Here is a 57671-nt window from a genome sequence, read left to right on the forward strand (position 1 = left end):
TGCCCTCCTCGGCCCGGCCTGGCCCGTCGTCTACGCGGCCCTGGGCAGCGTCATCGAGGACGGCATGCCGCTCATCGAGGGGCTGCTCGGCGCCGTCCACCTCGACCACACGATCGACCTGCGCCGCCCGCTGGCCGAGCTCGAGGCCTGGGCGGGTGCCGGCGCCCGCGTGCAGGTCGACGGCTGGGTCGCCGCGCTGGAGGAGTCCAGCGCCGGTCGCGTGGTCGACGTGCGCCTGCAGATGACCGACTGCTCCGGCGGCGATGACGACGGCGAACTCATCGCTTTGCTGCGCGAGCGCTTCGCCATCCGCGGCCGCGCCTCCGGCTCAGCCGTCCCCTCGGCCCCCGAGCCCGCCGGCGGGACCGGCCGCGCCACCGCGCCGGCCGCCCGCCGCCTCCTGCGCCGCGTCACCGCCACCGCGCCCGCCGACATGACGGCCTTCGCGCGCGTCACCGGCGACTTCAACCCCATCCACACCAGTTACCACGCCGCGAGGGTCGCCGGCATGGACGCCCCGCTCGTCCACGGCATGTGGCTGTCCGCCACCGCCCAGCAGGTCGCCGCCGCGGCCGCGGCCGACGGCACCCACCACGAGCTCGCCGGTTGGACCTACGTCATGACCGGCCCCGTCGAGCTGAACGACGACGTCGAGATCAGCGTGGAGCGCACGGGGCTCGTGCGCGGCGGAGGCTACGTCCTGGAGGCCGTATGCCGAGTCAACGGCGAGGTCGTCTCACGCGGCACCGCCGTCACCCTGCCCGAGCCCACCGCCTACATCTACCCCGGCCAGGGCATTCAGAGCGCCGGCATGGGACTCGATGAGCGCGCCTCATCCAGGGCCGCCCGCGAGGTCTGGGAGCGGGCCGACGCCCACACCCGCGCCGAGCTCGGTTTCTCCGTCATCGCCCTCGTGCGCGACAACCCCACCGAGATGACCGCCCGGGGCGTGACCTACCGCCACCCCGAGGGCCTGCTCAACCTCACCCAGTTCACGCAGGTCGCCCTGGCCACCGTCGCCATGGCCTCCACGGCTCGCCTGGCCGAGGCCGGGGCGCTCGTCGAGGGCGCCGCCTTTGCCGGGCACTCCCTGGGCGAGTACACGGCCCTGTCCTCCTACGGGCGAGTCATGCCGGTGGAGACCACCATCTCCATCGTCTTCCAGCGCGGCTCCACGATGCACTCCCTCGTCCCGCGCGACGAGACCGGGGCCTCCAACTACCGGATGGGGGCGCTGCGCCCCAACCAGGCCGGCATCCGCGCCGAGGACGTCGAGTCCTACGTCGCCTCCATCTCCGAGGCGACCGGTGAGTTCCTGCAGATCGTCAACTACAACCTGGCCGGCGTGCAGTACGCCATCGCCGGGACCATCAAGGGCTTGGACGCCCTGGCCGCCGACGCGCGCGCCAAGGCCAAGGCCCGCGGCGGCAAGAACCCCTTCATGCTCGTGCCCGGTATCGACGTGCCTTTCCACTCCGAGGTCCTGCGCCCCGGTGTGGCCGAGTTCCGCGCCCGCCTTGAGCAGCTCGTCCCGGCCGACCTCGACGTCGACCGCCTCGAGAACTGCTACGTGCCCAACCTCGTGGCCCGCCCCTTCGCGCTGACCCGCGAGTTCGCCGCCTCGATCCTCGAGGTCGTGCCCTCCGAGCCGGTCCGCGCCGCCCTGGATGACTGGGACGGCTGGTCGGCGCGCCGCACCGAGCTCGGCCGCCTTCTGCTCATCGAGCTCTTGGCCTGGCAGTTCGCCTCCCCGGTGCGCTGGATCGAGACGCAGGACGTGCTGCTGCGCTCGCCCGCCGAGGGCGGGCTCGGCATCGAGCGCGTCGTCGAGGTGGGCCTGGCGGCCTCCCCGACCCTGGCGAACCTGGCCAGCAACACCCTCAAGCTCCCGGCCCACGCCGGGCGCCACGTGACCGTCCACAACGCCCGCCGCGACGAGGCCCGCGTGCTCGCCACCGACACCGACCCGGCCGTCGAGCTCGCCGAGCCGGTCGAGGAGGCCCCCGAGTCGGCCCCCGCCCCGGCGCCCGAGACGGCTGCCGAGACGGCGCCGGTCGAGGCGGCCCCCGCCCCGGCCGCTGAGCCCGCCGCCGCGGCGCCCGCCGCCAGTGGCCCCGTGGACGACCTGCCCTTCGGCGCCACCGACGCCCTGACGGTCCTGCTGGCCCACGCCTCGCGGATCCGCCCCGAGCAGATCGGAGCCACGGACACCACTGAGACCCTCACCAACGGTGTCTCCTCCCGGCGCAACCAGCTCCTCATGGACCTGGGCACCGAGCTTCAGCTCGCCAGCATCGACGGCGCCGCCGACGCCGACATGACGGCCCTGGCCGCCACGGTCGCCAAGGGCGCCCCCGGGTACAAGGCCTTCGGGCCGGTCCTGTCCGACGCCATCCGCACGAGCCTGGGCCGCATCCTCGGCCCCTCGGGCGTGCGCGCCGCGCGCGTGGGCGAGCGGGTCAAGGGCACCTGGGGCCTGGGCGACGGATGGGTCTCCCACGTCACCGCCGAGCTCATGCTGGGAACCCGTGAGGGAGCCTCCATGCGCGGCGACGACCTGGCCAGCCTCGGCTCCTCCGCGCCGCTGACCAGCGCCGGCGCCGTCGACGCCCTCATCGACTCCGCCGTCCAGGCGGTCGCCGGCGCCCACGGGGTCAGCGTCGCCAAGCCCTCCGCCGCCGGTGGCGCCGGGGGAGCGGTGGTCGACTCCGCTGCCTTGGACGCCTTCGCCGCCACCGTCACCGGCTCCTCCGGCGTGCTGGCCGCTACCGCCCGCACCATCCTCGACGCCCTGGGGCTGTCCGAGAGGGTCACGATCCCCGCGGACGCCGACGACGAGGCCGTCGCCACCCGCGCCGCCCTGGCCGCGATCGATGCCGAGCTCGGCTCCGGCTGGGTCAAGTCCGTCACCCCGGCCTTCGAGCCTGCCCGCGCCGTCCTCATCGACGACCGCTGGGCGAGCGCCCGGGAGGACCTGGCCCGCCTGGGCAACGGCGAGCTCGACCTCGATGAGGCCCACCGCCTCCTGCGCCCCGAGGCCTTCACGGGCCTGGGCCAGGCCGTCGCCGATCAGGCCGACTGGTGGGCTCGCATCCTGCGCGCCGGCGGGCTCGCCGACCGCGAGGAGCGCGCGGCCCTGGCCGCCTCCCTGGCCTCCGCCGCCCGCGCCACCGCCGCCCAGGGCGACGCGGCCATCCGCTGGGCCGACGACGTCGCCGTGGTCACCGGCGTGGCCCCCGGCTCCATCGCCGCCGCCGTCACCGGTGAGCTCCTGGCGGGCGGCGCGACGGTCGTGGCCACCTCCTCGCGGCTGAGCCACGAGCGCCTGGCCTTCGCCACGCGCCTGTACCGCGAGCACGCCTCCGCCGGCGCCCGCCTGTGGATCGTGCCCGCCAACCTCGCCTCCTACCGCGACGTCGACGCTCTGGCCGACTGGATCGGCAACGAGCAGGCCGTCACCGAGGGGGGCAAGACCACCATCGTCAAGGAGGCCCTCGTCCCGACCCTCCTGTTCCCCTTCGCGGCCCCCCGGGTCATGGGGACCCTCGCCGACGCCGGCCCCGCCGCCGAGTCCCAGACCCGCCTCCTGCTGTGGAGCGTCGAGCGGAGCATCGCCGCGCTGAGCGCCATCGGCACCGACACGCATGTGGACCACCGCCTGCACGTCGTCCTGCCCGGCTCCCCGAACCGCGGCACCTTCGGCGGTGACGGCGCCTACGGTGAGGTCAAGGCCGCGCTCGACGCCATCGTCAACCGCTGGTCCTCCGAGTCTGCCTGGTCCGGGCGGGTCACCCTGGCCCACCCGCGCATCGGCTGGGTCCGCGGCACCGGCCTCATGGGCGGCAACGACCCGCTGGTCGAGGCCGTCGAGGCCGCCGGGGTGCGCACCTGGTCCACCGAGGAGATGGCCGCCGAACTCATGAGCCTGTGCGACCACGCCGCCCGCACCAGGGCCGCCGAGCGCCCTGTCGAGGCCGACCTGACCGGGGGCCTGGGCGACGGCCTCGACCTCGTCGCCCTGCGCGAGTCCGCCGCCGCCTCCCTGGCGGCCGCCAAGGCCGCCCCCGCCGAGCAGCGCGCCGAGATCCGCGCCCTGCCCTCGCCGGTGGTGCCCACCCAGCCCACGGCCCCCCAGTGGGGCGACGTGGAGGCCGACCTGGACGACATGGTCGTCATCGTCTCCACCGGTGAGATCTCCACCTGGGGTTCGGGCCGCACCCGCCGCGAGGCGGAGTTGGGCATGAGCGGCGGGGAGGACGTCGATCTCACCGCCGCGGGCGTCCTCGAGCTCGCCTGGGGCATGGGCCTGCTCACCTGGTACGACTCGCCGAAGGCCGGCTGGTACGACACTGACGGCGAGCGCGTCCCCGAGGAGGACATCTGGACCCGCTACCGTGACGAGGTCGTGGCCCGCTGCGGCATCCGCGAGTTCGTCGACGACGGCGTCATCGCCACCATCGCCGACGAGGAGGTCGCCGTCTACCTCGACCACGACATCACGCTGAGCGTGCCCGACGAGGCCACGGCCCGCACCATCGAGGCCTCCGACCCCGAGCACACCCTCGTGGCCCCCGACGCCGAGACCGGCGAGTGGACCGTCACCCGCCTGGCCGGGTCGCTGGCCCGCGTCCCGCGCCGCGCGGCTCTGTCGCGCACCGTGGGCGGCCAGTTCCCGGTGGACTTCAACCCCGAGCGCTGGGGCATCCCGGCGGCCATGGTCCAGGGCATGGACACCATTGCCTCCTGGAACCTGGTGACCGCCGTCGAGGCCTTCCTCGCCGCCGGCTTCACCCCGGCCGAGCTGCTCACCGCCGTCCACCCCTCCGACGTGGCCTCCACGCAGGGCACGGGCTTCGGAGGCATGGAGTCCATGCGCAAGATGTTCGTTGGCCGCCTGCTGGGTGAGGAGCGCCCCAGCGACATCCTCCAGGAGGCCCTGCCCAACGTCGTCGCCGCGCATGTCATGCAGTCCTACATCGGCGGCTACGGCTCCATGGTCCAGCCGGTGAGCGCCTGCGCCACCGCGGCCGTGTCCATCGAGGACGGCTGGGACAAGATCACCCTGGGCAAGGCCGACGTCGTCATCGCCGGCGCCATCGACGACATCTCGATCGAGTCGGTCGTCGGCTTCGGCAACATGAATGCCACCGCGGAGGCGGCCGCCATGCGCGCCAAGGGCATCTCTGACCGCCACTTCTCGCGGGCCAACGACCGCCGCCGCGGCGGCTTCGTCGAGGCCGAGGGCGGCGGGACGGTCATCCTGGCCCGCGCCTCCGTGGCGGCGCGCCTGGGCCTACCCGTGGCCGGCGTGGTCGGCTTCGTCTCCTCCTACGCCGACGGCGCTCACACCTCCATCCCGGCCCCGGGCCTGGGGGCGCTGGGAGCCGGCCGCGGCGGCACCGACTCGCGCCTGGCACGCGCCCTGCGCTCGCTCGGGGTGGAGGCCGACGACATCGCCCTGGTCTCCAAGCACGACACCTCCACGAGCGCCAACGACCCCAACGAGTCCGAGCTCCACACCCGCCTGGCGCGGGCCCTGGGACGCTCCGAGGGCAACCCGCTCGTGGCGGTCTCCCAGAAGACCATCACCGGCCACGCCAAGGGCGGCGCCGCGGTCTTCCAGGTCGCTGGCCTCACCGAGATCCTGGCCACCGGCGTCGCTCCCGGCAACGCCTCCCTCGACGTCGTCGACGCCCCGCTGGCCAAGGACGCCTTCTGGGTGTGGCCGCGCACCCCGATGCGGCTCGCCGGCCGCGGAGGGGAGTCGGGGCGCGTGCCCGGCGCCGGCCCGGTGCGCGCCGGCCTGCTGACCTCCCTCGGCTTCGGGCACGTCTCCGGGCTCATCGCCCTGGTCCACCCCGGCGCCTTCGAGGCCGCCCTGCGCAAGGCCGGCGGTCAGGAGGCCGTTGACGCCTGGCTCGCCTCGGCCAACGCCCGCCTCGCCGCGGGCACGCGCCGCCGCCGCGCCGGCATGATCGGCCGTGTCGAGCTCTTCGAGCAGGTCCAGGGACGCCGCCTCGGAGAGGCCAGCAAGAACCGCGACCCGCATGAGGTCGAGGCCGCCATGCTCCTGGACCCCGAGGCGCGACTGGGCGCCGACGGCGTCTACCACGCGGGGGAGTGACCCCGCTCGGCGCGGGCCCGGCGATCCCCTCAGGGGACCGCCGGGCCCGCGCCCGTACACACCCCAGGACATCCAGGGACTTCGGTCCTACTCTTCTCACGTGCTGGGATGCTGCGCCGTCGCTGATGACGAGCGCCCGAGAATCGCCCAGCACCAACCACCCTCCTGGAGGCCCCCGTGAGCGAGACCACCTATCAGGCGATCGCCATGATCATCTACTTCGTCGCGATGATCATGATCGGCCTGTGGGCCTATACCCGCACCAACGACATCGATGACTACATGCTCGGCGGGCGCGACCTCAACCCCTTCGTCGCCGCCCTGTCGGCGGGCGCTGCGGACATGTCCGGCTGGCTGCTCATGGGCCTTCCCGGTGCCCTGTACGCCTCGGGCTTTGTGGAGGCCTGGATCGCCGTCGGTCTGACCATCGGCGCCTGGGTCAACTGGAAGGTGACCGCGCCACGGCTGCGCGCCTACACGGAGGTCGCCGGGGATGCCATCACGATCCCGAGTTTCCTCGACAACCGCCTGCACGACCCCAGGCGCATGCTGCGCTGGGCCTCCGGGCTCATCATCCTGGTCTTCTTCACCCTGTACGTGTCCTCCGGCATGGTGGCCGGAGGCGTCTTCTTCCAGTCCTCCTTCGGAATGGACTACCGGCTCGGCATGACGCTCGTCGCCGCGATCACCGTGCTCTACACGCTCGTGGGGGGCTTCCTCGCGGTGTCCTGGACGGACCTCGTCCAGGGCCTCATGATGGTCGCCGCGCTCCTGGCCGTGCCCATCGTGGGGATCGCGCGCGCCGGAGGCGCCTCCCAGCTGGTCGAGCGGGTCAGCGAGGTCGATCCCAGCTACTGGGCCCTGTGGGGCCCCTCGGTGTCCACCATCGGCGTCATCTCAGCGCTGGCCTGGGGCCTGGGCTACTTCGGCCAGCCCCATATCATCGTGCGCTTCATGGCGATCCGTACCCCGCGCGAGGCCGTCCAAGGCCGGCGCATCGGGATCGGCTGGATGCTCTTCGCCGTGGCCGGCGCCGCCGGCACCGCCGTGGTCGGCGTGGCCGAGTACGGGCGCGACCCCTCGCGCCTGGCGGACCCGGAGGCCGTCTTCATCGAACTCGGCCAGCTCATGTTCCACCCGCTCGTCGCCGGCTTCATGCTCGCCGCGATCCTTGCTGCCATCATGTCCACGGTCTCCTCCCAACTGCTCGTCACCTCCTCGGCCCTCGTGGAGGACCTCTACCGGGCGCTGCGCAGGAACCCCCCCTCGGGCGGGCACCTCATCATCATGTCGCGCAGCGCGGTGCTCGCCGTCGCCCTCGTCGCGGCGGTGATGGCCTGGGAGCAGAACGACACGATCCTCGCCCTCGTCGCCTTCGCCTGGGCCGGCTTCGGGGCCTCCTTCGGCCCGACCGTCCTGCTGAGCCTCTACTGGCGCGGCCTGACCTCCGTCGGAGCCGTGGCGGGCATGGCCGCGGGCGCCCTCATGGTCATCATCTGGGGCAACGTCGACGGCGGCCCCGGCGGGATCTTCGACCTGTACGAGATCATCCCCGGCTTCCTGACGAATCTGGCCGTGGCCTGGGGCGTCTCCCGCCTGGGCACCCCGCACCCCGACGTCGACGAGGAGTTCTCCCGCGCCGTCGCCGCCTCCCGTGCCTGAGGCGCCCCGCCTGCCCCGGCTTCCCGGTGACGGCGGCCCCGGGGGCCCAGACGCTCCCACGGGCATCGCGGGCGCGGTGGGCATGGACCTCGTCCACGTGCCGGGCCTGGCGCACCAGCTGACGATCCCTGGGACCGTCTTCGCCGAGCGGGCCTTCACCGCTCGTGAGTTGCGTGAGGCCCAGCGCCGCGCTGATCGCACCGGCGCGCTGGTCGCCGAGCCCCTGGCCGCCAGGTGGGCCGCCAAGGAGTCCTTCATCAAGGCCTGGAGCCAGGCGCTCGTCGCCAGGGCCCGGGACGGCCGGGGGAGCGGCGGCACCGCGCCGGTCATCGCCCCGGAGTCCGTGGACTGGCGCGAGATCGAGATCGTCTCCGACCGCTGGGGGCGCCCGTCGCTGAGCCTGACCGGCGCCATCGCCGACGCCGTCGAGTCCAGTCTCGGGCCCGGGGCGGCCTCCCCGGGGCACTGGCCGGTGTCCCTGACCCATGACGGGGACTGGGCCGCCGCCATCGTCCTGTGGGCCGGTGCCTGATCACGCGCTTTGCGCCCGCCGGGAGGCTACCGCCTCCGCGCCAAGGCCGATACGTTAGGCATGACGGCGATGCGCCGTCGGAGAGGGGAGCACGATGATGAAACGCGCGCTCATCATCGTCGATGTGCAGAACACCTTCTGCGAGGGCGGCAACCTGGCCGTCACGGGTGGCACCGCCGTCGCCGGGCGCATCGCCGCCTGGCTCAACGGCGGGGCGGGCGCCCACTACGCCGTGATCGTCACCACCCAGGACTGGCACATCCAGCCGGGCGACCACTTCTCCACCCACCCCGATTTCGTGGACACCTGGCCCGTCCATGCCGCCGCCGGCACCGACGACGCCGCCCTGCGGCCCGAGATCACCTCCGCCGCGCCGGGGGCCACCGCCTTCTACAAGGGCCAGTACTCCGCGGCCTACTCGGGTTTCGAGGGCCTTGACGCGCCGACCGCCGGGACCTACCTCGACCCGTGGCTGCGCGAGCGCGGCATCGGCGCGGTCGACGTCGCCGGGCTCGCCCTCGACTACTGCGTGCGCGCCACCGCCCTCCAGGCGGCGGCCCTGGGATACACCACCCGGGTTCTCACCGATCTCACCGCGCCCGTGAGCGAGGGCAGCGCGCCGGCGGTCCTCGCCGAGCTCGCCCTCGCTGGAGTGGAGGCGCTGGACTCAGGCGGAGCGGATCTCTGAGGCCGCCCGACCGCCCCGCCGGGCCAGGCCCTCGGCGCGGACCACGGGCCCGAGCTCGGAGAGCAGCATCGCCGTCAGCGCCAGGCCGCCGCCCACCAGCAGGCGCCAGGTCATGGGTTCCTGACCGGCGAGGATGGCGAACAGCGAGGCGAAGACCGGTTCGAAGGTCATGACCACCACGGCGCGGACCGCGCTCATCCGCGCCTGCGCCCAGGTCTGGACCAGCAGGGCCAACAGGCCCGAGGCCAGCGCCATCCACAGCAGCGGGCCCCACACGCTCCACGTCATCGGCACCCGTACCCCTCCCGGCAGCGCCGCCGGCCACAGGACGGCGCAGATCCCGAGCATCTGCAGCGCGGTCAGGCTCAGGGGGTCCCGCCCCTTAACGAGGCGGCCCAGGAGCACGATATGCAGCGCGTAGAGGAACGCCGAGGCCAGGAGCAGTGGGATGCCCGCGTCCAGGGCGAGGCCGTCGAGGCTCAGCGCGCCGACCCCGCCAAGCGCCAGAACGGCCGCCACCCACGTTGCCCGGGACACGCGCGCGCGTAGCAGGACCAGCGCGAGCATCGGCGTGATGACCACGTACAGGGCGGTGATGAAGCCCGCCGTCGAGGCCGGCGCGTAGCGCAGCCCCACCGTCTGCGCGATCTGCGCCAGCCCGTAGACCGCGCCCACGCCGATCCCCGTGAGCGCCTGAGCGCGGCTCAGCGCCCGTAGTCGGCGCCCCGACAGCGCGCAGGCCGCGCCGCCCGCGATCGCGAAGCGCACCGCCAGGAAGTCTGCCGCCCCCACGTGGTCGAGGGCGTCCTTGAGCATGAAGAAGGTCGATCCCCAGATCGCGGTGACCAGGAGCAGGCAGGCCGTGGGGAGGAGTGAGGAAAGGAGCGCCGGTCCCGCCGCGTGGGACGACGCCGTCTCAGCGTTGGGCGGCATGACGACCTCCGGGGCGAAAGAGGGAACGGCTCACTCCTCCCGATGGTAGATCCGGAACCTCGCCCTCGCCGATCCCACGGCGCCCCGGCGCGCCTGGCCGGCCTCGTCACGGGGCCGATGCGTGGATGTCTCGCCCCCGCGGCGCCGTTGGGCGGCGCGGGCCTCCTCGGGGTAGAGTCACCCCAGCAACGTGCTCCGGGGTCGGTGGAAATCCGAGCCGGCGGTGAGAGTCCGCGACCCGAGCCCTCCGCCCGCCGGGCGGGACGGCTCGGTTGAGCCGGTGGAATTCCGGCACCGACGGTGAGAGTCCGGATGGGAGGAAGCACGGGGCGGCCGCGTGGGCCGGATAGGCCACGTGTAGGCGCCACCAGCGCCAGCCGCCACGGGAGCCGCGCCCTGAGCGCCGCTGGCCCACCACCCCGGAGAGCGCCCCCGGGGCCACCGGGGGAGAGCCCGGAGGAGAACCGAGGTGCGAGGCGGCAGCAGTCCCAGCGTCACGAGCGCGGAACAACCCTCGTGGCGCGGCAGGCGCCGGAGCGACGAGCGCGGCGGACCCCTGCCCGCGCTCCTGGTGGGCGCCGTCGTTCTGCTGCTCTGGCTCGCCCTCTCCCGCGGCGGCGCCATCCCGCAGATCCTCCTGCCGGACCCGCTGCGGGTCCTGGAGCGCCTGTGGCTGGCCACCACGAGAGCCGGCCTGCTGGACTACGCCTGGGTGACGCTCCGCGAGGCGGTCCTGGGCTGCGCCAGCGCGGCCGCCTTCGCGATCCCCCTGGCCTGGATGCTGCACCACTGGGAGCTCTTCCGCCGCGCGGTGCTGCCCTACGTGGCGGCCAGCCAGGCGGTCCCCGCGATCGCTATCGCCCCCCTGCTCGTCCTGTGGATCGGCTACGGCACCGTGCCGATCGTCGTCCTGTGCGCCTTCATGGTCTTCTTCCCGATCACTGTCACCGTCCTGCTGGGCCTGCGCGGACTGGACGCCGACGTGCTCGACGCGGCCCGGCTCGACGGCGCGCACGGCTGGACGATGATCATCCACATGGAGGCGCCCATGGTCCTGCCGGCGATCCTCGCCGGCGTGCGCACGGCCTTCACCCTGTCCATCACCGGCGCCGTCATCGGCGAGATGGTCATGGGCGGCGACGGCATGGGGCAGTTGCTGTCCATCCAGCGCGACGCCGTCGACACCACCGGCCTGTTCGCCACCATCACCCTGCTGTGCGTTATGGCCACCACCGTCCACTGGCTGCTGCTGGTCGCCGAGCACCGCAGCCGGACCGTCGCCGCCCTGCGCGGGCGGCGCGCCACCTGAGCCCCGACCGCTGACCGAACTGCCCCGCGACCCGTGCCACTCAAGGAGAACACCGTGACCAGACAGTCCTCCCGCCCCCGTCTCACCCGCAGGGGCCTCATCGCCTCCGCCCTGGCCCTGACCGGGGGCGGCGCCCTGGCCGCCTGCTCGTCGGGCACCGCCTCCCAGGCCCTCCGGCCCGGCGGCGCGGCGACGGGCGGCCCGCTGACCATCGGGTTGACCTACACGCCGAACATCCAGTTCGCGCCCTTCTACATGGCCCTGGCCAACAAGGACTACGAGCCGGCCGTCAAGTTGCGCCACCACGGCGGCTCCGAGGGGCTCTTCGACGCGCTGCTGGCCGGCACCGAGCAGATGGTCATCGCCGGGGCCGATGAGGCGGTGGTCGCGGCCTCCAACGGCTCGCCGCTGGTGGTCATCGGCGGCTACTACCAGCGCCACCCGGGATGCGTCATCGCCCGCGAGGACTCCGCCGTCGCCTCGCTGGCCGACCTCAAGGGCCGGGTCGTGGGTCTGCCCGGGCGCACGGGGGAGAACTGGTACGCCCTCCAGGTGGCGATGCGGAGCGCCGGATTGAGCGAATCCGACCTGACGATCCTCGAGATCGGCTTCACCCAGCAGGCCGCCCTGGCCCAGCCCAAGCCCAGCGCGGGGGACGCCTCCAGGCCCGACGCGATCATCGGCTTCTCGAACAACGACGCCGTCGGGCTCAAGGAGGCGGGAGTGGCCGTGCGCACCATCCCCATCGGTGATGACGTCCCCCTCATCGGCGCCTCCCTGGTCACCACGCGGGCGGTCCTGGAGGCGCGCCGCGCCGAGCTCGCCGACGCCGTCATGGCCTCCTCGCGTGGCATGGCCGCCTTCGTGGCCGACCCCGATGCCGCAGTGGCCTCGACCCGCCAGTACGTGCCCGACCTGGTGGACGACGCGCAGGCCGCGCAGGCCCGCGCCGTCGCCGTGGCCACGGCAGAACTCATCGCCCCTCAGGGCTCCGACACCACCATCGGGGCGCTCGAGCGGGCCAAGGCGGCCACCATGATCGAGTTCCTGGGCGCTCAGGGCATCCTCGGCCCGACGGAGGTCACCGCCGACGCCGTCTGCCAGCCGCTGCTCGCCGCCTGACGGGTGCGCCCCAGGGCTTAGAGGAAGCGCCCCGGGGCGCGGTCAGAGCCGGCAGGCCAGCAGCTCGGAGACGAGGATCGCGCGGGCGCCCACCTCGTGGAGCTCATCCATGAGGCGGTTCATATCCGCGCGCGGCACCATGGAGCGCACCGCCACCCACTCCGGGTTCTGCAGCGGTGACACCGTGGGGGACTGGATGCCCGGTGTGATCTCGGTGGCCTGGCGCAGGCGGTTGATGGGCACGTCGTAGTCCATGAGCACGTAGGATCGCGCCCGCATGACGCCTTCGAGGCGCCGCACGAGCGTGGCCAGTCCCGGCTCACCCGCGAAAGCCTCGGTGGTGATGAGGACCGCCTCGCTGGTGAGGATCGGCTCGCCGAAGACCTCCAGCCCAGCGGCGCGCAGGGTGGTGCCGGTCTCGACGACGTCGGCGATGAGGTCGGCGACGCCGAGGTGGACGGAGGATTCCACGGCGCCGTCGAGGTGGACGGTGGCGGCCTCGATGCCCCGCTCGGCGAGGAACGCGCGCACGAGCACGTCGTAGGAGGTCGCGATCCGCTTGCCCGCGATGTCGGAGAGATCGCTCATGGCTCCGGCGGGGGCGGCGAAGCGGAAGGTGGAGCGGGCGAAGCCGAGGGCCAGGTGCTCGATGGCCTGGACGCCGGAGTCCAGGAGGAGGTCGCGGCCGGTGATGCCGGCATGGACCGTGCCCTGGCCGACATACACGGCAATGTCGCGGGGGCGCAGGAAGAAGAGCTCGACGTCGTTGGCCTCATCGCGGAGGACCAACTCGCGCCCGGTGCGGCGCGCGCGGTAGCCCGCCTCCTTGAGTAGCGAGATGGCCGGGTCGGACAGGGAGCCCTTGTTGGGGACGGCGATGCGCAGCATGGTGGTGGTCCTTAGGGTTACAAGTACTTGTAGACGTCGTCGAGCGTGTAGCCCTTGGCGATCATCATGACCTGGGTGTGGTAGAGCAGTTGGGACAGCTCCTCGCAGGCGGCCTCATCGGATTCGTGCTCGCAGGCCATCCAGGCCTCTGCGGCCTCCTCCACGAGCTTCTTGCCGATGAAGTGGACGCCGCGGTCGAGCTCGGTCACGGTGCCCGATCCCTCGGGCCGCGTGGCGGCCCGCTCCTGCAACTGCGCGAAAAGATCGTCGAAGCGTGTCATCTGCCCAGGCTAGTCCACGCGGGCGCGCATCTCCGCACCGGTCTCACCGGCGCGGGGACGCGCGGGCCGGTGGTCGGGGGAGCGATCCGGGCCCCGCCGCGTCGGGCGCCCCCTTACCGGGTGACGAGGGACGCCGCGTGCCTGCCCGCCGCGGCCGCCGCGATGAAGGCGGCCTCGTCGGCGTCCAGGTGCCGTCCCATGGTGGACAGGCGGATGCCGGTGGCCGCCTCCATGGCCTCCAGCGTCTCGCGCAGCCCCTCGGCCCGCGCCTCGACGAGCCGGTGCCGCTGGCCGCGCTCGCGCTTGCCGCAGACACGGGCCGCCTGCTCGCGGGCCCGGGCCCAGAAGCCCTCCATGCCGGCGGGGTCGGGCGAGCCCACCGGCACGACCACGTCGGCGCCGGCCAGGGCGACCCGCCCGTAGGCGGTGATCGAGTGGTGGGAGACCCCCAGGTGCCGGGGCCGGGCGTCCGCCTGGGACACGCGCAGGCAGGCCACCGGGTGCCCGCCGAGGGCGGCGGCCGCGTTGATGGCCTCCCCGCAGGCCACCCCTGAGAAGCCCCAGGGGGTGCCCGTGCCCAGGTTCCCCGGGCCCTGGATGACGACGATGACCTCCGCGCCCAGCACATGGCGAGCTGCGAGCAGGGCGTTGTGGACGGACACCGCCTCAAGGTCCCCGCCCCAGGCCTGACCGGCGGTGACCGTGCCGGCCAGCCATCCGGCGTCGACGAGCGCGGAGACCGCCCGCGAGTAGGGCAGGGGCAGGGCCCCGCCGTCGGTCATGACGTAGGCGGCCCGCGGGCCGGGCCCGGGAGCGGCGCTGGGGGAGCGCAGGCCCGCGAGGATCGCGGGCAGGCTGGAGTGGAGGTCCGCGACGACGACGGGCGCGCCGTCCAGCGCCCGCTCGCCGATGGGCGCCGCCAGGACGTGGTGGTGCTCCGTGGCCTGCTCGTCGACGCCGGTGACCATGACCTGGTCCGGCATGTAGCGGGCCTTGACGAGGTGGCCGCCGGGCGCGGGGTCGGCGGGCAGGACGTCGAGCCGAGCCGTCACCATGGCGTGCCCTCCGGTGCCCAGGCGGCGCGCCAGCGCGGAGACCTCCAGGCGGACGCGCTCACCGGGCCCCGGCAGGCCGCCGAGCGCCTCATAGGCGACCGCCCGGCAGAACTCGCCCGCCACGAGCGCGGCGGCGCCCTCGGGGGCGGCGGTGATCCGCGCCTCAAACTCGGCGCAGCGCCGGCCCGGCGCGCCCCAGGCCCGTCGCAGGGAGGCGATCTCGGCATCGCGCAGCATCATGGCGCCACCATAGATGAACCGCGGGCCGCCAGCGGCGGCGGGGCCTACGCTTGGAGGCGTGCCCACGACCGCCATCCCCGCCGAGGAACGGCAGATCAACCTCCTGCTCGCCCTGCGCGCTACCCGAGCGGGCCTGACCGCCGCGCAGATCATCCGGGACGTGTCCGGCTACGACCCGGCCGGCGGCGCCGCCGCGGCCCGCATGTTCGAGCGGGACAAGGACGCCCTGCGCGAGCTCGGCATCGCCATCCTCACCGAGGGCCCCTCCGACGCCGTCCGCTACCGCGTCGACGACGCCGACTACGCCCTGCCCGCCATCCACCTCGATTCCGCCCAGGCCAGTGCCCTGGCCCTGGCCGCCTCCGCCTGGTCCGACGGCGCCCTGCCCGCCGCGGCCCGCCGGGCGCTCACCAAGTTGCGCGCCGTCGCCGACACTGGCGGCAGCGCCCTGCCGGACCTCACCGTCGACCTCGCCGGCCACGAGATCCCCCTGGCGCTGCTGACCGCCATCGAGGAGCGCCGCGCCGTCGCCTTCGACTACGCCTCCTCCTCGCCCGGCAGCTCCGGGGCCACGCGGGCCCGTCGGGTCGATCCCCACCGGATCACCCGTCTTGAAGGCGCCTGGTACCTCGACGCCAGGGACCGGGACGCCGACCAGCCCCGCAGGTTCCGCCTCGCCCGCATCCTCGGCCCCATCACCCCCATCGGCCCCGCGGGCGCCTTCGAGCCACCGCCCCCCGCCGCCCCCGGGCCCAGGACCGCGCGGCTCGCCGTCATGCCCGGAAGGGCCCTCGGCCTACGGGCCCGAGCCCAAGGCGCCCCGCCCGATGACGCTCCCGACGAGCGGTGGCGGGGGCGCGATGTCATCCGCGTCCCCTACGCCGACCCCTTCAGCTTCGCGGGCGCCCTGGCCGCGCTCGGCGACGCCGTCGTCGTCCTCGGGCCCACTGACCTGCGCGAGGCTGTCCTGGCGCATCTGCGCGGGGCGGCCGGGCTCACGGCCGAGACCGTGACCGAGGGGGAGGACTGACATGGCCCGCACACCCGCCGCCGCGCGTCTCGTCCGCCTCCTGGCCCTGCCAGCATGGGTCGCGGAGAACGACGGCGCCACCATCGCCGAGGCCGCCGCCCATTTCGAGGTCGACGAGGACACGATCCGTCGTGATGTGGGCACCCTGTGGGTCTCCGGCCTGCCCGGCGGCCTGCACGACGACCTCGTCGACTTCTCCGCGACCGCCTGGGAGGCGGGCCGTCTCAGCCTCAGCCAGGCCCAGGGCCTCGACCGCCCCGTGCGCCTCTCCCACGAGGAGGCCGTCTCCCTCCTGCTTTCCGTGAGGGTCCTGCGCGGCGTGCTCGGCGCCGATGCCGGGGCCGCCACCGCCCTGGGCGGCGCCGAGAGGGCGCTGGCCGGCCTGCTCGGCCCAGCGGCGCCCCTGCCCGACGACGACGCCCTCGGCGCTCCCGAGGCGCCCAGCGGGCCGGCCGCCCCCGACGAGCCCGGTCCTGCCGGCCCGGTCCCACAGGCGGCCCCCGCGACGATCCTCGCCCAGGTACGCCGCGCCCTCGATGAGGGGCGCAGGCTCCACCTCTCCTACGTCTCGGCCACCGACGCCCCCTCCGAGCGCGACGTCGACCCCATCGCCCTGCGCTCCGATGGCTCCACGCTCACCCTGACCGCCTGGTGCCTGACCGCCAGGGCCGAGCGGAGCTTCCGCCTCGATCGCATCCTGGCCGCGAGCGTCCTCAGCGCCCCGGGCACCACCCACCGGAGGCGACGCGGCCCCGGCCACGAGCAGGACCTGACCGGGGCCCCCACGGCAGAGCTCATCCTCGAGCCCACCGGCCGCTGGCTCATCGAGCAGCTGCCGCGCACCCGCGCCGAGATCCTCGACGACGGGGCCATCCGCGCCGTCGTCGAGGGGCGGGACTGGGACTGGCTGCGCGGCCTCGTCCTGTCGGCCGGGCGTCACCTGCGCTTTGTCGCTCCCGCGCGTCTGGCCCGGAGCGCGCGCGAGGCCGCTCTCGCCGCGCTCGATGCTTACGCCGACGGTGGAAACCCCCCGGCCGGGGCGGAGCGGTGAGCGGGGCCCTCATCGGGGCCCGCTACACTCAGGTGCGATCACGTCGCGCATCGTCAAGCGGAAGCAGGAATCATCATGGGAGCACTCAAGCCCTGGCACTGGATCGTGCTGCTCGTCGTCATCCTCCTCGTCTTCGGGGCCGGCAAGCTGCCCGAGATCGCCTCGAGCCTCGGCCAGTCGATGAAGGTCTTCAAGAAGGAGGTCAAGGAGCTCCGCGAGGACGACGCCCCCGCGCAGCTCCAGCAGCCCCAGCAGGGCACCTACTACACCCAGCCCACCCAGCCGGGCCAGGCCGCCCCCCAGCAGAGCGCCGAGGGCACCAACCAGCAGTGAGAGCCTGGCGCCACGCAGCGCCCCCACGGATCCACCCGGATCAACGCCGCAGTTGAGCGGCCAGACACACCCGCCGTCGCAGGAAGCAGCCCATGGTCACCGTGCCCAAGGCCTCCAAGGCCCGCCGCAAGGACAACCCCGAGGCACGCATGTCCATCGGGGATCACTTGCGCGAGTTGCGCAACCGCATCGTCATCTCGGCGATCGCGATTGTCGTCGGCTCGATCGTGGGCTACTTCCTCTACGAGCCCGCCTTCGCCCTCATCACGCGCCCCATCTCGCAGGCGAACGCCAAGGGCGCCAACCTGTCGCTCAACTTCGGCACGGTGCTGTCCTCCTTCGACATCCGCCTGCGCGTGTCCATCTGGCTCGGCTTCATCCTCTCCTCGCCCATCTGGATGTTCCAGTTCTGGGCGTTCGTCGGCCCGGGCATGACGCGCAAGGAGAAGCGCTACGCCTGGCTGTACTGCGGCATCGGCGCCCTCCTGTTCCTCGCCGGCGTCGCCCTGGGGATATGGATCCTCCCGCATGCCATCGACATCCTGACCGGCTTCATCCCGGCCGGGGCGACCACCGGGTTCATCGACGCCAGTCCCTACCTGTCCTTCGTCACCCGGATCATCCTGGTCTTCGGCCTCACCTTCCTGCTCCCCGAGGTCCTCGTGGCGATCAATCAGCTGGGGCTGGTCAAGGGCCGCACCCTCCTGCGCGGCTGGCGGTGGGCGGTGGTTGGCATCGTGGCGCTCATGGCCGTGGCCAACCCCCTGCCGGACCCCTGGTCCATGATCTTCATGTCCATCCCGATTATCGGCCTGTACTTCGGGGCCTGCGGGATCGCCATCCAACACGACAAGCGCCTCGCCAAGCGCCGCGCGGCCCTCGACGCCGAGCTCGACGCGGCCCTCGCTCGCCCCTCACGATCCGCGATCGAGGCCGGGCCGGGATCGGCCTCCTGAGCCGCGCGCTCCCCGATGCCGATGACGCCGTCCCGCCACTCAGACGCCCCCGCCCCGCCCGCGGAGCGATACGCCGCAGCCCGCCGCCGCCAGGCCGCCTCTCGCACCGAGCTCGCGGCTTTCGCCTCAGGGCTCGGCTTCGAACTCGATGACTTCCAGGTCGCCGGCTGCCAAGCGCTCGAGCGCGACGAGGGCGTCCTCATCGCCGCCCCCACCGGCGCCGGCAAGACCGTCGTCGGGGAGTTTGCCGTCCACCTGGGGCTGGCCAAGGGCCTCAAGACCTTCTACACCACGCCCATCAAGGCCCTGTCCAACCAGAAGTACCTCGACCTGACGCGCCGCCACGGCGCCGAGCGCGTCGGCCTGCTCACCGGTGACACCTCGATCAACCCCCACGCTGACGTCATCGTCATGACCACCGAGGTCCTGCGCAACATGCTCTACTCGGGCTCGCGGGACCTCGACCGCCTCGGCTACGTCGTCATGGACGAGGTCCACTACCTCGCTGACCGCTTCCGCGGCCCGGTGTGGGAGGAGGTTATCATCCACCTCGCCCCCGAGGTGCGGGTCGTGTCCCTGTCCGCCACCGTCTCCAACGCGGAGGAGTTCGGGCAGTGGCTCGGCGAGGTGCGGGGGAGCACCACCGTCGTCGTCTCCGAGCACCGGCCCGTGCCGCTGACCCAGCACATGATCGTGGGGCACAGGCTCCTGCCCCTGTACTCCCACGGCGGGGGAGCCCCCGAGGCCGCCCCGGGCAGCGCCGGAGGCGATGACGGCGCCCCGCCGTCGGAGCCCGCTCCGCCCCTCAACCCCGATCTCGTCAAGGCGGTGCGCGCCGCCCAGCGGGCCGCCGCGGCCGAGGGCGCCGCCTCCAAGAGCCGCGGCGGGGATGGCCCCCAGCCCTGGAGGCGCGGCGGCCGGGCCCCCCGGCGCGGCGCGGGCGGCGCCCGGCTGGGGCGCCTCCGCCCGCCCTCGCGCCTGACCGTCATCAGCGCCCTCGAGGCGGCCGACCTCCTGCCCGCGATCGTCTTCGTGTTCTCCCGCGCGGGCTGCGAGTCCGCCGTCAGCCAGGCGATGGCCGGGGGAGTGGACCTGACCACCCGGGAGGAGGCCGAGCGCATCCGCCAGGTCATCGACCGCCGCACGGCCGGCATCCCCACCACGGACCGGGGCGTCCTCGGCTTCCACTCATGGGCCTCGGCGCTGGAGCGGGGCGTGGCCGCGCACCACGCGGGCCTGCTCCCGGTGTTCAAGGAGACCGTTGAGGAGCTCTTCAGCGCCGGCCTCGTCAAGGTCGTCTACGCCACCGAGACCCTGGCGCTGGGCATCAACATGCCCGCGCGTACGGTCGTCCTGGAGTCGCTGCGCAAGTGGAACGGCTCCGCGCATGTCACCCTCAGCCCCGGCGAGTACACGCAGCTCACCGGCCGCGCGGGGCGTCGCGGCATCGACACCGAGGGCCACGCAATCGTCCTCGCCGCCGACGACGTCGAGCCCTCCCTGGTCTCCTCACTGGCCTCGCGGCGCACTTATCCGCTCGTCTCCGCCTTCAGACCCACCTACAACATGGCGGTCAACCTGCTGGGCCGCACCAGCCGCGAGCGGGCGCGGGAGGTCCTAGAGTCCTCCTTCGCTCAGTTCCAGGCCGATCGGGGCGTCGTCGAGCTCGCCGCGCAGGCCCGCCGCGAGCGCCGCGGCCTGGAGGAACTCGAGGCCCGGATGACCTGCCACCTCGGGGACTTCCGCGAGTACGCCGCCCTGCGCCAGGAGATCGCCGAGGCGGAGGCGGACCTGTCCTCCGAGCGCCGCTCAGCCCGGCGCGTCGAGGCCGGGCGATCCATGGCCTCGCTGCGGCGCGGCGACGTCGTCGTCTACCGCAAGGGGCGGCGCTCCCGGCACGCGGTGGTGCTCTCAGGCGGGGAGGACCGCACCGGGGCCCCGGCGCTGACCGTCCTGGGGGAGGACGGGCGCGTGGTCACCCTCAGCCCGGACACCTCGCCCGACGGCGTCATGAGGCTCGGCTGTCTGCGTGTAGCCAGCAGCGTGGACATTCGCCGCCGGGAGCACCGCGACCGGCTCGTCGGGCGCCTCGTCGACGCCATCCGCTCAGGCACGCTCTCCGAGGCGCCCGTGCGCAAGCGCCGCCGCACTGGCCCCGCCCAGCGGCGCGGCGAGGCGGACAGCCGCTCCCAGGTGACCACCGCCGAGCGCATCGAGGACCTGCGGCGCCAGGCGCGCGCCCACCCGTGTCACGGCTGCCCGGACCGCGAGGAGCACGCCCGCGTGGGGCGCAAGTGGGCCAAGGCCCGCGCCGAGGCCGCCCGGATCATGTCCCGCATCGAGACCCGCACCGGCACGATCGCCCGGCTCTTCGACGCCGTCTGCGAGGTCCTCCTGCAACTGGGCTACCTCGAGCCCGTTGAGGAGGGGCACCCTGAGGCCGAGCTGCGGGTCACGAGCGCCGGGCGCCTCCTCGCCCGCGTGTACGCCGAGAGGGACCTGCTGATCACCGAGTGCCTGCGCTCCGGGCTCTGGGACGCCCTGGGGCCGGCTGAGCTCGCCGGGGCGGTTTCGGCCTGCGTGTACGAGCCGCGCTTGAGCGCGCAGTCCCTGGGCCTGCCCGTCTCCCCGGGCAGCAGGCTGGGGCGGGTCCTGCGCGGCGAGCTGCGGGTCTCCCGGTCGATCAACGACCTGGAGGGCCTGGGGCGCATCGCCCACTCCCCGGGTGCCGAGCCGGCCCTGGCCGGGGCCGTCGCCGCCTGGGCGCGGGGAGCCGAGCTGGCCGAGGTCCTCGACGCCACGGATATGACCGCCGGGGACTTCGTGCGCTGGGCCAAGCAGCTCCTCGACGTCCTGAGCCAGCTCGCCGGACTCGTCCCCGAGCCGGACGCGGACCCGCGTGACGCGGAGGCGCTCACCGCGCTGGCGCTCACCGCCGCGGAGGCGAGCCTCGACGTCGGCAGGGGAGTGGTCGCATGGTCCGGGGTGTGAGCGCGGGCGCTGGCCGGGGCCTGGGGGAGCGCCTGGCCCGCGCTACGCGGAGGATGATCCTGCCCACCGCCTGGGCGACCGCCTCGGGCCTGGCCCTGACCTCCGCCTTCGCCCCGCTGGACTGGTGGTGGGCGGCGCCGGTGGGAGTGGCCGGGCTCGGCATCATCGCGCGCGGGCGGACGTGGGGGAGGAGCGCCTGGCTCGGCTTCGTCGTCGGACTGGCCTTCTTCGCCCCCCTGCTCCACTTCACGGTGCCCGCCATGGGCAACGCCCTGGGCTGGGTGGCGCTGACGATCACCGAGGCCGCTTACCTCGCGCTTCTCGGCGCCGCCTGGTCCTGGGTGAGTAGGCTCAGTCCGCTCGACGACGGGCGCGGGGAGGGCGGCGGGTCGGGCTGGCGCGGCGCCGCCGCCCGGGTGACCGCCCTCGCGGTGCTATGGGCCGCCGTCGAGGAACTGAGATCCTCCTGGCCCTGGGGAGGCTTCCCCTTCGGGCGCCTCGCCTTCGCCATGGCCGACTCCCCACTCCTGCCCCTGGCCTCCATCGGAGGCGTCACCGGGCTCGGCCTGCTCGTCGCGCTCATCGGCGCCCTCCTGGCCGAGGCCGCCCGCGCCCTGCGCCACGGCCCGGGCCTGGGGGCGCTGACCGCCCTCATCGCCGCGGGAGCCGCCGCCGTCGCGCCGCTGGCCATCCCCATGCCCTCCCGGGCCGAGTCCGGCACCCTGCGCCTGGCCGCCGTCCAGGGCAGCGTCGCCGACGCGCGGGACTCCTACGACCGTGCCCTTGAGGTCACCGGCAAGCACGCCGATGAGACCACCCGCCTCGCGGGCGAGATCGGCCCGGGGGCCGTCGACGCCGTCGTCTGGCCGGAGAACGCCGCCGACCTCGACCCGCGCGACCACTACGCGTCCGCGCGGCGCATTGACCAGGCCGCCCGGGCTATCGGCGCCCCGATCCTCGTCGGAGCGGTCAAGTACGAGGACGATGCGCGCTACAACGACCTCCTCCTGTGGTCCCCGATCACGGGAGCGGGCCCGTACTACCGCAAGCACCGCCCCGTGCCCTTCGCCGAGTACGTCCCCCTGCGCTCCTGGATCAGGAGGGTGACCACCCAGGTGGACCGCATCGGCGTCGACATGCTCCCCGGGACCGGCCCGACCACTCTCGCCGTGCCATCGGCCTCCCAGGGGCGGGACGTGGCACTGGCCGTCGGCATCTGCTTCGAGGTCGCCTACGACGATCTCCTGCGCGACGGCGTCCGGCGGGGAGGCGAGGCGATCATCATCCCCACGAACAACGCCAACTTCATCGGCACCTCGGAGACCGGCCAGCAGATCGCCCAGGGCCGGGTGCAGGCCGTCGTCCACGGCCGCGCCGTCCTCCAAGTCTCCACCACCGGCATCACCGCCGTCATCAGCCCCCGGGGGACCATCGAGCAGGAGCTCCCCGGCAATGAGCAGTCCTCGCTCGTGGCCGATCTCCCGCTGCGGACTACTCTGACCATCGCCGACCGGCTCGGGTACTGGCCCGCGCGTCTGACGCTGATCGCCGGGACGCTGCTCGCCATCACCGGTATGGTGTCCGCTGGACGACGGCGCTGGGCCGTCCGCGCCCCGCGGGGCGGATCCCGGCAGCGCCGTCGCGCCTCAGGCTCGGCTCCCAGCAGCGGGCGATCAACGACCACACGGAGGAAGCGGACGTGAAGGCACTCGTCGTCATCCCCACCTACAACGAGATCGAGTCACTGCCCGTGGCCCTGGACAGGGTTCGCGAGCACGCCCCGGCCGCCGACATCCTCGTCGTGGACGACAACTCCCCGGACGGCACCGGCGACCTCGCCGATGGCCGCGCCGCCGCGGACGAGCGGATCCACGTTCTGCACCGCGCCGAGAAGAACGGCCTCGGCCCCGCCTACCTCGCCGGGTTCTCCTGGGGACTAGGCGCTGGTTACGAGTTGCTCGTCGAGATGGATGCCGATGGCTCCCACCGCGCCGAGGACCTCGCCCTGCTCATCCAGCGCGCCGAGATGGCCGACGCCCCGGACCTCGTCATCGGCTCGCGCTGGGTGGCCGGGGGAGCCACCGAGGGATGGGACGCCAAGCGCGTGGCCCTGTCCCGCGCGGGCAACTTCTACATCAACGCCATGCTCGGCCTGCGCGTCAAGGACGCCACCGCCGGCTTCCGCGTCTACCGGGCCGACTTGCTGCGCCGCATGGACCTCTCGGCGATCGAGGCCCTCGGCTACGGCTTCCAGGTCAACATGACCAAGCTCGTCGACGAGGCCGGCGGGCGGATCGTCGAGATGCCCATCACCTTCATGGAGCGCGAGGCCGGCCAATCCAAACTCAGCGGCGGCATCTTCACCGAGGAGCTCGCCCTCGTGACCCGCTGGGGCGCCGCCAAGCGGGGCGCCCAACTCGCCGGCCTCGTCTCCACCGCCGCCCAGCGCCTGCGCGGCAGGTGAGCGCGGCCCTGACGGCCCAGCGGGCGCTCCGGCGCCGCGGAACGGCCTGGGCGCGGCAGCGCGGCCCCGGAAGCACCTGCGAGCACAAGGGCGGCCGGGCCGGCTCCTCATGGGAGTCGCCCGGCCGCGCCCGTCTCTTCGGGGCCTGGCTTTGAGGGCGCTCAGAAACGCTCGCGATAGATCTCGCCGGTGCGCAGCATCTCCAGGCGCTCGTCGAGGAGGACCTTGAGCTCGTCCATCTCCCGGCGCTCCAGGAGCATGTCCCAGTGCGTGCGGGGGGCCTTCTTGGGCTCATCGGACTCCGGCTCGTCCTCCTCGCCGAGGCGCACCGCGGGAAGACCGCACTCGGGGCACTCCCAGGTCTGGGGGACCTCCGCCTCCATCGCCATGGGGACCACCGTGACATGCGCCTCAGGGCACTCGTAGGTGATCTCCTGCCGCTGAACGAACTCGACGCCCTCCTCGGACTCCATCGACTTAGCGCCGATGGTCATGCCTCGCAGTGCGCGGTCTGCCATGCCTGTGCCTCCTGGGTACGGTGAATCGGGGCGCCGTCCCGCCCGATCACCGCGCGGGTGAGGGGCCAAGGGGCGGCCGGCGCCGTGGACCTCAACACGGTGAGGGCCGGGAGTGTTCCCGGACCGCGTCGGGCCAGCCCACATCATAGCGTTCGCGGGCGCGCGGCCCCATCACGTGAGATGCTGCGGTCATACCCTGAATGAATGGCTGGAGGAGGCCCTGATGTCCGACGCCATGACAGCCCTGCGGCCCACGGCGCGCGGCTCGCGGGCGCGCCTGAGGCTCTGGCCCGGGCGGCGCGCCGAGCCAGTGGGCCTGTGCCTCGTGGTCCCCGGCCTGGGTTACACGGCCTCCATGCCGCTGCTGTTTTGGCCGGCCACCGCCCTCACCGAGGCCGGGTGGGCGGTGGTGGCCCTGGAATGGGACGAGCCGCCGAGCAGCCTGGAGGAACTGGAGAGCCAGGCCCACTGGACGCGGTCCGCGTCCAAGCGCATGACCGGCCGGGAGTCCCCGATGCTGATCGTCGGCAAGTCCTTGGGTACTCGACTGGCCCCCTGGGCGGAACGCGAGGCGATCCCCGCGGCCTGGCTGACCCCCGTGCTCGACGACGAGGCGGTCCTGACCACCCTTGAGCTCGGCAAGGCACCCGCGCTCGTCGCCGGCGGAACCGCGGACCCGGTGTGGCGCGGCGGTCCCCGCCCACGGATGGACCTGGAGGTCCTGGAGTTCCCCCAGGCGGATCACTCCCTGCTTATCGCGGGCGACTGGCAGCGCTCCATGCGGATCCAGAACCGCATCACCTCGCGCGTCCTCGATTTGGCCGCCAGGGTCGTCGCGCGGGGCTAGCCGCGCGCAGCCCTCTCATCGTTCACCGATAATGGACATTATGTCATTTCGCGCCGACGAGGGAATCCCCCCGGCCGGCGGGCCTTCTGGTCCCGCCGCCTCAGATGCGCTCTCCCGCCGTCGCCATGGCGAGCACCAGCCGACGGGCCCGGATGGCCGCCATCATGATCGTCGTCCCCACGACGACGCCGAAGGCCCCCAGTGGCCACAGCACGAGCGCGGCCGCTCCGCGCCCGAGAATGATCGCGAGCAGCCCGACGCACGCCAGGACGGCTCCCGCGCCGATGCCTGTGCGCCACACGGGCGCCAGGAGGTCGCGGCCCAGCGGGTCCGGGACGCCCTCGGTGAACGCGCCCGGGCGGCCGGCGAACCGGTCGCGAGGCGCCTGGATCGGCGCCCCCGACTCGTCGATGTAGATCGTCTTCATCGTCCCCGTCCCGGTCTCGGCGGACCTACTACTTTCGGCCATGATTCGGACGTTAGAGTTGCGACCTTCGTCGAAGCCCTGAGCAACCTGTGAGGAGGCTGGTAGTGACCCGCGCCGACACGGGAATGACATAAGTGAGAGCCTTCGGGCCCGTCCGCGCCCCGTTCTCGTGGCGGTCACGCGCCGGCCCGGTCTCGCTCGGTGGCGGGCCTGCGCGCGCAGGCCCGTCGACCCGCGCGGTCGCGGTCATCGGCCTACGCTCTTGCCATGACGTCGTCACTAGACCCGCCCGCAGGACCCGACGGCCCCACGGTCCCCCGGCTGGCGCCCCACCCCACCGCCGTCTTCCTCGGGGACTCCGTGGTCACGGGCTGGGACTCGGTCAGCCACCCCCGCAACCGCTTCTCGTCGCTGGTCTGCGAGCACCTGCGCTGGCGCGAGGTGAGCCTGGCGGCCGACGGCATCGGCTTCTTTTGCCGGCGCGGTGGGAAGTTGCCCGGGGGCGGCCGCTCCCCCTCGTGCCGGGACACCACTTGGTTGGAGACGGTCCTGCGCGCTGAGCCCGATGTCGTCACCATCTGCCTTGGGCTCAACGACGCCGCGCTTTTGCCCTCCCAGAGGGATCTCGTGGAGGAGGCCATCGAGCACGACTTCGCCTTCCTGGCTGAGCGCCTTCCGGGCGTTCCCACGATCGCCGCCCCCTACTTTCCCGCCCTCGGCATCGGCCCGCGCTTCGGCATCGTCCACCGGCTCGTCCACGACCACGCCACCCGCCTCGGCCTGGCCTCGACCGACGCCATGAGCACCGCGATCGACGGCGACGAGAACAAGCTCGCGATCGACGGGATCCACCCCAACGACGCCGGTCACGCGGCCATCGCCCGCGCCATGATCGCCATCTACCGCGAGATGGTCCCCGACCTGGTCCCCACTCCCCCGCCCTCCGGCGCGCCGTCGCGCGGCGCCCCGCTGTAGCACTCCGGCGCGCGCGGGCATAGGCTTGCCCGCGGTTTCCGTCCAGACGTCAAGACAAAGGAGTTGCTGTGCCTCAGCGCCGAGAGCCCACGCTCGCCGATGTCGCCGAGCTCGCGGGCGTCTCGCTGACCACGGTGTCGCGAGTGATCAACAACCGCGGTTACCTCAGCGAGGCGACCAAGGAGCGGGTCGGCGCCGCGATCGCGGAGCTCAACTATCGGCCGAACCAGGCTGCCCGCGTCCTGCACGGCATGGCCACCCGGAGCATCGGCGTCATCGTCCCGACGGTGGCCCTTCCCTTCTTCGGCGAGCTCGCCGCGCAGTTGGAGATCGCCTTGGCGGAGCACGGCTACCGCATCCTGGTGTGCAACTCCCAGGGCCGCGCCGAGCGCGAGCGGGAGTACCTCGACCTGCTCGTCTCGCATCGTGTGGACGGCATCATCTCGTCGGCCCACAACGAGGACCTCGCCGATTACGGCACCGTCCGCATGCCGTTGGTCATGATCGACCGCGACCTCTCCCCCGCCATCCCCAACATCCGCTGCGACAACGTCCGGGGAGGCTCCCTCGCCACCGAGCACCTCCTCCAGCGAGGCTCGCGCCACCCGCTGCTGCTCACCTCGCGCGCGGGAAGGCGCAACGGCCGTGAGGCCGGATACCGGTCCGCGCTGGCCCTGGCCGGCATCGAGGCCCAGGTCGTGGCCGTCGACTTCAACACTCCCGAGCCGGAGCGAACCCAGCGCATCAACGACGAACTGACCAGCCGCCTCGGCGGTTTCGACGCCGTATTCGCCACCGATGACCTCACCGCGGCCGGCGTCGTGGAGTGGGCCCGATCAGCGGGCCTGGGCATCCCCGAGGACCTGCGAGTCATCGGATTCGACGGCACGCGGGCGATCCGCCAGGCGGTGCCGGGGCTGACCACCATCCGTCAGCCCATCGCCGAGCTCTCGCGCCGCGCCGTCGCCGAGTTGCTGGCCCAGATTGAGGCGATCCACGACGGCGTTGAGCTGCGCGCACTGGAGATCGCCCCGATCGAGCTGCCCGTCGAGCTCGTCGTCGGCCGGACCACCTGAGCCGCGCGGCCTCATCAGCGCCGCGGACCGGTCTCGCTCGTGTTTTCGACCGGTCTCGCGCGGGGAGCCGGGCCCGTCGCATTCCCGCGATGGGCCCGGCTCCCCGATGGTCGTGGGCCGGCGGCAGGCTCGCTCAGCCGTGGTTGACGCTGAACAGCGCGTCTCCGCGCGAGGCGTCACGGGTTCCGGCCTCGGAGATGCCGGAGAACCTGTCACCGTTGGACACGACGATCGGCGTGACGATCTTGTACCCGGCCGCCTTGACCGCCTCCCAGTCGACCTCCACCAGCGGGGTGCCGCGGCGGATGACGTCGCCCTGGTGGACCTTCGGGCTGAAGTGCTTGCCGTCGAGCTGGACGGTGTCCATGCCGACGTGGATGAGCACCTCCACGCCGCTGGCGGCGCGGATGCCGTAGGCGTGGCCGGACGGGAAGGCCACGATGACCTCGCCATCGACCGGGGAGACCACCGGGCCCGCCGACGGGATGACCGCCAGGCCCGGGCCGAGCAGCCCCTGGGAGAAGACGGCGTCCTCCACCTCGGACAGCGGGACCACGCGCCCCTCGATGGGCGAGGTGACGGAGAAATCCGCAGCGGCCTCGGCGGGGAGCTCGGCCTTGACCGCCTCATGGGGCTGGCCTTCGGCGGTGCGCTCGTGGATGGCCTCCGCCTGGGCCTCGAGCACGGCCTCATCCTCGACGTCGCCGTCGGCCAGGGAGGCGGCTCCCTTGGCGGTGCGCGAGTACAGGTAGGTCCCACTGAAGGCGAGCACCGCGACGAGGGCCTCGAGGGCGAGGTAGGCCGGGATGTGCTTGGGGACCAGGGAGACGAAGCCCACGAATCCCGCGGCGCCGAGCGCCTGGCTGCGCACATCGAACAAGGACACCAGGGCGGCGCCGATGGCCGCCGAGCCCACGCCGATGAAGAACGGCCAGCGCAGGCGCAGGTTGACGCCGAAGATCGCGGGCTCGGTGATGCCCAGGAGCGCGGAGACGCCACCGGCGCCGGCCAGGCCCTTCATCTTGGCGTCCTTGGTGCGCAGGAAGACCGCGATGGCGACGGCGCCCTGGGCGACGTTGGCCATGGAGGCGATCGGGAAGATGAAGGAGCCGCCGGTGTTGGCGATGTCCGAGATCAGCGGGATCTCCACCGCCGGGAAGGACTGGTGCAGGCCGGTGACGACGATCGGCGAGTAGACGAGGCCGAACAGCGCGCCGCCCAGGGGACCCAGCGTGTTGTACGTCCAGTCCAGGCCGTCGGTGATCCAGATGGACAGCTGGCGCGTGATCGGACCGACGACGACGAAGGTGAGGAAGCCGGTGCCGAGCAGCGTGATAAGCGGGGTGAGGAGGAAGTCGGCCGTGCCCGACAGCCGCTTGTGCAGCTGCTTCTCGATGACCGACAGGAGGTAGGCCACGCAGATGATCGGGATGACCATCGCCTGGTAGCCGATCTTCTGGACCTCCAGGCCGAACAGTTGCCAGCTGGGCGCGGCCCCCGTGAACTCCCAGAACTTCGCGGCCGCCTCGGGGTTGCTCATGTCGTAGGCGCTCAGCAGGGAGCTGGAGACCATGGCGGCGCCCATGGCCCCGCCCAGGTAGACGTTGCCGCCGAAGCGCTTGGCGGCGGAGAAGCCCACGAGCACGGGGAGGAACGCGAAGGCCGCCGAGGAGATGAGGTTGATGAGGCCGGCGTAGTCGGCCAGCCAGGTCCACCGGGCCTGGAGCGACATTTCGCCGAAGAGCCCCTCGGCTGTCAGGACGTTGTTGATCGCCATCATGAGACCGCCGGCGATCAGGGCGGGCAGGATCGGGACGAAGATGTCCGCGATCATCTTGATGAACCGCGAGGCGAGGTTGCCGGACTGGGCGGCCACCTGCTTGGCCTCATCCTTCGAGACCTCTTTGACCCCGCCGGTCGCGATCATGCGATCGAAGACGTGGTCCACATCGCCGGGGCCGACGATGATCTGGTACATGCCGCCGGCGATAAAGGTTCCCTTGATATCGGGGTCCTTGTCGAGGGCCTTCTGATCGACCTTGTCCAAGTCCGCCAGGACAAGTCGCAGGCGCGTCGCGCAGTGCGCGGCCGCCGTGATGTTCTCCGCGCCGCCGACGTAGGTCAGGACGTCGGTCGCCACCCGGGCGTGATCCATTGCCACCCGGTGCCTCCTCTCAGTGGTCGGCACTGCCAGGCGCCATCCTCCCAGTCACCGGGCGCGGCGGGCCGCGAGATCGGGATCCTGGGGATGGGATGGGGCGCCACGGGATCATCGATGATCCCCTGGCAGAACCTGTGTCAAACGTGAGTCACAGTACCGTTGCGCGCCCACCCGGGCAAGGCCGTTCTGCCTGCTGGGCGGTGCGAGGGCCGAGGCCGCCGTCGGCGCTCTCATGGACCGCCCGCGCCCGCCCACCGGGCCCCGCCCGACGCGCCCACGCCTCGGTGGGGCTCGGCCCTATTCGCCCGGGTCACGCTAGGCTCAGCATCATGACAGCCGAGCGCCCGCGCACCTCAGGGACCCTGCCCGCCTCCTCCTCACGCGGCCGCCGCCAAGCCGGGGCTCCGGCCTCCGGCGCCGGCTGGCCCGGCCCCTCGCTCGGCATCGACTTGGGCACCACGCGCACGGTGGTGGCCCGCGCCGACCGCGGGAACTACCCGGTCGTGCCCTTCACCGATGAGCACGGCGACGCCCAGGAGTACCTTCCCTCGCTCACAGCCCTGACCCCGGACGGCCTGGTCCACGGCTTCGCCGCGCGCGCCGCCGCCCGCGAGGGCGCCCCGCTGCTGCGCAGTCTCAAGCGGCGCCTGGCGAGCCCGCGCATCACCCCGGCCACCGAGGTCGAGCTCGGCGGCCAGCGTTTCACCGTCCTGGAGATCCTCACCGACTACCTGCGCCACCTGCGATCCCAGCTCAAGGCGGCCCCCGGCATGGACGACGCCGACCCCGGCGCGCGAGGATCGAGCGTCTCGGTCGCCGTCGCCGTGCCGGCCCATGCCTTCGGCGCCCAGCGCCTCCTGACCCTCGAGGCCTTCGGCGATGCCGGCTTCAACGTCATCGCCATGCTCAACGAGCCCAGCGCGGCCGGATTCGAGTACACGCACCGCAAGGCCCGCACCGTCTCCTCCAAGCGCACCCGCGTGCTGGTTTACGACCTGGGCGGCGGCACCTTCGACACCTCGCTCGTGGACGTGCGCGGTGTCGCTCACGAGGTGCTGGCCTCGCGCGGCCTGGGGGACCTCGGCGGCGACGACGTCGACCTCCTCCTCGCCCAGCTCGCGCTCGAGCGCGCGGGTGCGCGGGAGGAGGACCTCGATGATCGCGAGGTCTCCGATCTGCTCGACCAGTGCCGCGACGCCAAGGAGGCGCTCTCCCCCCAGACCCGGCGCATCGCGCTGGACGTGCGGGGCAAGGACGTCATCATCCCGACGGCCGAACTCTATGACGCCTGCAAGCCCCTCATGGAGCGCTCGCTGGACGTCATGGAGCCCCTTATCGGCCGCCTCGCCGACGGCGACCCGGATCTCACCGAGGTCGCGGGCGTCCACCTGGTCGGCGGGGGCTCCGCTCTGCCCCTCGTGCCCAGGATGCTGCGCGAGCGCTTCGGCGCGAGGGTCCACCGCTCCCCCTACCCCGGCGCCTCCACCGCGATCGGCCTCGCCATCGCCTCGGACCGCGATTCCGGCTATGACCTCATCGACCGCCTCTCGCGCGGCTTTGGTGTGTTCCGCGAGGCCGATGGCGGCCAGCGCACGACCTTCGACGCCATCCTGGGTGAGGACGCGATCCAGGCCGGCGCCACCCGCGAGGGCACGGTCATCACCCGCCAGTACACGGCCGTCCACAACATCGGTCGTTTCCGGTTCGTCGAGTGCGCGGGCGTGGACGCCGACGGCGAGCCCCGCGGCGAGCTCGCCCCGTACCAGGAGATCATCTTCCCCTTCGACCCCGCCCTGCGCGATGAGGACCTCTCCGGGCGCCCTGTCGAGCGCACGGGCGCGGGGCGCCGCGTTCAGGAGCGCTACGAGATCGACTCCGCGGGCCTCGTCCGGGTGACGATCACCGACCTCGAGGACGGCTTTTCGCGCCACTACGTCCTGGGCCGCCAGACCGCCTGAGGCCCTGGAGGCGCGTCGGCGCCCCGCTGGCCCCTGGAACGGGGCGGCGGGGCGCCTCATTAGGCCGCGATGGGCGGCGCGGAGTGGGGGCCATCCAGTGGGAACCCTCCCCCATCACCCCCAGGGGCTGGAGGCGCGTGATCGCGGGGAGTGGATCAGCCGGCCTGGCGCTTGGCGGCCCGGCGCTTGGCGAGCTCATCCTCGACGACGGGCGCCTCAGCGTGGTCCACCGGGAGTTCGGCGAGCGATCCCTCGATCTCATGCCAGACCCGGCCGACGGCGATCCCGAAGACGCCCTGCCCGCCCTGGACGAGGTCGATGACCTCGTCGGCGGAGGTGCACTCGTAGACGGAGGCGCCATCGCTCATGAGGGTCATGGAGGTAAGGTCCTCGACCCCGCGCTCGTGGAGGGCGTCCACCGCCGTGCGGATCTGCTGGAGGGAGACGCCGGTGTCGAGCAGGCGCTTGACGATCTTGAGCAGGAGGATGTCGCGAAAGGCGTAGAGGCGCTGCGTGCCCGAGCCCTTGGCGCCGCGCACCGTCGGCTCGACCAGCCCGGTGCGGGCCCAGTAGTCGAGCTGGCGGTAGGTGATGCCGGCGGCGCGGCAGGCGACTGGCCCGCGGTACCCCGAGGAGGTGTCGAGGTCCGGAAGGGTGTCACCGAAGAGCATGCCCTGGACGAGCTGCGGTGCGGGTGCGTGGCGACTCGCTTCGTTGGCGCTCACAGGGCTGCTCCTCACGGATCGGTTACTGGCTCTTGGATCGCGACGGGCTGCCGTCAACGACCGCATGCCCCACGATAGAGGGCGATCCGCTCCCACTCAACGAAGGGCGCGCCGGGCGGGGCCTCTCCGTTGGATGTCAATCTCAACCTCAACTCAAGGGACAACGGCAGAAGGCCGGTTTTTCGCTGGTATTCGAGGGCTTCATCGGCACACTAAACAGCGTGGGCGTGACCGACATCACCTCAATATTCACATCTGTCACACGTATCCCGCGTGTCGCGCCGGGTGGCGCCGGATCCCGCCCTCATCTGGTCGGGGGATCCTCCGGGATGGCGGTGGCCAGGCTCCGGCGCCAGCGCGCCATCCGCTCGTGCGTCGTCTGCTCGCCCAGGTCCACCCCGCGCAGCCGCAGCAGCGTCTCGGAGGCGAGGATCGGCCGGTCCAGGGCGCTCGCCAGGACGAGGGCGTCGCCCGGGGCGCAGGGGACCTCCCCCACCTCTCCGCGCTCGTCCCTTCCGGCGATGGCCAGGCCGCAGACGAGGCGGGCATCGGCGTCGACCCCGAGCCGTATCTGGAGCAGGGAGCCGCCCAGCACCTGGACGCTGCGCGCCAGCAGGCTCACCCAGTCGGGTCGCGTGGAGGGAGCCGGCTCGGAGAGCACGAGCCCCTCGCGCGCGGTCACGGGGACGGCGATCATGCCGGGGCCACCGGCCTCGACGAGGATCGCGACGAGGCCGGTGGAGGCTTGGGTGGATCGGATGCCCACGAGATGCATGGGGCGCACACCACAAGGCTACGGGTCAGTCGGGCGCCGCGTCCGGCGAATGGGCGCACCGACTCATCAGCGACTCTGGCCCTCGCCGTTGCCGGGCCCGCCGGGAGGCCTCCCGGCTCAGGACAGGGCGCGCACGGCCAGGTGCAGCAGCTCCCCGTGCAGTTCGCCGATGAGGCCGGCGAGCCGGGTGGCCGAGTCCTCGGCCGCTGTGGCCGAGCGGCGCCGGGCGGGCCGTGTGGCCTGATCGATGGAGTCAGCCGTCCGCTCCGCGCTGGTGCGCACCGACCGCAGGTTGCGCAGGGGCAGCCCCAGGCGCGCGGCCTCCAGGGCCAGGCGCGTGATGCGCAGGGCCTGGGGCGCGAAGCGCCCGCGGGCGTCCGCGGCGATGAGGCCTGCTGAGATGAGTTCGTTGACATCCGCCTCGGAGGCCCCCGTGAGGGCCCTGAGGTCCTCCAGGCTCATGTCGGCTCCCTCGACGGCGCGCCCCCGCGAGGCCACCACCCGGGCGACGGGGGCCGGATCCGGCGCCGAGGCGGAGGCGTCCATGTCCTCCAGCCTCTCGCGGATGACGCCCAGCGGCAGGTACTCATCGCGCTGGGCCGTCAGGGCGAAGCGCAGCCTGGCGACGTCGGCCTGCGAGTAGCGCCGGTAGCCGTTGCCGATCCGGTGCGGCGAGATGAGCCCCTCAGTCTCCAAGTAGCGCAGCTTGGACACCGACAGCGCGGGGAACTCGGCCCTCAGCGCCTCGACGACCTCGCTGATCTTCATCGTGGCCTCGCGGGAGGCGCCGCGCGGCCACGGCCCCGGAGCCCCCTGCCTGGCGGCGGGGCCCTGCTCGCGGGATCGACTGGGCTGGCTCACTGGGCGGCCGCGGCGGGGCCGGGGTGGTAGGTCATCCGGAACTTGCCGATCTGGACCTCGTCGCCGGCTCGCAGTGCCGCCTGCTCCACGCGCTCCCTATTGACGTAAGTGCCGTTGAGCGACCCCGAGTCGCGCACGGCGTACCCGCCGTCGACGGCGGAGAAGATCGCGTGCTTGCGGGAAACCGTCACGTCATCGAGGAAGATGTCCGCGCGGGGATGGCGGCCCACTGTCGTCTGCTGGGCGTCCAGGAGGAATCGCGCCCCGGTCACCGGGCCGTGCTGGACGATGAGAAGCGCCGTGCCCGCAGGCAGGGCGGCGATCGCAGCCCGGTCCTGAGCCGAGAGGCCGGTGACCTGGACGTCGATATCGGCGGAGAAGTCGATCGCGCCGAGGGTCTGGGTCGACGTGGTGTCCGAATCCGATGGAATGCTCGTCATCGTGGCCCCCTCTGGTAGGGCGGCGCTCGTCGCGCCGCGATGGGCCCACAATACCGGTCACCGCGCGCCGTCGTCGCGCCGTTGTGGCTCTCACTCCCTCATCGAACGCGGGAATAAGGCGCCGGCGCGGGGAACGGGCGCGGGCGCCGCGAGCCCCCGCGGCGCCCGCGCCCCGCTCGGGCCTCAGGCCCACTTCTCCTCGACGCGCTCTGGCGCGGACCAGGTGACGTGGTAGGTGCCCTCCGGGTCGTCCACGCGGTGGTAGGTGTGCGAGCCGAAGAAGTCCCGCTGGCCCTGGATGAGGGCCGCGGGCAGGCGCTCTGCCCTCAGCTGGTCCACGTAGGCCAGCGAGGAGGCGAAGGCGGGCGCTGGGACGCCGGCCAGGGCCGCCGTGGCGACGATGTGGCGCCAGGCGGGCAGGACCGCCTCCAGTGCTGAGGCGAAGACCGGAGCGGTCAGGAGGCTGCCGAGCGCCGGCTCCTCGTCGTAGGCGCGGGTGATGTCATCCAGGAAGCGGGCGCGGATGATGCAGCCGCCGCGCCAGATGCGGGCCATGGCGCCCAGGTCGACTTGCCAGCCGTAGAGCTGAGAGGCCGTGGCGATCTCGTCAAAGCCCTGCGCGTAGGCGGCGATCTTCGAGCCGTAGAGCGCGTCCTTGACCGCCGCCACGAACTCCTCGCGCGCCTTAGGCTCGTCCAGCGCCGGGGGCTGGGCGCCCGCGTCGAGAGCGGCGTTGCGCACGGCCAGGCGCGCGCCGGCCGAGGAGGAGGCGGCGCGCGCGAAGGTCGCCTCGGCGATGGCGGGCACGGCCACGCCGAGCTCCAGGGCCGTCTGAGTGGTCCACACGCCGGTGCCCTTCTGGCCCGCGGCGTCGACGACGGCGTCGACGAAGGGCCCGCCCGTGGCGGGGTCCGTGCGGGACAGGACCTCGGTGGTGACGTCGATGAGGTAGGAGTCGAGCTCGGAGTCCTTCCAGGTGCGGAAGACCTCGGCGATCTCGGCGACGCTCATGCCCGCCACGCCGCGCAGGAGGTCGTAGGCCTCGGCGATGAGCTGCATGTCGGCGTACTCGATGCCGTTGTGGACCATCTTGACGAAGTGGCCCGCGCCATCGGGGCCCACATGGGTGCAGCAGGGGGCGCTGTCGACCTGGGCGGAAATGGACTCGAGCATGGGGCCGAGGCGGTTGTAGGACTCCGCCGTCCCACCGGGCATGATGGAGGGGCCCAGCAGCGCGCCCTCCTCCCCGCCGGAGACGCCCATGCCCACGAAGTGCAGCCCGCGATCGCGCAGTGCCTCCTCGCGGCGGCGGGTATCGGTGTAGAGGGTGTTGCCGGCGTCAACGATGATGTCGCCGGGCTCCATGAGATCGGCGAGCGCGTCGATGACCGCCTCGGTGGCGGGCCCCGCCTGCACCATGATGATGGCCACGCGGGGGCGGCGCAGGGAGGCGACGAAGTCCGCGAGTTCGGCGGCGGGCACGAAGGTCCCCTCGTCCGCGTAGCGGTCCATGAGCCTCTCGGTGCGGGCCAGGGTCCGGTTGAAGACGGCCACCTCGTGGCCGTGGCGGGCCAGGTTTCGGGCGAGGTTGGCCCCCATCACCCCCAGGCCGACGACGCCGAGGTCTGCGGTTGAGCGGGCAGGGGTGAAGCTGGTCATCGCGTTGCCTTTCGGTGGATCACGGCCCGGGCAGCCGATGCGGCTGGCGCCTTCAGCCCCGCTGCGCGCGGGGATACTCGCGTGGGCCGCTGCCAACAGTAGCCCCCGCGGGGGCCCGTGGCCCCACCGGCCCACGCCCCTTACTCTCGACGTGAAACGCGTCAGGGCCCAGCGCGCCGGGCGCCTAGAGTGAGGCCGGCCGCGGAGCCCCGCGGCCAACGCCACCCCAGGAAGGCACCCGTGCCAGCATCCACAGCACCGGCCCACTCCCGTCCCCCCTCGGCGACGGCGCTGCTCGACAGCCGTGACCTGCGACTCCCAAGGATCGCCGACCCCTGCGTCCTGGTGATGTTCGGCATCACCGGCGATCTGGCGCGCAACAAACTGCTGCCGGCCATCTACGACTTGGCCAACCGCGGCCTGCTCTCCCCCAGCTTCTCCCTGGTGGGCGTGGGGAGGCGCGAATGGGACGATGGCGCTATGCGCGACTACGTCGAGAAGTGGGCGCGCGCGGGCGCCCGCACCCCGTGGCGCGACACCACCTGGGAGCAGTTGGCGGCCGGGATGCGCTTCGTCACCTTTTCCTCCTTCGAGGACGATGACGCCTACCAGCGCCTGACCGGCGTGGTCGAGGACCTTGACGCCTCGCGCGGCACGGCCGGCAACCGGGCCTTTTACCTGTCGATCCCCCCGGGCTGGTTCCCCGCCGTCACCGAGCGCATCGCCCGTTCCGGCCTGGTGGAGCGCGATGAGCGGGCCTGGAGGCGCGTCGTCGTCGAGAAGCCCTTCGGTCACGACCGCGCCTCCGCGCGCGAGCTCGACGAGCTCATCGGCCGCATCGTGCGGCCCGATGACGTCTTCAGGGTCGATCACTACCTGGGCAAGGAGACGGTCCAGAGCATCCTGGCGCTGCGCTTCGCCAACACGATGTTCGAGCCCCTGTGGAACCAGCGCTACGTGGACCACGTGCAGATCACCATGGCCGAGGACATCGGCATCGGTACGCGGGCCGGCTACTACGACACCATCGGCTCGGCGCGCGACGTCATCCAGAACCACCTCCTCCAGCTCCTGGCCCTGGTGGCCATGGAGGAGCCGACCTCGATGGACGCCGCGGCCGTGCGGGCCGAGAAGGAGAAGGTCCTGGCCTCGGTGCGCCTGGAGCGCGACGGCGTCCTCGACCTGGACGCCACGACCTCTCGGGGCCGCTACGCCCCCGGCTACCAGGGCGGCATTGCGGTCAAGGGCTACCTGGAGGAGGACGGCGTGGCGCCGGACTCGCGCACGGAGACCTTCGCGGCGCTTCGCCTGGAGATCGCCAACCGCCGCTGGGCGGGCGTGCCCTTCTACCTGCGCGCGGGCAAGCGCCTGGCCCGCAGGGTCACCGAGGTCGCCATCGTCTTCCGCCAGCCGCCCTTCCTGCCCTTCGACGACGCCGCGACCGCCGGTATCGGCGCCAACACCATCGTGCTGCGCATCCAGCCCGACGAGGGCGTGACCCTGCGAGTGGCCTCCAAGGTGCCCGGCACGCAGATGGAGTTGCGCGACGTGACGATGGACTTCGGCTACGGCGCCACCTTCAATGAGGAGTCCCCCGAGGCCTACGAGCGCCTCATCCTCGACGCGCTCCTCGGGGACGCCCCGCTGTTCCCCCACCAGCGGGAGGTGGACCTGTCTTGGAGGATCCTCGACCCGGTCATCGAGCACTGGGCGGCCTCCGGGTCGCCCGAGGACTACCGCCCCGGGTCCTGGGGGCCCGGGGATGCACACGATCTGCTCGCCCGCGAGGGCCGTGCCTGGAGGCGCTCATGATCACCACGCTCACCGCCACCACCACCGCCAGGATCACCTCGGCGATCCTGGCCGACGAGGGCGCCCATGGGCGCTCCCACGTCCTGACCCTGCTCATCGCCTGCGACGCCGAGCGCCTTGAGGCCTCTCTTGAGGCCGCTCACGGCGCCAGCCGGGACCACCCCAGCCGCATCATCGCGGTGGTCCCCGAGCGCGAGGAGGCCCAGGAGCCCTCGGGGCCCCGCAGCCGCGACGGCCACGTCGCCTCCGGCATCGGGGGGCACCTCGACGCCGAGATCCGCACCGGCCATGACGCCGGGGCGGGCGAGACGATCGTCCTGCGCCCCTGGGGCGAGGCCGCCGACCACATCGACACGCTCGTCGTCCCCTTCCTTCTGCCCGACACGCCCGTGGTCGTGTGGTGGCCCCATGAGTGCCCGCCCGTGCCCGCCGACGATCCCCTGGGGCGCCTCGCCACGGCGAGGATCACCAACACCCCGGCCCTCGAGCGGCCCGAGACCGCCCTGCGCGGCCTGGCGCCGTGCTCGCGGCGCGGGGACATCGACCTGGCGTGGACGCGCATCACCCTGTGGCGCGCCATGGTGGCCTCCGCCCTGGCCCCCGCCCTGCGCGGCGCGGGCGTGACCTCGATGGTCATCGAGGGAGAGCACTGCAACGCCTCCGTGGCGCTTATGACCTCCTGGCTGAGGCTCCGCCTAGGCGTGCCCGTGGAGCGCCGCGATGTCGAGGGGTTCAAGGGCATCGCCTCCGTGCAGGCCCGCACCCCGGACGGCGAGATCACGATCACCCGCGTCGACACAGACCGCGTGCGCGTCTGCCGCCCCGACGGGCGTGAGCCGCAGATCGCCACCATGACCCGCCGAAGCGACGTGATGACTCTCGACGAGGAACTGCGCCGGCTGTCCCCCGACCCGCTCTACGGGGAGGTCCTCGCAGCCTTCCTCGCCGAGGGCCCCCGGACCCAGGGGCCACGTCCCTCACAGGAGGCCACGCGATGACCGAGCCCACCTCCGCGCGCCCCGGCGCGCGCCACGACATCGAGTCCCGGGCAGCGGGCCTGCCCGCCCCGGTGGTCGATATCGCGCCCACCCGCGAGGCGGCCGCCGGGCGCGCCAGCACCGCGATCGCCGCGGCCATCGCCGAGGGCCTGTCCGCCAGGGGCGCCGCTCATCTCGCGCTGACCGGGGGCTCCGGTGGCAAGGCCATCGCCCACGCACTGCCGACCGCTCTCGCCGAAGCCGGGATCTCGCCCCAGGACCTGCGGGGGCTGCACATCTGGTTCGGCGATGAGCGCTTCGTGCCCGCGGGCGACGCCGAGCGCAACGACCTGTTCGCCGCCCCCCTGGCGGAGGCCGGCGTGCCCGGGGAGAACATCCACCGCCTGGCCGGGCCGGAGGCCGCCGCCAATGTCCGCCTCGCCACGGAGGCGCTTGAGCGCGACCTGGCCATCGCGGGTCCCGCCGGTGGGCGCTTCGATGCGATCCACCTGGGCATGGGCCCCGACGGGCACGTCTGCTCCCTCTTCCCCGGCCACCCCGTGGCGCTGACCACGGGACGGGACATGGCCGCCGTCGAGGACTCCCCCAAGCCCCCGCCTCAGCGCGCCACCCTCACCTTCCCCGCGCTCCACCGCTCCCGGCTCGTGGTGCTCCTGGCCTTCGGGCAGGACAAGCGCGACGCCGCCCGCGCCGGCCTGGGCTCCCCCGACGCCGCGCTCGCCCCGATCTCCTGCGCCCGGGGCGGGCGGACCCTGTGGTTCCTCGACGACGCGGCCGATCCCCGAGACCGGTAGTCCTCCCTGTGGCGCGGGTCTTCTCGCGCTCGTGGGCCCGGGGCATGAGCGCCGTCGGCCCGAGCGGCGCCCGGCCCGGATCCAGGTGGCGCTGGGCACGGCCAGCCCGGCTGGGAAGGGTCCTTCCTCGGTGACCTGTTCCGACCCTCCGGGCGCATCGCGCCCCGGGCCTGTGGATCCAGGCCGGTAAGGCGCGCTGTCCACAGGCCTGCACTCACGGGTCGGCGCGGCAACGTACGGTCGGTCCATGCGCCGTCCCATCCACGCCCTACCCCTCGGCATGGCGGCGTGCGCCCTCGCCCTGGCGACCGCCCCGATCGCCGCGCCCGCCGAGTCAGAGCCGTCGCCTCCCGCCATGCCCGTCGGTGCCCCCGCCACCCAGGCATGGCTCGACGGTGTGGCCTGGGACGATCGGGCCAGCGCCGTCCTCGATCCGGCCGCCGCGATCGCGGCGCTCGACGCGCTCCCCGCCGATCAGCCCGCCGCCGAGTCCTGGAGCGCCGGCGGCAGCCGCACCGGCTGGTTCGGCAAGGCCTGGGAAGACGTCGACGGCGATGGCTGCGACACGCGCAACGAGATCCTGGCCCGGGACCTGTCCCACGCGGACTTCTCCCGCGCCGACGGGCAGCAGGGCCGTGAGGACGGCAGGGGCCAGGGCGCGGCGGTCTGCCCCGACGCCACGGTGTGGAGCGGGGTCCTCCACGACCCGTACACCGGCGCCTCGGTGAGCTTCCAGCGCGGGCGCTCAACGTCCGACGCCGTCCAGATCGACCACGTCATCCCGCTCAACTACCTCTACGCCCATGGAGCCTGGGCGTGGGACGCCCGCACCCGCCTGCTGGTGGCCAACGACCCGCTTAACCTCGTGGCCGTCGAGGGCCAGGCCAACCAGTCCAAGGGGGCCTGCGGCCCGGCCACCTGCCCTATCGGCTCCACGGAGACCGGCACGTGGTCCACGGCTGCCTCCCCCGGCTGGTGGCCCCCCAATGACTCGTTCCGGTGCGGGTACGCGCAGCGCTTCGTGAGCGTGGCCGCCGCTTACCGGCTCGGCCTTCCGGACGCGGATCGCCAGGCCCTGCGGTCCACGCTCGCCGACTGCGCGGCCGGCGGGGATGGCGCCCCCAGCATTATCGGGACCACGAGGGACGCCGTCGCCCGCCTGCCCGGGGCACTCCTGGGCGATGGCCGCCACCGGGCGCTCCTCACCGCGGGGATGCTCTTGCTGGGCGCCGGGATCGTGGCGCGGGCGCGCCGTTGCCTCCGGCGGGTGCCAGGCCGTCGGCGTCGAGGCTGAGCCCCTCCAAGGCTAGGATGCCCCTGTGAGAACCGACGACGGCTCCGGGAGGCGGGAGTCCCTCGATCAGGCGCGCCGACGCGCGATCGAGGACGCCGCGGGAGCGGGCGGGCCCACCAGCGCGCGCGTGGATGTGTGGCTGTGGAGCACGCGCCAGATCAAGTCCCGGTCGGCGGCCACCGCCGCCTGCAAGGCCGGGCACGTGCGCGTCAACGGGGAGGCGGCGAAGCCCGCCCAGCAGGTCAAGGTCGGTGACGAGATCCGCTACCGGGTGGATGGCTTCGACCGCCTGCTGCTGGTCACGCGCATCCTCGTCAAGCGGGTCGGCGCCCCTATCGCCCGCGCCGCCTACAAGGACTTCTCCGCGCCCAGGCCCTCCCCCCTGGACTCCCCGGCGGCAATCATCCGGGACCGTGGGGCGGGCCGCCCCACGAAACGGGAGCGCCGCCGGCTCGACGCGCTTATGGGAGGCGCTGCGGCGGATCACGGCGAGCGGGTGATCGTCGATGAACTGGACGCCAAGCTCGCCAGGGCGTTTGATGAGGAGGATTGAGATGCCGGGATTCGGAGGGCGCCCGTCCATGGGCGCCGCGGCATTGGCCGGCCTCGCCGCGCTCGGCGTCACGGCGAGGGCGGTGGGCACCCGGCGCCGCGACCTGGGCCCGGCGTTCCACGACGTCGCCCCTGAGTTGCGCGCTCCCCTCCTGGTCCACGGCCACGGGCCCACGGGGGAGCCCCAGCCGATCACCCCCGAGACTTTCCGCGGAATGCCGCGGCTGGCCACCCAGGGAAGGATCTTCCCCCGCCGACTGGGCCGCGAGCAGGTCATCGACTCGGGCGGGCGGAGCCTGCGCCTGTGGCTCTACGAGACGGCCGCCCGGCGCGAGGGCGGGCCGAGCGGCGCTCTGATCTGGATCCACGGCGGCGGCCTCATCGCCGGCAGCCCCGCCCAGGATCACGCCTTGTGCTCGCGCATCGCCCGCGAGCTCGGCATCCTCGTGGTCTCGGTGGACTACCGCCTCGCCCCCGAGCACCCCTACCCCGCGGCGATCGACGACGCGCGGAGCGCGCTGCGGTGGCTGCGTATGAGCGCCCCGGCCCTGGATGTGGACACCTCGCGCGTGGCGGTGGGAGGGGCGAGCGCCGGCGGGGGCCTGGCGGCGGCGCTGGCCCAGCGCTGCCGCGATGAGGGGGTCGGCCTGGTCTTCCAGATGCTCATCTACCCCATGCTCGATGACCGCACCGGCGTCGGCGGAGTCGGCATCCCGGGCCGGGGCGACTTCGTATGGACGGCCCGGCAGAACGCGGAGTGCTGGCAGGCCTATCTCTCGCATCCCCCGGGGGAGCCCGAGGACCGCCCCTGGGCGGTCGCGGCCCGTTGTGAGGACCTGACCGGCCTCGCCCCGGCGTGGATCGGGGTGGGAGACCTCGACCTGTTCGTCGACGAGTGCGTCGACTACGCGGGCCGGCTGGGGGCCAGTGGCGTGCCCGCGCGGCTGCGCGTGGAGCCTGGCATGTACCACGGGGCGGATATCTGCCAGTGGGCCCGCTCGATGCGGGACTTCCGGGCAGAGTCCATCGACGCGCTCGGGCGGGCGCTGCGCCGCGCCTGAGGGGCTCGGCCCCGGCCCCGATGACGGGCGGGACCTCAGCCGCGGTCGGCCGGCAGCCGCTCCATGAGGGCGGCCACGGCGCGCAGCACTCCGTCCTCGGTGTTGGCCGGAGCCATGTGGTTGGCGGCCGCCAGGATGCTGGGATGGGCGTTGGCCATCGCGAAGGAGAGCTCGGAGTAGTCGTAGAGGCTGAGGTCGTTGAGGTAGTCGCCGAAGACGGCGGTCTGGGCGGGGGTGATGCCCAGGCGCTCCTGGATGGCGCCGACGGCGCGCCCCTTGTCTGCGCCGGGGGACATGAGGTCCACCCAGTGCTTGCCCGAGACGACGGCCTGGACGGTGGGAACGGCCGCGCGCATCGCCTCAGCGGTGCCGTCCTCGACGTTGTCGAAGTCGAACACGGCGACCTTGATGACGGTGTCCAGCGGGAGGGCCAGGAGGTCCTCGACGTGGCGGTGGGCGGTGTAGTAGGTGCTGATCCGAGCGGCGAAGGGGGCGTCGTCCCTCTCGGTGTAGGCGCGCTCCTTGCAGGCCACGACCGCTCCCAGATCGCGCCCCTCGGAGGCGAGGCGGTGAACGGCGGTGATGGCGGCGCGGGCCTCATCGGGGCTGATGGTCACGGAGTGGATCTCCGCGCCGTCATGCACGACGAGGGCCCCGTTCTCCGCGATGAGGGGGGAGTCCTCCACGGCCCCGCCCAGCACGTGGCGGAGGTTGGCCATCTGCCGCCCCGAGGCCGGGGCGAAGAGGACGCCGCGCTCGCGCATCTCGGCGACGGCGGCCTCGAGCCCCTCAGGGAGGCGCTCCTCGCCGTCGACGAGCGTGCCGTCCATGTCGGTGACCACCAGTCTCAGGTCGACGGTCTCGGGCAGGGAGGCGGACAGGCGGGCGTCGAGCGGTTCACGTTTCACGGCGCTCATCATGTCAGAGCCTCCTCACCATAAGAGGAACAGGGCCCCGTGGTTCGGCCTCATCGGTCGAGCCCCGCCTTGGGCGTGGGATCAGCATCGCCGGGCTCGCCGTCGTTGTCAGCGTTGCGGGCACTGACGCCTTCGGCCTGCGCGACCTGCTTAAGAGCGGACTGGCGAGACAGCGGGACGTCCTTGTAGAGGAACCCGATGAGCGTGGCCAGGCCGAAGACGGGCACCATGAGCAGGAAGATCGGGGTGAGCGCGTCGGCGTAGGCGTTGGTGATCGCCGTGTGGAGGGCGTCCGGGAGCTGGTTGACGAGGGCCGGCGTGAGCGAGGAGCCGGCCTCGGCGCCGTGGAAGCCCCGCAGCGCCTCCTGGATCCGCGGGTCCTCGCTCATGGCCAGGGCCATGAGTTTGGAGCCGAGTTGGTCGGTCAGGTTGTTGGAGAAGGCCACGCCGATGAGGGAGGCGCCCAGGGAGACGGCGACCTCGCGGAAGAAGTTGTTGCCGCTGGTGGCCGTGCCGAGGTGGCGCGGCTCGACGTCGTTCTGCACGACCGTGATCAGCAGTTGGAAGAACAGCCCGATCCCCGCGCCGAGGACGAAGACGGCGGTGGAGATGATCCCTACGGGGGTGGAGGCGCTGAACGTGCTCATCCACAGCAGTGCCGCGCCGGCGATGACCGGCCCGATGATGAGGTACACCCGGTAGCGCCCGGTGCGGGTGACGAGGATGCCCGAGCCGATCCCGGCGACCAGCATCCCCACTGTCATGGGGACCAGGAGGATGCCGGAGGCGGTCGCGGAGTAGCCGTAGCTCATCTGGAGGAAGGTCGGCAGGTAGAGGCTGGCGCCGATCATGCCGCCCATGGCCAGCATCCCCTGGACGGTGGAGAGGACGAAGGTGCGGTTCATCAGGACCGTCATGGGCAGGATCGGCTCAGCCGCGCGATTCTCGACCAGGGGCAGGAGGAGCCAGGCCAGCGCGCCGACGACGGCCAGGGCGATAAGCGCGGGGCTGGTCCAGTCGAGCTGGTTGCCGCCGAACGTGGCCACGAGGACGATGAGCACGGCCCCGAGGTTCATCAGGCCCAGCCCGGCCCAGTCGATCCTGGCCTGGAGCCTGTGGGCCGGAAGCTTGAGGACCGCCCACACGGCGATCCAGGCGATGATGCCCAGCGGCAGGTTCACCCAGAAGACCCAGTGCCAGGAGACGGAGTCGGTCAGCCAGCCGCCGATGATGGGGCCGAGGACGGAGGCGATGCCGAACATGGCGCCCATGGGGGCCATGTAGGTGCCGCGCACGCGCGGCGGGATGAGGTCACCGGTGATCGCCTGGGAGGAGATCATGAGGCCGCCGCCGCCCAATCCCTGGAGGGCCCGCCAGGCGATGAGCGCCGTCATGGAGTCGGCGGTGCCGCACAGCGCGGACCCGACCAGGAAGAGGGCGATGGCGATCAGGAAGAGGGTCTTGCGGCCCACGAGGTCGCCGAGCTTGCCGTAGACGGGCATGGCCACGGTGATGGCGAGGGTGTAGGCGGTGATGATCCACGCCATGTGGCTGGCGCCGCCGAGGTCGCCGACGATGGTGGGCAGCGCGGTGCCGACGATCATCTGGTCGAGGGCGGACAGGAACATGACGACGAGCAGGGAGGCGTAAACGGCCCAGAAGCGGCGGTCGGGCTTGAACACATCCGCCGCCGTGACGGTGCCTGACGCCCCGACGCGCGCGGTGGGTGAGTCGGTGTCGCGCTTGGTCACGCGTGGTCCTTTCTCGTGGCGGCGGGCGCCGTGGGGTTGTCGAGGATGTCGTGGAGGCTGGCGGTGACGAGGTCGAGCGCCTCCGCGAGGGTTTCGGGCGCGGCCGATGCGCGGGAGGACGGGGCCGCCCCGTCGCAGGGCGCATCGGCACCGGGATCACCGCCGTCGCCGGCCCAGAGCTCGAAGGCCGCCCTGTGCAACGTGGTGGCCAGCGCGGCGGCCGTGATGACCCGCGGGGAGTCGAGGTCCGCCCCCAAGCGCCGGGCGAGGGCGGCGCGGATGACTGATTGGACAAGGCGCACGCGCGACTGGAGCTCGGGGAAGATGCCCGGGGCGTCGCGTAGGACGCGGCGCAGCCGCTGGAAGTCCTCGGCATCGCTGGCCATGGGGGCGACGGCGTGAGTGATCAGCCCGAGGAGATCGGGCAGGAGCTCGCCGTCGGAGGCGACGAAGGCCTCGACCTCGGCCTGGGTGGGCACCTGGGGGGCGCGGAGGATGAGATCGGCCTTAGTCGGGAAGTAGTTGAAGACCGTGCGGCGGGACACTCCCGCGTCAGCGGCGACGTCCTCGACGGTGGTGGCCTCGTAGCCGCGCTCGGCGGCCAGGCGCAAGGCGCTGGCCTGGATGGCCTCGCGGGTGCGGCGCGCGTTGGTGGCGCGCAGGCCCGCCTGGGGAGCGGCGCCGTTCGCGGGTGGGTGAGTCATGGCATGAGCGTTGCACTCGGTGCAGCCTTGCACCAAGTGCAAAACGTGTGCTTATGGGCACACGGCGTCAGAACGATCGGTGGATGGCGCCGCCGCGCTGCTCCCCCTCCCGGGCTGGCCCGGGAGGGCTACCCCAGGTGGCGCCCCGTGATGGATGATGGGGTCAGGCCAGTGCTCCTCATCCGCCCCGTCGTCCATGAGCGCCCCCTGGCGGGCGCCGCCACCGCCGTAGCCGAAGACCGATCATGCCCTCTCCCCTGTCCTCCGCCTCCAGCCAGCCCCGGATGGCCCCCGCCCGCCCCGACGCCGTCGTGATGGCGGGATCGGCCCGCTTCACCGTGCTCACCGATCGGCTCATCCGTATGGAGCACTCCCCTGACGGGGTCTTCACCGACGCCGCCACCCAGCTCGTCCTGTCCCGGGACCTGGGCCCCACGCCGGCCTTCAAGGTGGTGCGGGGCGATGACCGCCTGGAGATACTCACCGAGCACCTCCACCTGGCCTACCAGCCTTCGCGGGGATTCTCCCGGTCCGGACTGAGCGTCAGCCTGCGCACCGCGGTCCTCAACCTCCACGGGGGCACTTGGCACCACGGCGATGCGTGGGACCCCCATGAGAACTACCCGACGAACCTCGGCGGCACCCGCCGTACCCTGGACGAGGCCGACGGCCGGGTGGACCTGGGGCCGGGGCTGCTGTCCACGGACGGCATTGCCGTCGTCGACGACTCCGGATCCCTGCTGCTCCAGGAGGACCAGTGGGTGCGGCCGCGCCCGGGAGCCGGCCCGGTGGACGGAGCCCCGGGCGGGGAAGACCTCTACCTCTTCGGCTACGGCCAGGACTACCGCGGCGCCCTGCGCGCCTTCTTCGCCTTGACGGGCCCGACGCCGCTGGTGCCCCGGGCGCTCCTGGGCAACTGGTGGAGCCGCTACCACCCGTACTCTGAGGAGGAGTACCTCGCGCTCATGGACCGCTTCGCCGCGGAGGGCCTGCCCTTCTCCGTGGCGGTGCTCGACATGGACTGGCATTGGGTGGACATCGACCCGGCCATCGGCAACGGCTGGACCGGATACTCCTGGAACACCGAGCTCTTCCCCTGCCCCTCGCGTTTCCTCGCCGCGCTTCATGAGCGGGGCATGATGGTGACCCTCAACCTGCATCCGGCGGCCGGTATCCGGCGCCACGAGGACGCCTATGCCCCGATGATGCGGGATCTGGGCCGTGATCCCGACTCCGGCGAGGAGATCCCCTTCAACATCACGGACAAGGCCTTCGTGGCCGCCTACCTGGAGCGCGCCCACCACGTGCTGGAGGAGGACGGCGTCGATTTCTGGTGGCTCGACTGGCAGCAGGGAGGCGTCACCGATATCCCGGGCCTCGACCCCCTGTGGATGCTCAACCACATCCACTACTTGGATTCCGGTAGGGAGCGCCCGGGTGGACGGCGCCGTCCCATCACTTTCTCCCGCTTCGCGGACGCTTCCAGCCACCGCACGCCCATCGGCTTCTCCGGTGACACGGTCACCAGCTGGGAGTCCTTGGCTTTCCAGCCGGAGTTCACGGCGAGGGCCGCGAATATCGGGTACTTCTGGTGGTCGAATGACATCGGCGGTCACATGCTCGGCGTCAAGGACTCCGAGATGATGGCGCGCTGGGCGCAGTTGGGCTGCTTCTCCCCCATCAATCGCCTCCATTCCACGGCGTCGGTATTCAACTCCAAGGAGCCGTGGCGCTTCTCCCGTGATGCCCGCGCCACGATGAGCGCCTACCTGCGCCTGCGCCACCGGCTGGTTCCGAGCCTGTACACGTGGGCCCGGCGCGCCGCGGCCGACGGCCTCGCCCCGATCCGCCCGCTCTACCACGACCACCCGTGGCGTGCGGGGGCTTACTCCCACCACGCGGAATTCCTGTTCGGCGACCTCCTGGTGGTGCCCATGGTTCACCGCTCCGATGCCGCCACCGGGCTCGCCCAGGAGAGCGCCTGGCTCCCCGAGGGGACCTGGTTCGACCTGCCGACCGGCCGTCGCTACACAGCCGGTGTCGAGGGTGGCGCCGAGCTCGTGCTCTCGCGGCGCCTGGAGCAGGTGCCAGTGCTGGCGCGCGCGGGCAGCCTCCTCGTGCTCGCAGGCGACCTGGCCGAGGCCGCGGGCGCCAATCCCCGGCGCCTCGACGTCGTGGTGGTGCCGGGGGCCGACGGCGTGTTCGTCCTGGAGGAGGACGATGGCTCTCCCGAGCCCGGCCCGGATGCCGTGGTGCGCACGCGCTTGACCCTGACCTGGGATGAGAATGCCGGGCGCGCGCGCTTGGAGATCGGCCAGGAGGGCCCGCGGGGCGTGGTGCCCGAGGCGCGGGAGATCACCATGCGCCTCCTGTCGGCCGGTGGCGATGTGCGGGCGTCCTTGGATGGGCGGGCGCTGGAGGTGCGTGGCCGGTTGGCCGATGGTTTCACGCTGGGCGCGGGGCTCGATATCGCGCTGGGAGAGGTTCGCCCGGCCGACGGCGTGGTGGTGGAGTTGGAGGGGCTGCGGGCGGCGCCGCCGGCTCTGGCCGATGAGGTGTTCTCGATCCTTGAGCCGGTGGAGATCGACTACGTGGTGAAGGATCGCGCCTGGGACGTCGTCCGGTCGGGGGCGACCGGCGGGGCGCTGCTCGGCGGCCTGCGCGCCGTGGGAGTCCCCGACGCCGTGCTGGCCGCGATCGCCGAGGTCGCCTGAGGCCCGCTGAGCGTGGCGGTGGGCGGCGCCTCCCGCCGTGGCGGTATGTCATGGCGGTGGCGGGTCGTGCGAATCAGGGGCATGCGGAGACTGGTAAAGGAGCCGGTTCGGGGTAGGAGTCCGTGAGCGCTGAAGCAGCAGCCCAGCAAGAGGTGACAAGTGCGAGGCGTCTGTTGGTGCCAGAGCTCTGGTAAAGTCGCAGGAGGCTGGGGCGGAGACGGATGCGATGAGCCGTGACGGACCGCGCTTGTCCCGAAACAGGGTCAGATCGATCATGACGGTCACATACTTGTTGCCCAACTGGGTGCGACGCCAGCCATGCTCATCAGCACCAAGCACTCGAACCCCGTCCAGACGGCTAGGATATCGACGAGCAAATGTTAACCGGCGTCCAGGATCGCAGTGTTCGCGATGCCCCAAGCAACCCTGAGCGCAGCAGCGATCCGCGAGATCGGGAGCCGATCGAACACAAGTGCTTCGAGTCCCCGCACGATCGCAGCCCGAGCCGACCTGGCTCTGGGCGCTGCGGCCCGTTTCAACTGATGACGCCAGCAGCAGCCGCAACCGGGGCAGCGATAGTGGGGCAGGCGAACCAACAACACCGTAGGGCGCTGGCCCGAAGGAACATGGACTTGCCAGCGGTCAACAACCCCGTGACGCCCCCCGTGCCTACGGCAACAGCCGTCATCACCGTTGGGAACACACTTGATCACAGCACGGTATGTGCTGGCATGGAGCCCGGTCGCTTCTAGATCGAGGTCTCCAAGTCCGAGGAAAGTAGTAATATCCAGACGGCAGGAGGTAGTGTTGAACACATCGAAGCTTTCGGAGTTGATGGCGTAGGAATCTTCGTCATCGAGGGCCTCACCCCTTCCCCACAACCTCCAAGGGAAGTATAACATCATTTTTGCCTACGATGAACTTTGAATTCCCTTCCACCTTCCATCGACTTATAGGTCGACACTGCACCTACCGTCTTCAATTTATCCAAGATCTTCTCTAGGCTTCGCACCGCCGGCACCCGAACCTCCTTCCTTCCGGGAACAAGTAGATCCGCGTAGACGTCACCTAAGGCCCGAACGATATTCCGAATTGAAGTACCCTCTAAATTGTCAATTGCGCACACCAGTAATATGATCACGTCAGTTGCACCCCTATAATGCTCCGCGAAGAACATCAGCGCATCTTCTCCAAGGCGCAATTCTGAACAACTGACTGCACGTTCACGTATCGTCATCAAGTCCTCAGAGCTCAAGCGCGAGCAATACAAATGAGGATTCTCCAATATTTTACGTTTTACAGCTTCGCCGATACGCTTACTATTGACAATTTGTGCAGCATCATCTTTTACGATGTCGGGACTCATGAAGTCGATAAATTTCTTAGAAGAAGCGATCGCTGACTCTCGGCTGGGCCAATTATCAAGCTGCCGCGCCAGTTGGTACGACCTTTCATCGTCCTCAATAATACCGGAACAAATAAGTCGTCCAATCATATCACCGGCAATCGGCTCAATGTCATCTGGATCGATATATTCCGCATTACCGAGGGACTTGACAAGATCAATGCGCTGATCGAGACCGATGAGCCTTTCGTCAGCCTCTAATATCGGCTTAGCGATCGCCAGGTAGTCGCTGTACTCAAGTTTGCCACTTGACTCAATACCGCCCTGTTCAACCATAAGTTGAGCCAGCGCCTCATCGAAACCACAGGCCTCGATATAGGCAAGTGTGTTATTCGTATCTACAGCAAACCGGCCTTGCTGCGCCAATGTCGGCCAGCACTTAACTGGGACTGGTTCGCCGAGGATGATCATGACGGATTTGTCAGTTTTGTCGAGAACTCTATCTAAGACCGAGAATGTCTGTTCCGCCGCAGTGCTGCCGACAGGCTCATCAACCGATGCAGAGGAGGCATGAGACTTGTTGTTAGCCAAATCCGCAACAACCTCCCCCACCAGCTCATTCCCGGTCAGTGCCGAAGCAGGCACTGTACTATCCTCTGTTAACGCAGCCAGATACTTGTCGAGATGAGCTGTGACGTATTCGTAACACGTCTGACGATCCTTCTTCAGCCGGTCGAGCGAAATATCGTCGCTTCGAACTATCGTTTCGAGATTATCTCGGTTAATCTCATAAGACTGATTATCGATCAACTTCTCGCAGAGATCTTCACGAAGTGCGCCTAGTCTAGCGATCTTGACTTCCGCCTTCTGAAACAGTAGAGCCACCATTCCTGCGTTCAACTGCACACCCGAGCCGAATTTCAAACTCTCCAACTCGTCATACGAGGCCTTAATGAAGTCTTCGAGACCAGCAGTGTCATAGTCAATCGAATCAGCCATTGACCGGAGTGCTACATCCATCAGATGACGTTGTCGATGGTCCGGCACTCCCTCGAGCTCGATAATCCTGGTGAACAGCGAAGGGAGTTTCGGTGCTAGCAGCGCCACAAGCTTGTCCTCTTGCTCGCGCCTAGTCACTTCTTCAGACGAGAAGTACTCCTGTAACAATTGCCGTTCATCGTGACCATCACGTACCAAAGCATCAACCATAGCCGCCGAATATTCTCGCATTTCGTTAGGCTTACGAAGAAGATAGTCCAATATGAATATATTGTAGGCTCCGGGCTGCATCAACTCATCATGATCAAGGCTAGGCAGTAAGTCTTTAAGATCATGATCATCAAGCCTGTAGATGGCATTCATTCGGCCGGCATCGATGTGCTGAATCTTAAACGACATAGCTGACGCACTGAGAGAGATATCTTGATATATTGATGTATATAGCACAAAGTTGCGATCAATGTAGCCGTATCTAATTAGATCTGTGGCAAGTCTTGATCCAAGGCAATGTCGAATATATTTCGAAAATGAGCATTTTTCCCCGTTGGAGGCCATGTCTGGAACGACGGTATCCCACTCAATAAGGTTAGACATAGTTGCGCGTCTGAACTTTTCTCGTTCAGAAGATATATTCTTAAGCTCCCACTTGAGCCGCTCCGCACTAGCAGTGCGTGGTGGATGGTAAACTAAATTACGTCCGATAAATTCAGCCAGATGTAACTTAGTTAAATATATTGTTGTAAAGGTAGATTCATAATTATCAGGTGAAATAATTAGTTCATCATCATCTGCCAAGTGCGCGATCTTGTCCCAGAATTCAGTCGTCACAGTCTGGCTTTTAGCATATTTATTGCCGTCGACCTCGACATAAAACGATTTTTCCCGGTTATTTTGGGTAGCGACTATCCGCTTGATCAGTTCAGTAAACTTCTCGCCACGGGCCTTAGCTTCGTTCTCAGCATTTACCTCTTTCTCAAAATCGTCGTACTTTTCGTTGAGCTGTGCAATCTTACGTTGGATTACAGAAACACTTTTTTTGTATACTTCATCAAGGGCACTAGCGCCGAGTCTGATTTGTTCAAAGTCGCGCATATGCACTACTTTGTAGAGCATCATCGCGAACAGTTTATCGTGCTCCAACTCGAGGCCATTACCTCGTAGCAGTAGGTCAGCATATATTTGGTACTCGTTGCAAGCGCTGCGCAGCAGACGAAGATCAGGGACATGCTTGGCCGCGAGGTTGATCAACTCTGGCGACACCGAAGGATGCACGTCCCTTAGTTCTTGTTTCAGCAAATCCCGCGCGCTCTGGTGCGTGACGAAAGAAACGACGGGGATAATCAGATCGAAGAACTTGGTGCGGTTAGCGCGCTCGACCTCGACAGTCGCTAGATCACGTCTAGCACCGTCAGTAGCACTGGTAGTATTCGAATACTGCCACGTATCGAAGATACTGTCCTTTACGGCATAGACGAAGACAACGGGACATGTCTGTCCTTTGCGTTTCAATTGACCGGCATTGTTGAGCAGTGTGTTCAACTCTCGAAGTTGATCGAAGATTTGTGGATTTTCGAAACGATCGATATCCTCGAACACAACGAGACGTAGTTTAGTGATCTCGAAGAAGTAGATGATCTCATCTAGATATCTATCGAAATACGTTTCGGCATTTGCCGATAATGAGACAGTGGTTGGCCCGACAGCAACCTTATCCAGGCTGATGGTTCCTTGGAGGTGACGGCCAAGTGCGAGCAAAAGTATAGTGAGTAATAGCGATACCAATGAGAGTTTGATGACCAAGTCATACCATGGCTGCTCCGATACGAGAGGAAGTTTATCCGGAAGGCCGACGATGAGGCTTACGAGCGCCATGGCTGCGGCGACGGAGACCGACCTAGCAATAAGGCTGATGCATCGGACGCCGTGAATCCGCTTGAAGCGCGAAGCAGGGAGCTTTTGTGGATCAGCACGATAGAGCAGTTGTTTGACGATCTCCTTCTGGATGCGATTCGCCTGTTCTGCAGGACTGGCATGATTTGATAACTGACCGTTACTCGAGTTGTCAACCAGATTGGTACCAAGCGTTGAGAGAGAAATGAATATGGCACTCGGTTTGTACTTCTTTAACCCTTGTAAAATCGAACTCTTTCCTGTACCGTAAGCACCACTGAGGGCAATGTTATGGATGTTCGGATCATCAAGCGCCTGAACAATCCGATCAACGTATGCCTTATGGCGCGTTTCATCATACTGCGGACATAAAGATCGAAGACGGGTGGACTTTATCTCCGTCTTGGCTTGACACTGACTATTTTCCACGGTGTGCTGAGAGCTGCTCATCATTTAGTATTTTCCACTAGTAGTCCTACCGAGATGTTGTCACATTTGGATTGGGTTTATATTTGAAAGATGCAACGGCATCGTTGTATCTTTTCTACCAAAAGTAGTGAGTGATTCCTTCGGCCATCAGGTACATGAAGCATCATTGCGGGCGTTCGGAAGGGAATCATATAAGGAATCTCAACCGCCTGTCACTTACTCTCAATAATCGCTACGCGGCCGCCGAACTGCTCATGCTGGGCACCGAAAATACTTCAGGGCGCCCTGGTCGCGCAGTGCTTTTCGACCTTGAGAATCGATGTCTTGGTTGAGTTTGTCGATACGATCGGTTAGCTTTATCTTCTAAATCAGTGAAGCGCTCATCTATGGCATTCAACTGTTGACCTACATGTCGAAGCGTGCCTCAATGTTATCATGCATTTCTTTCATTCTATGCTCGACTTTATCGAGGCGCGACTCGATCTTGTCGAAGCGAGTGTCAATTTGCCTTCCCATAGTGTTGAGGCTATTAACTAATCATTCTTGCACGTGTTGGAAATATCTGTCTGTCACAATTACATCTAAGCAGGGCGATCATGGTGTGTAAAAATAATGCTGACCTTACTTATTTAGGCAGGGATACGCATTTCGCGCGTGTGCTCTCTACGCGATGGAGCTCAACTGCGTTTGTCCCAGCAAACTAGCCAAGTTCGCCAGGCTAGCATCCTGGAGCAGTGCTGGATCACGTACCATCTGCTCGAGGATCGCGGTGAGCTGCTCCTGTGGGATGGTTGCCAGTTGGCGGTGAACATCGTCAAGTTCGTCGGCATCGACGATCCGGGCTTGCGTGACCAGCCGCAACTGTTGCTGACCGTAGGTGTAGGCGGCCATGGCGGCGAGGAGACGAGCTTGGACCTCGGCACTGGACATCGCTGCGCGGTGCTCGGGGGCAGGAAGTTCCAGGTTGGGTCGAACGAGACCATGAGTGGGGTCTACAGCATCGTCGCCGGTCTCTGTGTGGCGGCGGAAGAGGCCTGCGATCTTCTCAGCCTGCACCATGACGAACGGTTGGGCGGTCTGACCCCACCAACGCTTGACGTGTGGAGCGGCATGGATGGCACCCGTTGCAGCCAGTGTGGCGACCGCGGCGGCGATTGCTAGTTCAAAGCTATCACCAGACTCTGAGCGCTGATCAGTGGGGATGTACGACGCCGACGGAACGTCGTCATCGAGGTCAAGGCTGTCGTCGGGGATGAAGCGAGCATGCTCTCGTAGGAAACCATCCTCATCGTAGAGGTTCTGGCTCCAACCGCCTCCCACCTTCTGTCCAGGTGTGAGGCTGGCATCGTCCCATTTATAGTACCCTGCTTGGCTCGGCATAGTGTGAGTCTAATATGGCCAGTGAGAAGCCAGGCGTGTCCAGCAGGTACCGTAGATCACGGTTCGGCCACGAGTTTCAAGCCTACGTCCTCACCAGCTCCTGTGCGGTGTATGGTCGAGGACCTTGGCAAAGGCTATCTCTTGACGGCTCCTGTGCGGTGGACGTTGTCTTGTGGGGCGGAGAGGTACTGGTGGGGTGTGAGGCGCGGGGTGCGTGGCGTCTGAGTCCTCCGGAGATTTCGGCTGTGCTGGAAGTTCCTCGGAGGGGAGCGTCCAGACGAAGACCGGGCCAACTCTCGGGAACAGCCAGCCGTCGTAGCGGTAGCGCAAGGTGGAGGCGTCCGGCTCATCCAATACTTTGCCTCCGTCATCACGGGGGCAAAGTCCATCAGAGAAACTTGACCCACCACTTGAGGGTCGTAGCTCAACTTACCGCCTAAGTCCTTGCTCGGGCGATCAATACCCAAGTGAAGGCCACGCCCGTCAAGAGACACTGTGGCCGGGAACCGGAACGCCACGCCCACGGGCTGGCCTGCCTCTCGCGCCAGGATCCGTTGGCCGCCATGGCAGCTGACCTGACACCAGGACGAGTCGTGGCCTACTTACCGGTCTCCTCCCGTGAACAGGCCAGACGCGGTGGTTGGGAGCAGGGCTTCTCCATCCCCGCCCAACGGGCCGCCTACACGCGCAAGGCGATGAGCCTCAGGGCGATCATCGTCAAGGAACTCATCGAAGGCGGCCTGTCCGCTGCTACTACCCGACGACCCGCCCTCCAGGACATGCTGCGCTTTCTCAACGAGGAGGCAGTGGCACGGCGGGGCACCGACTACGTCATCGTGCACAAACTCGACCGCCTGGTGCGCGACTGCTACAACGAAACCGCCCTGGGGCAGAGCCTCGACGACTAGGGAACCCGCCTGGTCCCCATCAGCGAGAACATCGACCAGCCCCCGGCGGTCTACTCCTGCACGGCATCATGGCCTCCATCACCGAGTTCAAATCCAAGAACCTGGTCACCGAGATAGGGCAAGCAGTCAACCACCCTTCGAAATCATCCTGGTCTGGATTGGAGAGAACACAGACACCCTGGGCGCACAGGAGGAGCCTGAAGAGCGAGAGAGAGCCGAGAAGGTGGGCGCGCTCCAGGCCCACAAGCAGGGGGTCACCAGAACGGATCAGGCCTGGGAGTCGGCCTCATGAGCCCCCATCCGATCCACCAGACCAAGCCCGAACCCGCCCAGAAGACCCATCAAGCAGCCCGAGACAAGCAAAACCCGCGCCATGGGGAACCATGACGCGAGTTTGTGTATGAAGTTAATGGTCGGGCTGGCGGGATTTGAACCCACGACCCCTTGACCCCCAGTCAAGTGCGCTACCAAACTGCGCCACAGCCCGTTGCCTCACGGCCCTGCGACTGGAGTCCCCTCCGCCGCTCGGCTCCGCTTGGAACGTGTAGAACCTTAGCCCACCACGGCCCCGCAGGCGAAACCGGAGCGCGGTGACGCCGGTCACGGCAGGCGCGACGGCGGAGTCAACTGATCCCGCCGCGTCACGATCCCGCCGTGACCGGCCCGCGCGAGCGCCTCAGGCGCTCTCGTACCAGGCGCGGGCGCCGCCCTCAAGGTTAGTCAGCGCTCCCGCGTACCCCGCAGCCTGAAGGGCCTCGATGGCCCTCTTGGAGCGGGTGCCGCCCTGGCAAGTCACCACCGTCTCCTTGCCGGCGTCCAACTCCCCGGCTCGCTCGACCACCTCCCCCAGCGGGATGTGGACCGCCCCCTCCACGGGCATGGCGGCGACCTCGTCGGCCTCACGCACGTCCAGGATGGTGTAGGCCTCACCGGGCCTCTCCCCCGCCGCGATACGGGCGCGCAGCTCAGATACGGTGATGGTGCTCATGGTCTCCTCGTTCGGTTGTGCTGGTTCAGGCGCGGCGCAGGCATCCTGCGCCGTCTCAAGACTCGTGATGGTCGGGCTCGCCCCGCACAGGGCGCAGCCCGGTCGCTTGGCCACGGGTACCTCGCGCACGTCGGCGCCCCAGGCATCCAGGAGCAGGAGGCGGCCGATAAGCGGCTCGCCTCCCCCGACGATGAGCTTGAGGGCCTCGGCGGCCTGCATGGTGCCGATGATGCCCGGCAGGACGCCGAGCACGCCGGCCTCGGCGCAGGAGGGCACGGAGCCCGGTGGCGGCGGCTCTGGGTGGAGGCATCGGTGGCAGGGCCCCCGGGCGGCGTCGAAGACCCCCACCTGGCCCGCCGAGTGCAGGACCGCGCCGTGGACGAGCGGGATGCCGAGCATGGCGCAGGCGTCGCCCACCAGGTAGCGGGTCGGGAAGTTGTCGGTGCCGTCCACCACCACGTCCCAGCCCTCCAGAAGGTCGAGCGCGTTGGCGGCATCGAGCCGCTCCTCGTGGAGGATGACCTCGACATCGGGGTTGAGGGCGGTGATCGCCGACGCCGCCGAGCGCGCCTTCGAGGCGCCAACTCCCGCCGTCGTGTGGATGATCTGCCGCTGGAGGTTAGAGGCGTCGACGACGTCGAACTCGACAATCCCGAGCGTCCCCACTCCGGCGGCGGCGAGGTAAAGCGCGGCGGGCGCGCCGAGGCCGCCCGCCCCGATGAGCAGCACGCGGGCTGCCCGGATGCGCCGCTGTCCCGTCACACCGACCTCGGGGACGAGCATGTTGCGCGAGTACCGGGCGCGCTCGGCGTCGGACAGGGCCCGCAGGCGCCCGTCACTGATGATGGGCGCCCACGGGGCGCGGTCCTGAGGGGTCATGGCGGCGCTCAGTGACGCAGCTCCCGGTAGCGGCGGATGAGGGCCTGCGTGGAGGAGTCCTGCGCGGCCAGCGCGTCGGCGTCGCCCTGCACGGCCGGCGCGATCTCCAGGGCGAGCTTTTTGCCGAGCTCGACGCCCCACTGGTCGAAAGAGTCGATGCCCCACACGATGCCCT

General features: G+C 70.3%; 44 protein-coding genes, 1 tRNA gene and 1 riboswitch (2 of these 46 cut by a window edge). Of the genes, 25 read left to right on the forward strand and 20 right to left on the reverse strand.

Features of this window, described 5'->3' with window-relative positions:
* The 4 genes from GVV76_RS04425 to GVV76_RS04440 form a co-directional block, all read left to right on the forward strand.
* Positions 1-6124, forward strand: the 3' portion of a protein-coding gene (locus tag GVV76_RS04425; protein WP_159625554.1) for a type I polyketide synthase. It extends 3347 nt beyond the left edge of the window; 6124 of the gene's 9471 nt are visible here — the last part of the coding sequence; its start codon lies beyond the left edge, outside the window; its stop codon occupies positions 6122-6124.
* Positions 6125-6301: 177 nt separating this feature from the next.
* Complete coding sequence (gene putP / locus GVV76_RS04430) at positions 6302-7786, forward strand: sodium/proline symporter PutP (protein ID WP_159625283.1); 1485 nt, start codon at positions 6302-6304, stop codon at positions 7784-7786.
* Positions 7779-8318 carry a holo-ACP synthase gene (locus GVV76_RS04435; RefSeq protein WP_413227748.1) on the forward strand — a complete coding sequence of 180 codons (540 nt, stop codon included), beginning with the start codon at positions 7779-7781 and terminating at the stop codon, positions 8316-8318. Before putP ends, GVV76_RS04435 begins: the two co-directional genes overlap by 8 nt.
* Positions 8319-8412: 94 nt before the next feature.
* Positions 8413-9006: an isochorismatase family protein gene (locus tag GVV76_RS04440; RefSeq protein ID WP_159625285.1), complete on the forward strand. Its 594-nt coding sequence runs from the start codon at positions 8413-8415 to the stop codon at positions 9004-9006.
* Here the strand turns inward: GVV76_RS04440 and GVV76_RS04445 are convergent.
* Complete coding sequence (locus GVV76_RS04445) at positions 8986-9939, reverse strand: DMT family transporter (RefSeq protein ID WP_159625287.1); 954 nt, start codon at positions 9937-9939, stop codon at positions 8986-8988. The two genes, GVV76_RS04440 and GVV76_RS04445, sit on opposite strands and share 21 nt — an antisense overlap.
* A gap of 187 nt (positions 9940-10126) precedes the next feature.
* Positions 10127-10268: riboswitch (FMN riboswitch) on the forward strand.
* 140 nt (positions 10269-10408) lie between these two features.
* Here GVV76_RS04445 and GVV76_RS04450 point away from each other — a divergent pair.
* Together GVV76_RS04450 and GVV76_RS04455 are read left to right on the forward strand one after the other, a co-directional pair.
* On the forward strand, positions 10409-11248 hold the full coding sequence (locus GVV76_RS04450; RefSeq protein WP_159625289.1) for an ABC transporter permease: 840 nt from the start codon (positions 10409-10411) through the stop codon (positions 11246-11248).
* A 54-nt stretch (positions 11249-11302) separates the two neighbouring features.
* Positions 11303-12370 carry an ABC transporter substrate-binding protein gene (locus tag GVV76_RS04455; protein ID WP_159625291.1) on the forward strand — a complete coding sequence of 356 codons (1068 nt, stop codon included), beginning with the start codon at positions 11303-11305 and terminating at the stop codon, positions 12368-12370.
* A 42-nt stretch (positions 12371-12412) separates the two neighbouring features.
* On the opposite strand, the gene hisG is transcribed toward GVV76_RS04455, so the two are convergent.
* The 3 genes from hisG to GVV76_RS04470 all read right to left on the reverse strand — a co-directional run bounded on the left by hisG (position 12413) and on the right by GVV76_RS04470 (position 14834).
* Complete coding sequence (hisG, locus tag GVV76_RS04460) at positions 12413-13258, reverse strand: ATP phosphoribosyltransferase (RefSeq protein ID WP_159523768.1); 846 nt, start codon at positions 13256-13258, stop codon at positions 12413-12415.
* A gap of 17 nt (positions 13259-13275) precedes the next feature.
* Positions 13276-13539, reverse strand: coding sequence for a phosphoribosyl-ATP diphosphatase (locus GVV76_RS04465; RefSeq protein ID WP_159523766.1), 264 nt, complete (start codon positions 13537-13539; stop codon positions 13276-13278).
* A gap of 113 nt (positions 13540-13652) precedes the next feature.
* Positions 13653-14834 (reverse strand): DUF3866 family protein, encoded by a 1182-nt coding sequence (locus tag GVV76_RS04470; RefSeq protein ID WP_159625293.1) that lies wholly within the window; start codon positions 14832-14834, stop codon positions 13653-13655.
* Between the two features lie 58 nt (positions 14835-14892).
* Between GVV76_RS04470 and GVV76_RS04475 the strand changes: the two genes are divergently transcribed.
* From GVV76_RS04475 to GVV76_RS04505, 7 genes are all read left to right on the forward strand, one after another.
* Positions 14893-15864 carry a helix-turn-helix transcriptional regulator gene (locus GVV76_RS04475; protein WP_236263212.1) on the forward strand — a complete coding sequence of 324 codons (972 nt, stop codon included), beginning with the start codon at positions 14893-14895 and terminating at the stop codon, positions 15862-15864.
* A 1-nt stretch (position 15865) separates the two neighbouring features.
* Positions 15866-16915, forward strand: a complete 1050-nt coding sequence (locus GVV76_RS04480) for a helix-turn-helix transcriptional regulator (RefSeq protein ID WP_159625298.1) — start codon at positions 15866-15868, stop codon at positions 16913-16915.
* 75 nt (positions 16916-16990) lie between these two features.
* Positions 16991-17248: a Sec-independent protein translocase subunit TatA gene (gene tatA, locus GVV76_RS04485; protein WP_159523758.1), complete on the forward strand. Its 258-nt coding sequence runs from the start codon at positions 16991-16993 to the stop codon at positions 17246-17248.
* 92 nt (positions 17249-17340) lie between these two features.
* Complete coding sequence (gene tatC, locus GVV76_RS04490) at positions 17341-18204, forward strand: twin-arginine translocase subunit TatC (RefSeq protein WP_159625300.1); 864 nt, start codon at positions 17341-17343, stop codon at positions 18202-18204.
* A gap of 21 nt (positions 18205-18225) precedes the next feature.
* Positions 18226-21195 (forward strand): DEAD/DEAH box helicase, encoded by a 2970-nt coding sequence (locus GVV76_RS04495; protein WP_159625302.1) that lies wholly within the window; start codon positions 18226-18228, stop codon positions 21193-21195.
* Between the two features lie 53 nt (positions 21196-21248).
* Complete coding sequence (gene lnt / locus GVV76_RS04500; RefSeq protein ID WP_159625556.1) at positions 21249-22898, forward strand: apolipoprotein N-acyltransferase; 1650 nt, start codon at positions 21249-21251, stop codon at positions 22896-22898.
* Positions 22895-23659 carry a polyprenol monophosphomannose synthase gene (locus GVV76_RS04505; RefSeq protein WP_159625304.1) on the forward strand — a complete coding sequence of 255 codons (765 nt, stop codon included), beginning with the start codon at positions 22895-22897 and terminating at the stop codon, positions 23657-23659. The genes lnt and GVV76_RS04505 overlap by 4 nt, the downstream gene beginning before the upstream one ends.
* A 161-nt stretch (positions 23660-23820) precedes the next feature.
* On the opposite strand, the gene GVV76_RS04510 is transcribed toward GVV76_RS04505, so the two are convergent.
* On the reverse strand, positions 23821-24177 hold the full coding sequence (locus tag GVV76_RS04510; RefSeq protein ID WP_159522924.1) for an RNA polymerase-binding protein RbpA: 357 nt from the start codon (positions 24175-24177) through the stop codon (positions 23821-23823).
* A 223-nt stretch (positions 24178-24400) separates the two neighbouring features.
* On the opposite strand from GVV76_RS04510, the gene GVV76_RS04515 reads away from it, so the two are divergent.
* The gene (locus GVV76_RS04515) at positions 24401-25024 is read left to right on the forward strand and encodes a hypothetical protein (protein ID WP_159625306.1); all 624 of its coding nucleotides are present in this window, start codon (positions 24401-24403) and stop codon (positions 25022-25024) included.
* 100 nt (positions 25025-25124) lie between these two features.
* On the opposite strand, the gene GVV76_RS04520 is transcribed toward GVV76_RS04515, so the two are convergent.
* The gene (locus tag GVV76_RS04520; RefSeq protein WP_159625308.1) at positions 25125-25493 is read right to left on the reverse strand and encodes a hypothetical protein; all 369 of its coding nucleotides are present in this window, start codon (positions 25491-25493) and stop codon (positions 25125-25127) included.
* 225 nt (positions 25494-25718) lie between these two features.
* On the opposite strand from GVV76_RS04520, the gene GVV76_RS04525 reads away from it, so the two are divergent.
* Complete coding sequence (locus GVV76_RS04525; RefSeq protein ID WP_159625310.1) at positions 25719-26426, forward strand: SGNH/GDSL hydrolase family protein; 708 nt, start codon at positions 25719-25721, stop codon at positions 26424-26426.
* A 68-nt stretch (positions 26427-26494) separates the two neighbouring features.
* Entirely contained in the window at positions 26495-27502 is a 1008-nt protein-coding gene (locus GVV76_RS04530) for a LacI family DNA-binding transcriptional regulator (protein ID WP_159625312.1), read from the forward strand.
* Between the two features lie 133 nt (positions 27503-27635).
* On the opposite strand, the gene GVV76_RS04535 is transcribed toward GVV76_RS04530, so the two are convergent.
* Positions 27636-29657: a PTS beta-glucoside transporter subunit IIBCA gene (locus tag GVV76_RS04535; protein WP_175994113.1), complete on the reverse strand. Its 2022-nt coding sequence runs from the start codon at positions 29655-29657 to the stop codon at positions 27636-27638.
* Positions 29658-29992: 335 nt separating this feature from the next.
* On the opposite strand from GVV76_RS04535, the gene GVV76_RS04540 reads away from it, so the two are divergent.
* The gene (locus GVV76_RS04540; protein ID WP_159625314.1) at positions 29993-31621 is read left to right on the forward strand and encodes an Hsp70 family protein; all 1629 of its coding nucleotides are present in this window, start codon (positions 29993-29995) and stop codon (positions 31619-31621) included.
* 155 nt (positions 31622-31776) lie between these two features.
* On the opposite strand, the gene GVV76_RS04545 is transcribed toward GVV76_RS04540, so the two are convergent.
* From GVV76_RS04545 to gndA, 5 genes are all read right to left on the reverse strand, one after another.
* Positions 31777-32292, reverse strand: coding sequence for a MerR family transcriptional regulator (locus GVV76_RS04545; protein WP_159523132.1), 516 nt, complete (start codon positions 32290-32292; stop codon positions 31777-31779).
* Positions 32293-32650: 358 nt separating this feature from the next.
* Positions 32651-33130: a DUF151 domain-containing protein gene (locus GVV76_RS04550; protein WP_159625316.1), complete on the reverse strand. Its 480-nt coding sequence runs from the start codon at positions 33128-33130 to the stop codon at positions 32651-32653.
* Between the two features lie 108 nt (positions 33131-33238).
* Complete coding sequence (gene ftsR, locus GVV76_RS04555) at positions 33239-33889, reverse strand: transcriptional regulator FtsR (RefSeq protein WP_159522940.1); 651 nt, start codon at positions 33887-33889, stop codon at positions 33239-33241.
* Between the two features lie 89 nt (positions 33890-33978).
* A complete protein-coding gene (locus GVV76_RS04560) occupies positions 33979-34422 on the reverse strand; it encodes an FHA domain-containing protein (RefSeq protein WP_159522942.1) in 444 nt (147 codons plus the stop codon).
* A gap of 183 nt (positions 34423-34605) precedes the next feature.
* The gene (gene gndA / locus GVV76_RS04565; protein WP_159625318.1) at positions 34606-36081 is read right to left on the reverse strand and encodes an NADP-dependent phosphogluconate dehydrogenase; all 1476 of its coding nucleotides are present in this window, start codon (positions 36079-36081) and stop codon (positions 34606-34608) included.
* A gap of 240 nt (positions 36082-36321) precedes the next feature.
* Between gndA and zwf the strand changes: the two genes are divergently transcribed.
* The 6 genes from zwf to GVV76_RS04595 all read left to right on the forward strand — a co-directional run bounded on the left by zwf (position 36322) and on the right by GVV76_RS04595 (position 42592).
* Positions 36322-37893 (forward strand): glucose-6-phosphate dehydrogenase, encoded by a 1572-nt coding sequence (gene zwf / locus GVV76_RS04570; protein ID WP_328703560.1) that lies wholly within the window; start codon positions 36322-36324, stop codon positions 37891-37893.
* On the forward strand, positions 37890-38891 hold the full coding sequence (locus GVV76_RS04575; protein WP_159625320.1) for a glucose-6-phosphate dehydrogenase assembly protein OpcA: 1002 nt from the start codon (positions 37890-37892) through the stop codon (positions 38889-38891). Before zwf ends, GVV76_RS04575 begins: the two co-directional genes overlap by 4 nt.
* Positions 38888-39685: a 6-phosphogluconolactonase gene (gene pgl, locus GVV76_RS04580; RefSeq protein ID WP_159625322.1), complete on the forward strand. Its 798-nt coding sequence runs from the start codon at positions 38888-38890 to the stop codon at positions 39683-39685. The genes GVV76_RS04575 and pgl overlap by 4 nt, the downstream gene beginning before the upstream one ends.
* 247 nt (positions 39686-39932) lie before the next feature.
* Positions 39933-40979 (forward strand): HNH endonuclease family protein, encoded by a 1047-nt coding sequence (locus GVV76_RS04585; RefSeq protein ID WP_159625325.1) that lies wholly within the window; start codon positions 39933-39935, stop codon positions 40977-40979.
* An 85-nt stretch (positions 40980-41064) separates the two neighbouring features.
* Entirely contained in the window at positions 41065-41532 is a 468-nt protein-coding gene (locus tag GVV76_RS04590; RefSeq protein WP_159625560.1) for an RNA-binding S4 domain-containing protein, read from the forward strand.
* A 1-nt stretch (position 41533) separates the two neighbouring features.
* Complete coding sequence (locus GVV76_RS04595) at positions 41534-42592, forward strand: alpha/beta hydrolase (protein WP_235905150.1); 1059 nt, start codon at positions 41534-41536, stop codon at positions 42590-42592.
* 35 nt (positions 42593-42627) lie between these two features.
* On the opposite strand, the gene GVV76_RS04600 is transcribed toward GVV76_RS04595, so the two are convergent.
* The 3 genes from GVV76_RS04600 to GVV76_RS04610 are packed head-to-tail and all read right to left on the reverse strand — an operon-like array spanning position 42628 to position 45964.
* Entirely contained in the window at positions 42628-43500 is an 873-nt protein-coding gene (locus GVV76_RS04600; protein ID WP_159522952.1) for an HAD family hydrolase, read from the reverse strand.
* Positions 43501-43559: 59 nt separating this feature from the next.
* Positions 43560-45260 (reverse strand): MDR family MFS transporter, encoded by a 1701-nt coding sequence (locus GVV76_RS04605; protein WP_159625327.1) that lies wholly within the window; start codon positions 45258-45260, stop codon positions 43560-43562.
* Complete coding sequence (locus tag GVV76_RS04610; RefSeq protein ID WP_159522956.1) at positions 45257-45964, reverse strand: TetR family transcriptional regulator; 708 nt, start codon at positions 45962-45964, stop codon at positions 45257-45259. The genes GVV76_RS04605 and GVV76_RS04610 overlap by 4 nt, the downstream gene beginning before the upstream one ends.
* A 245-nt stretch (positions 45965-46209) precedes the next feature.
* Here GVV76_RS04610 and GVV76_RS04615 point away from each other — a divergent pair, with 245 nt between their 5' ends.
* Positions 46210-48678 carry a TIM-barrel domain-containing protein gene (locus GVV76_RS04615; protein ID WP_159625329.1) on the forward strand — a complete coding sequence of 823 codons (2469 nt, stop codon included), beginning with the start codon at positions 46210-46212 and terminating at the stop codon, positions 48676-48678.
* Between the two features lie 901 nt (positions 48679-49579).
* On the opposite strand, the gene GVV76_RS04620 is transcribed toward GVV76_RS04615, so the two are convergent.
* Both GVV76_RS04620 and GVV76_RS04625 read right to left on the reverse strand, forming a co-directional pair.
* Positions 49580-53362 (reverse strand): YobI family P-loop NTPase, encoded by a 3783-nt coding sequence (locus GVV76_RS04620; RefSeq protein WP_159625331.1) that lies wholly within the window; start codon positions 53360-53362, stop codon positions 49580-49582.
* Between the two features lie 642 nt (positions 53363-54004).
* Positions 54005-54721 (reverse strand): hypothetical protein, encoded by a 717-nt coding sequence (locus GVV76_RS04625; RefSeq protein WP_159625333.1) that lies wholly within the window; start codon positions 54719-54721, stop codon positions 54005-54007.
* A gap of 563 nt (positions 54722-55284) precedes the next feature.
* Here GVV76_RS04625 and GVV76_RS04630 point away from each other — a divergent pair.
* Positions 55285-55629, forward strand: a complete 345-nt coding sequence (locus GVV76_RS04630; protein ID WP_159625335.1) for a recombinase family protein — start codon at positions 55285-55287, stop codon at positions 55627-55629.
* 410 nt (positions 55630-56039) lie between these two features.
* On the opposite strand, the gene GVV76_RS04635 is transcribed toward GVV76_RS04630, so the two are convergent.
* The 3 genes from GVV76_RS04635 to pgi form a co-directional block, all read right to left on the reverse strand.
* Positions 56040-56116 (reverse strand) — tRNA-Pro (locus GVV76_RS04635).
* A 189-nt stretch (positions 56117-56305) separates the two neighbouring features.
* Positions 56306-57496 carry a molybdopterin-synthase adenylyltransferase MoeB gene (gene moeB, locus GVV76_RS04640; protein ID WP_159625337.1) on the reverse strand — a complete coding sequence of 397 codons (1191 nt, stop codon included), beginning with the start codon at positions 57494-57496 and terminating at the stop codon, positions 56306-56308.
* A gap of 8 nt (positions 57497-57504) precedes the next feature.
* Positions 57505-57671, reverse strand: the final stretch of a protein-coding gene (gene pgi / locus GVV76_RS04645; protein WP_159625339.1) for a glucose-6-phosphate isomerase. It continues 1489 nt past the right edge of the window; the window shows 167 of its 1656 coding nt (coding positions 1490-1656); the start codon falls outside the window, past its right edge; it ends in the stop codon at positions 57505-57507.

It is taken from the genome of Actinomyces sp. zg296 (assembly GCF_009829695.1).
In the GTDB taxonomy this organism is placed as follows: domain Bacteria; phylum Actinomycetota; class Actinomycetes; order Actinomycetales; family Actinomycetaceae; genus Actinomyces; species Actinomyces marmotae.

What these genes read in the sequence shown, in the direction of transcription:
- GVV76_RS04510 (WP_159522924.1), bottom strand. Translation starts at nt 24,177, where the DNA reads ATGGCAGACCGCGCACTGCGAGGCATGACCATCGGCGCTAAGTCGATG.
- GVV76_RS04585 (WP_159625325.1), top strand. Translation starts at nt 39,933, where the DNA reads ATGCGCCGTCCCATCCACGCCCTACCCCTCGGCATGGCGGCGTGCGCC.
- GVV76_RS04520 (WP_159625308.1), bottom strand. Translation starts at nt 25,493, where the DNA reads ATGGCCGAAAGTAGTAGGTCCGCCGAGACCGGGACGGGGACGATGAAG.
- GVV76_RS04615 (WP_159625329.1), top strand. Translation starts at nt 46,210, where the DNA reads ATGCCCTCTCCCCTGTCCTCCGCCTCCAGCCAGCCCCGGATGGCCCCC.
- GVV76_RS04545 (WP_159523132.1), bottom strand. Translation starts at nt 32,292, where the DNA reads ATGCTCTTCGGTGACACCCTTCCGGACCTCGACACCTCCTCGGGGTAC.
- tatC (WP_159625300.1), top strand. Translation starts at nt 17,341, where the DNA reads ATGGTCACCGTGCCCAAGGCCTCCAAGGCCCGCCGCAAGGACAACCCC.
- GVV76_RS04625 (WP_159625333.1), bottom strand. Translation starts at nt 54,721, where the DNA reads ATGCCGAGCCAAGCAGGGTACTATAAATGGGACGATGCCAGCCTCACA.
- GVV76_RS04515 (WP_159625306.1), top strand. Translation starts at nt 24,401, where the DNA reads ATGTCCGACGCCATGACAGCCCTGCGGCCCACGGCGCGCGGCTCGCGG.
- GVV76_RS04470 (WP_159625293.1), bottom strand. Translation starts at nt 14,834, where the DNA reads ATGATGCTGCGCGATGCCGAGATCGCCTCCCTGCGACGGGCCTGGGGC.
- GVV76_RS04480 (WP_159625298.1), top strand. Translation starts at nt 15,866, where the DNA reads ATGGCCCGCACACCCGCCGCCGCGCGTCTCGTCCGCCTCCTGGCCCTG.
- ftsR (WP_159522940.1), bottom strand. Translation starts at nt 33,889, where the DNA reads ATGAAGATCAGCGAGGTCGTCGAGGCGCTGAGGGCCGAGTTCCCCGCG.
- pgl (WP_159625322.1), top strand. Translation starts at nt 38,888, where the DNA reads ATGACCGAGCCCACCTCCGCGCGCCCCGGCGCGCGCCACGACATCGAG.
- GVV76_RS04575 (WP_159625320.1), top strand. Translation starts at nt 37,890, where the DNA reads ATGATCACCACGCTCACCGCCACCACCACCGCCAGGATCACCTCGGCG.
- hisG (WP_159523768.1), bottom strand. Translation starts at nt 13,258, where the DNA reads ATGCTGCGCATCGCCGTCCCCAACAAGGGCTCCCTGTCCGACCCGGCC.
- gndA (WP_159625318.1), bottom strand. Translation starts at nt 36,081, where the DNA reads ATGACCAGCTTCACCCCTGCCCGCTCAACCGCAGACCTCGGCGTCGTC.
- moeB (WP_159625337.1), bottom strand. Translation starts at nt 57,496, where the DNA reads ATGACCCCTCAGGACCGCGCCCCGTGGGCGCCCATCATCAGTGACGGG.
- GVV76_RS04630 (WP_159625335.1), top strand. Translation starts at nt 55,285, where the DNA reads ATGGCAGCTGACCTGACACCAGGACGAGTCGTGGCCTACTTACCGGTC.
- GVV76_RS04440 (WP_159625285.1), top strand. Translation starts at nt 8,413, where the DNA reads ATGATGAAACGCGCGCTCATCATCGTCGATGTGCAGAACACCTTCTGC.
- GVV76_RS04535 (WP_175994113.1), bottom strand. Translation starts at nt 29,657, where the DNA reads ATGGATCACGCCCGGGTGGCGACCGACGTCCTGACCTACGTCGGCGGC.
- lnt (WP_159625556.1), top strand. Translation starts at nt 21,249, where the DNA reads ATGATCCTGCCCACCGCCTGGGCGACCGCCTCGGGCCTGGCCCTGACC.
- GVV76_RS04540 (WP_159625314.1), top strand. Translation starts at nt 29,993, where the DNA reads ATGACAGCCGAGCGCCCGCGCACCTCAGGGACCCTGCCCGCCTCCTCC.
- GVV76_RS04525 (WP_159625310.1), top strand. Translation starts at nt 25,719, where the DNA reads ATGACGTCGTCACTAGACCCGCCCGCAGGACCCGACGGCCCCACGGTC.
- GVV76_RS04445 (WP_159625287.1), bottom strand. Translation starts at nt 9,939, where the DNA reads ATGCCGCCCAACGCTGAGACGGCGTCGTCCCACGCGGCGGGACCGGCG.
- GVV76_RS04610 (WP_159522956.1), bottom strand. Translation starts at nt 45,964, where the DNA reads ATGACTCACCCACCCGCGAACGGCGCCGCTCCCCAGGCGGGCCTGCGC.
- GVV76_RS04495 (WP_159625302.1), top strand. Translation starts at nt 18,226, where the DNA reads ATGACGCCGTCCCGCCACTCAGACGCCCCCGCCCCGCCCGCGGAGCGA.
- GVV76_RS04465 (WP_159523766.1), bottom strand. Translation starts at nt 13,539, where the DNA reads ATGACACGCTTCGACGATCTTTTCGCGCAGTTGCAGGAGCGGGCCGCC.
- GVV76_RS04560 (WP_159522942.1), bottom strand. Translation starts at nt 34,422, where the DNA reads ATGACGAGCATTCCATCGGATTCGGACACCACGTCGACCCAGACCCTC.
- tatA (WP_159523758.1), top strand. Translation starts at nt 16,991, where the DNA reads ATGGGAGCACTCAAGCCCTGGCACTGGATCGTGCTGCTCGTCGTCATC.
- GVV76_RS04595 (WP_235905150.1), top strand. Translation starts at nt 41,534, where the DNA reads ATGCCGGGATTCGGAGGGCGCCCGTCCATGGGCGCCGCGGCATTGGCC.
- GVV76_RS04620 (WP_159625331.1), bottom strand. Translation starts at nt 53,362, where the DNA reads ATGAGCAGCTCTCAGCACACCGTGGAAAATAGTCAGTGTCAAGCCAAG.